The organism is Pseudomonas sp. GW821-FHT07F05 (assembly GCF_059418765.1).
In genome coordinates, this window is the sequence record NZ_JBWKQL010000003.1 from 398,203 (window position 1) to 455,873 (window position 57,671).

The following is a 57,671-nucleotide window of genomic DNA, read 5'->3' on the forward strand; positions in this document are numbered from 1 at the left end:
GGAACTGGTTTACCAGGGCAAACCGATGATCTCCGAAGGCATTCCGCTGGGCGCGATTCAGGTCCCGCCGGATGGTCAGCCGATCGTCCTGCTCAACGACCGCCAGACCATCGGTGGTTATCCGAGGCTCGGCGCGCTGACGCCGCTGTCACTGGCCCGGCTGGCGCAGCAACTGCCGGGGAGTGTGGTGCGGATGAAAGCGGTGGTGCAGGAGGTAGCGCATCGGGAGCAGGTGCGGTTTTTGAAGCTTGTCAGCGGTCTTCTTTAGGAGGTTTCAGTTGTCCAGGCGCCGCGCAATCATGCGGCAAACACCGTCCGTGTGGGAGTGACCGGGGTGGCGCTCCACCTTGCTCACGAAAGCGGCATTTCAGTCGCTAAAGGTTCAGTGAATGTACTGGCCTCTTCGCGAGCAAGCTCGCTCCCACAATGGAGCTGCGTTTGCCGGAATATCGGCGTCATGCACTGAACCTGTGGGAGTCAGCTTGCTGGCGAATGCGCTGGGTCAGGCGAAGTTGATCGCCCAGGCGGTCCCCACTCGCGAGCAACCTCGTACACACAGGAAAATTAGCGCAGTCGATATCTCCTAGGTCCTAAACCTCACTTCGCCAAATACCGCATCCCTTCCTCCAGCCCCCGCAGGGTCAGCGGGTACATCTGGTCTTCGATCAAGTCCCGCACAATGTTGGTGGAGGTGGTGTAGGCCCAGGCGTCTTTGGGGTAGGGATTGATCCAGATGATCTTCTTGAATTTGGCCATGAAGCGCTGCATCCAGACATAGCCTGCTTCTTCGTTCCAGTGCTCGACGCTGCCGCCCGGTTGGGTGATTTCGTAGGGCGCCATGGCGGCGTCTCCGATGAAGATCACTTTGTAATCCGCGCCGTATTTATGCAGCAGGTCCTGAGTGGCGGTGCGCTCGGAGGTGCGGCGCTGGTTGTTCTTCCACACCGATTCGTAAACGAAGTTGTGGAAGTAGAAATACTCCATGTGCTTGAACTCGGTCTTGCAGGCCGAGAACAGTTCTTCGCAGATCTTCACATGGGCGTCCATCGAGCCGCCGATGTCGAACAGCAGCAACAGCTTGATGGTGTTGCGGCGTTCCGGGCGCATCTGGATGTTCAGCAGGCCGGCGTCGCGGGCGGTGTGGTCGATCGTGCCATCGATGTCCAGTTCGTCTGCCGCACCCTGGCGTGCGAATTTGCGCAGGCGCCGCAGGGCCACTTTAATATTGCGCGTGCCCAACTCAACCCCATCATCAAGGTTCTTGTACTCGCGCTGATCCCAGACCTTCGCGGCCTTGCCCTGACGCTGGCCGGCGTCGCCCACCCGAATTCCCTCGGGGTTGTAACCGCCCGAGCCGAACGGGCTGGTGCCGCCGGTGCCGATCCATTTATTGCCGCCGGCGTGGCGCTCCTTTTGCTCTTCCAGACGCTTCTTGAATTCTTCAATCAGCTTGTCCAGGCCGCCCAGGGACTGGATCTGCGCGCGCTCTTCAGCGGTCAGCGAGCGCTCGAATTCCTTGCGCAGCCAGTCTTCGGGGATCAACTCCTGCAGGTGATCGTCGAGCTTTTCCAGGCCATTGAAGTACGCGCCGAACGCCCGGTCGAACTTGTCGAAATGGCGCTCGTCCTTCACCAGAATCGTGCGCGACAGGTAATAGAACTCGTCCATGTCAGCGAACGTCACACGCTGCTTCAGCGCGTTGATGAGGTCGAGCAGTTCACGCAACGAAACCGGCACTTTGGCAGCGCGCATTTCGTTGAACAGGTTGAGCAACATAGTCGGCGTCCCGCGCTTGATCTAAATAAGCTTGACCAAAAAGGCTCAGCGATTGCCGCGACGGCTCATGAACGCCAGACGCTCTAACAGCTGCACGTCCTGCTCGTTCTTGACCAGCGCGCCGGCCAGCGGCGGGATGGCTTTGGTGGGGTCGCGCTCGCGCAGTACCGCTTCGCCGATGTTGTCGGCCATCAGTAATTTGAGCCAGTCCACCAGTTCGGAGGTCGAGGGTTTTTTCTTCAGGCCCGGGACTTTGCGCACATCGAAGAACACGTCCAGTGCTTCGCTGACCAGGTCCTTCTTGATGTTCGGGTAATGCACGTCGACGATCTTCTGCAGCGTGGCGCGATCGGGAAACGCGATGTAGTGAAAGAAGCAGCGGCGCAGAAACGCGTCCGGCAGCTCTTTTTCGTTGTTGGACGTAATGATGATGATCGGGCGCTTTTTGGCCTTGATCGTCTCGTCGATCTCGTAAACGTAGAACTCCATTTTGTCGAGTTCTTGCAGCAGGTCGTTGGGGAATTCGATGTCCGCCTTGTCGATCTCGTCGATCAACAGAATCACCCGCTCTTCGGATTCAAAGGCTTCCCAGAGCTTGCCCTTCTTCAGGTAATTACGAACGTCGTGGACTTTGTCGACGCCCAGTTGCGAGTCGCGCAGGCGGCTGACCGCGTCGTACTCGTAGAGGCCTTGGTGCGCCTTGGTGGTCGATTTGATGTGCCAGGTGATCAGCCGCGCGCCAAAGGATTCGGCCAGTTGCTCGGCGAGCATGGTCTTGCCGGTGCCGGGCTCGCCCTTGACCAGCAGCGGGCGCTCCAGGGTGATGGCGGCATTGACGGCAAGCTTCAAATCGTCGGTGGCGACGTAGGCATGGGTGCCTTCGAATTTCATCGGAAAATCCTCGAACAAGGCGGACAGACCTGTGGCCTAAACCGTGCAAGATAGGGGGCAAAGAATGCAGCGACTATACCGCGCACCCCGCGCCACTGTGAACGCAGACGCTTTATTCAGTATCTGAATGGGGCGTCACGACCTGACCGGCTAAAAATTGTAACGACTGTTGAGATATCGCCAAAATAGCGATACCTTGCTGCGCATGTCGACTAAATACAGATTCAGGGACAAATACAGGATTCAACTGCGGGAAAAGGATCACCTGCCGCCTCACGTGCACCTCACCGGTGGCGGGCTGGATGTGTTGATCTGTCTGCAGTTGGTTGAACCCATGCTCGGCCACGCCCCGGCCGCCGTACTCAGGGAGGCGCTCGAATGGGTAAGGGCCCACCAAACAGAACTGCTGGAGGAATGGAAACGATGGCATCCATGAAACGTCCACGCCTCAAGACCGTAGAGGCGCTGGCTCACCAAAAATTGGCGCTGACATTTATCAACGACGTGAAATACGTTCTCGACCTGAGCAGCGACATCGCTGCATTTCCGGGGCTGCAACCGCTCAAGGATCCGAACGTGTTCAAGCAGGCGCAGATCGGCGACGACGGCTGGACCGTCGAGTGGTCCGAGCCCGACATCCAGATCGGCGCCGACACCCTGTACCTGGACGCCAAGGCGCAGGCCGCTACCGACGAGAACACGCGGATATTCATCGGCTGGCGTGCGCGCACCGGCTTGCCGCTGGCCATGGCGGCTGAAGCGCTGGGCGTCAGCACGCGCAGCATCACCCGCTACACCAACGGCAGCGAGGCGGCACCGCGCACCCTGGCGCTGGCGTGTCTGGGATGGGATGCATTGCAGAATCAGCCAGAGAACGACGTGTTGCTGGCCGAGAAGCGTGCGGCCTATGGCGTTGGCACAGGAAGCGGTGTAGACGAGGCGAGCGTCGCCAACAAAGGCACCGGTGAAGATGACCAGTGAGCCAGGACGGCGTTGTGTCAACGATGATCCATCGCTGACACAACGCTCGCGATCTGGCTCCATTTACGTAGGAAGTGGCCGGCTTACTTCGCCTCACTTTTGCCGCTGTCGTAGCGCGTGTTGAACGCCTTTATGAACGCATTGCGCAGGATCTGCAAAAACGCCTCGAACGCATTGATGTCCTGTTTGTGAACACTGCCGCTGAGTTCGACGCGGGTGGCAAACTGGTTTTTCCCTTGGTTCTTGAGCACCGTTTCGCTGCCGCCGACCACGGCTTCCCAGATCGATCGGAAGAAGCCTTTGTTCTGGTTCTCGACGTCCTGCTGCCAATCAAATACATCCACATTGCGCAGCAGCGGTTTGATGTAGCCACTGAGTTGGCCATCGGTGGCCTGGGCTTCGATGACCACATCGCCGTCGCCTGCGTTGAAGTCGAATTTGCCATACGCAGAGGCGAAGTCGTTCAGGCGCTTGAGCTGAATACCGGTCGCGCGCAGCTTGAAGTCAAAGTCCTCCAGGCTGAACGGGTCGAACGTCGCGGTGCTTTCCAGTGGCGCGTGGCCCAGCAGCATGGCCTTGCCCTCGAAACGGGCATCGCGCTTGCCGGCCGTGTCTTCGACGTTGGTCAGGTTATAGATGCTGGCGTTGATGTTGTCGGCATCGATTTTTACCTTCGGCGTCGAGTTGAAATTGCTGAAGGTGATCTTGCCGTCCTGAATGCGCATCTCGTTCAGGGTGATCGGCAGCAGCTTGTCCAGCTGAGCGCGCCAGTCAGTGCCCGCACCGGTCTGGGACTGGCGCTTGTCCGGGCCACCGTCGACGAAGTTGAGTTCAGGACTGACAAATGCGACCTCGGCGACCACGGCATGGTCGTACCACAGCGAGTGCCAGCTGACAGCGAGGTCGATGACCGGCGCATTCAGCAGCGGGACGGGCACCTTGCCGTCGACCTTGACGATTTTCAGGCCATTGATGCGGTACGCCCCGCGCCACAGGGCCAGGTCCACATCGGTGACCTGACCGCGGTAGTCGCCCATGTCGGCGAGTTTTTCATTGAGGTAATTGCGCACCACGTAGGGCAGCGCGATGTGGACTGCGATCAGCAACACCACTAAGCCAACAATTGTCCATAACGGCCAGCTGTAACGACGTTTCATGTCTCCACCCTCCAGTGACGTAGTTTTGTTGACTGCTGGCGATGTGATCGGTTCGCTTCGACTGGACGTTGCACCGGCTCAAGGCATAGGCTTTGAGCTTTTCCAAACCTGCACAAGGACCCGGTCATGAGCCGTATTTACGCAGATAACGCCCATTCCATCGGCAACACGCCACTGGTGCAGATCAACCGAATCGCGCCGCGCGGGGTCACTATCCTGGCCAAGATCGAGGGGCGTAATCCGGGGTACTCCGTCAAGTGCCGGATCGGCGCGAACATGATCTGGGACGCCGAAAGCAGCGGCAAACTCAAACCCGGCATGACCATCGTCGAACCCACCTCTGGCAACACCGGCATCGGTCTGGCCTTTGTTGCCGCAGCCCGTGGCTACAAGCTGACACTGACCATGCCGGCCTCCATGAGTATAGAGCGGCGCAAAGTGCTCAAGGCCCTGGGCGCCGAACTGGTGCTGACCGAGCCGGCGCTGGGCATGAAAGGCTCCATCGCCAAGGCCGAGGAGTTGCTTGCCAGTGACCCCGCCACGTACTTCATGCCGGCGCAGTTCGAGAACCCGGCCAACCCGGCCATTCACGAGAAAACCACCGGCCCGGAAATCTGGAACGACACCGACGGCGCCATCGACGTGCTGGTTGCGGGCGTCGGCACCGGCGGCACGATCACCGGGGTCTCGCGCTACATCAAGCACGCCATGGGCAAGCCGATTATCTCGGTGGCTGTCGAACCCATGGGCTCGCCGATCATCACCCAGGCGATGGCCGGTGAAGAGATCAAACCCAGCCCCCACAAGATTCAGGGCATTGGCGCGGGTTTCATCCCGAAAAACCTCGACCTCTCGATTGTCGACCGCGTCGAACTGGTGAGTGACGAAGAAGCCAAGGCCATGGCCCTGCGCCTGATGCAGGAGGAGGGGATTCTCTGCGGTATTTCCTGTGGCGCCGCCATGCACGCAGCGGTGCGGATGGCCGAGAAGCCGGAAATGCAGGGCAAGACGATCGTGGTGGTGCTGCCGGATTCGGGCGAGCGCTACCTGTCGAGCATGCTCTTCAGCGACCTGTTTACTGAACGTGAGCTGACCCAATAGTCGTGTTGGCGGCTGCTTCGGCTTTTTACCCGGCGGACTAAGGCTTATGATGGCCGCCATTCGAAACCCGCCGGAAGATTGTCCCAGGTCATCCGGCGGCGGTTTCAGCAGCGTAAGCTTCGGGCCGCGCCGTTCGGCCCTGTTCCAAGGAGAGTTTCATGACCCTTTCTTTTGCTGTCAAAGCGGCGATTCTGCTGCTGTTTGTCGGCAGCACGCTGTACGTGCATCTGCGCGGCAAGGCGCGTTTGCCGGTATTGCGCCAGTTCGTGAATCACTCCGCACTGTTCGCCCCGTATAACGCCTTGATGTACCTCTTCTCCAGCGTGCCGTCCAAGCCTTATCTGGACCGCAGCAAGTTTCCCGAGCTCGATGTGCTGCGCGACAACTGGGAAACCATCCGCGATGAAGCCATGCACCTGTTCGACGAAGGCTATATCCGTGCCGCCGCGAAGGACAACGACGCGGGTTTCGGGTCGTTCTTCAAGAAAGGCTGGAAGCGTTTTTACCTGAAGTGGTACGACAAACCGCTGCCGTCCGCCGAGGCGCTGTGCCCCAAGACGGTCGAACTGGTCAGCCGCATTCCCAACGTCAAAGGCGCGATGTTCGCCTTGTTGCCCGGTGGCAGTCACTTGAACCCGCACCGCGACCCGTTTGCCGGCTCCTTGCGTTATCACTTGGGCCTGTCGACGCCGAACTCCGACGATTGCCGCATCTTTGTCGACGGTCAGGTCTACGCCTGGCGCGACGGTGACGACGTGATGTTCGATGAAACCTACGTGCACTGGGTCAAGAACGAAACCGACGTCACCCGCGTGATTCTGTTCTGCGACATCGAGCGGCCGCTGAGCAATCGTTTCATGACCGCGGTCAACCGCCGCGTCAGCGCGTTTCTCGGTCGCGCCACCGCGCCGCAGAACACCGATGATGAGCGCGTTGGCGGGATCAATCAGGCCTATGCGTTCAGCAAGCGCTTCAGTAACAGCTTCAGTGGCAAGGTCAAGCAGTTCAAACGCGCCAACCCCAAGGCCTATCGCATCCTGCGTCCGGTGCTGGCAGTGATCGTGCTGACGCTGCTGGGCTACTGGCTGTTCGGCTAAAAACCCGGCTTTATCAAGCGCCGTTGCACCCTGTGCAGCGGCGCTTTTTTTATGCCTCGCGCGAGGGCATAACCGGCAAATAGCACGTCTATTCAATCCTCTCCGGGGCCAGTCGGCGGACCCTGCGTTCTGCCCTTTTTGCCCGGAGACGATGTTCATGCGCGCCAGATTCCTGATGCTTTCCGCCACGCTGTTCGGCCTGGCCGGTCCGATGGCGGCCGCGGTTGCACCGACCGTTGCCTTTGCCCAGTCCGCCGCCGTGGCCGTTGCGCCTCAATACGACACCACCCACGTCTACGTCGCGCCTGCGGATGTGGATCGCTTCGTTCAGAGCTTCACCGCGACGTTCGGCGGCCAGAGCACGCCACAGGTGGTGGTCAATGTCTTGCCTGTACCGAGCAGCACGACGTCCCAGTTGATTCAAACGCCGGTCGGCACGGTGTCGCTGTTCGGTTTCAAGACCCCGATCCCGCGTCCATTTGGCGATGAGCGCAACGGCTATCTGGTCAAGGACATGGACCTGGCGATCAAAGAAGCGCGTCAGGCCGGCGCCGACGTCATCGTTTCGGACTTCCCGGACCCCATCGGTCGCGACGCCGTCGTGCAGTGGCCGGGTGGCGTGAACATGCAGCTTTACTGGCACACCAAAGTGCCGAGTTACGCACCGTTCCAGACCATTCCCGAGAATCGCGTCTACGTGTCCAACGACCGGGCTGCCGCGTTCGTAAAAGCGTTTATCGCGTTCTCCCACGGCAAAGTTGTCAGCGACGAGAAGAAAGCGCCGGGCATCGAGATCGGTCGCGCCGATGCCACTTTCCACCGCATTCGCATCGAGTCGCCGTTCGGCAAAATGGTCGTGCTGGCCACCGACGGCCATCTGCCGTATCCGTTCGGCCACGACAACACCGGCTATGAAGTCGCCAACCTGCAGGACACATTGAGCAAAGCGAAGGCGGCGGGGGTGAACGTGATCGTCGAGCCCTTTACCAGCGCAGGACGTACGGCGGCAGTTGTAGAGTTTCCGGGTGGCTACGTCGCTGAAATTCATCAGACCGCTGCGGCCGGTTGACCGATGGCGAGTGCTCGATTCACTTCAGGTTTGAGTGGTCTGTGCCTGGCAATCGCGCTGCCCATGGCCAGCAGCCCGGCCCGTGCTGACGAGGCTGAAACCAGGCCGGCGATCAAGACCAATCGCTGGCAGGAGGATTGGGCGGTGCTGGCCAATCCAACCCTCCAGACGGCGCCGCTGGACAGTCTCAAGTACATCCCGCTGTCTTCGGACAATCCGCAAACGTACCTGTCGTTGGGCAGCACCCTGCGTGAGCGCTTCGAGATGAACGACGCCAGCGCGTTCGGTACGCGAAATGTCGCCCGGGACCGGTATCTGCTGCAGCGCTTTCAGGTGCACGCCGATCTGCACTTCAATGAAAACTGGCGCGTGTTTACCCAGCTGGAAGACGTGCGCGCCTACGACAAAACCACCATTGGCGGCGCTGACCAGAATCGCACCGACCTGCGCCTCGCGTTCCTTGAATACACCAAGAAGCTGGGCGACAACACCTTCAAGGCGCGGGTGGGGCGGCAGGATTTCGCCTTCGACTTACAGCGCTTTATTTCGTCTCGCGACGGGCCGAACGTGCGCCAGTCGTTCGATGCGTTGTGGGCGGACTGGGAGACCGGGCTGTGGCGCTTCATCGCGATCGCCAGCCGACCGGTGCAATACCAGGACGAGCGCCACTTCGACGATCGTTCCAACCACGAATTTCGCTTTCACATGCTGCGCGCCGAGCGGCTGGTGGGCGGCAGTAACGAGCTGTCGGCCTATGTCGGGCTGTATGAACGCGACGACGCCAGTTACCTCGATGCCAGCGGCGCTGAGCACCGGAATATCTTTGACGCACGGCTCGGCGGCGCGGCCGATGGCTACGACTGGGACCTGGAGGCGATGGGGCAGACCGGTTCGGTCGGCGCCAAAAGCATTCGCGCCTGGGCGGCGGGCAGTCGCGTGGGCTACACCTTCGCCGACGTCAGCTGGACGCCGCGTCTGGGTCTGCAACTGGACGCCGCGTCGGGCGACCGAAACAACGGCGACGGCACGCTGGGCACGTTCAATCCGCTGTTTCCCAACGGCTACTATTTTTCGCTGGGGGGCTACACCGGCTATGCCAACATCCTGCACGTCAAACCGTCGATTACCATCAAGCCGATCGCCAAGCTGAGCATTCAGACGGCCCTCGGCCTGCAATGGCGGGAGACCACCGAAGACGCTGTCTACGTTCAACCGAACATCGCGGTGGCCGGAACCGCGGGGCAGGGCAGTCGCTGGACCGGCGCCTACGGGCAGGTGCGCACGGACTATGCGTTCACCCCTAATCTGAGCGGCGCGGTCGAGGCGGTGCACTACGACGTCGGCCAGTCAGTGCGCGATGCCGGCGGGCACGACAGCAATTACCTCGGCGTCGAGCTGAAGCTGTCCTGGTAGCGCTGCATCTGGGCAATTCACGACGTCGCGTTATGGCATTGCACGAGGCACCGCTGGCTGGTTATAGTCGGCGTCGTGCCGTAACACTTGGCAACACGAGTCACTCCTTTCAGAAGATGAGCACGATGCCTGCATCCCGCACCCGGTTCGCTTTATCCGCCACGGCTCGCGCTGTTGCGGAACCGTGCAGCTGCATGCAAATCGCCTTTATCACGCGTTACCCGCCACCCCCATCTGTGAACAGCCCTGTCGTGTGCGTCGTTGCACCGCCAGGCGTCGTTGTGCTCGGCTGAGCGACTGCGTCAACGCTGTCGACCGAAGCCTGCAAACGCCCGCAAAACATCCGTGAATCCGGTTCGTGCCGGGTCCGATTTTGTCTGAATCACAGGTGACTCATGTTCGCTAATAAAGCCTTGGCCTCGATGGCCACGACGACGCTTTTCGTCCTGCTCTGGAGCAGCGGCGCGATCGTTTCCAAGTGGGGCCTGACCCACGCTTCACCGTTTGCATTTCTACTGTTCCGTTTTCTGCTGGCGCTTGTGGCGCTGGCGATCCTGATCCCGGCCTTGGGTTACAAGCTTCCCGCCACCCGCGCGTCGATGGGCTTTGCGTTGATGACAGGGGCGGTGCTGCTGGGGGCTTATCAGATCTGCTACCTGCTGGCGCTGGACATGAAAGTCGCGCCCGGCGTCATGGCCACGATCATGGGCGTGCAACCGATACTCACGGCCGTGCTGGTTGAACGCAGCCGCTCGGCGTCACGCATGTTCGGCCTGAGTCTGGGGCTGGCGGGTCTGGTGCTGGTGGTCTGGCAAGGCATCGGCGACGGCGGATCGCTGGCCGGCATGGCATTCGGCGTACTGGGCATGTTGAGCATGACCGGCGGCTCGATCATGCAGAAACGCATCACCGACAACCCCCTCGGCACGTTGCCGGTGCAATACCTCGCGGGGACATTGGTGTGTGCCGTGTTCGTGCCATTTCAGCCCTTTCATTTCGAACACAGCATCGGCTTCTTCGTGCCGGTGCTGTACATGGGGCTGGTGGTGTCGGTGCTGGCGACGTTTCTGCTTTATCGGCTTATCGCCCAAGGCAATCTGGTCAACGTTACCAGCCTGTTTTACCTGGTGCCCGGCGTTACCGCGATCATGGACTACCTGATCTACGGCAACCGCCTCGCGCTGATGAGCATGCTGGGGATGGTGCTGATTGTGGTGGGGTTGGTGTTTGTGTTCAGGAAGGTTGAATAGAACCGTCCACCCCCGCCGCGAATTCGTCGAGCACTGCGGAAGAAAACTGTAGGAGTGAGCTTGCTCGCGATCTGGCGCGCAGCGGCAGCAAACCGGTGCGTGCCGTGTGTCAGGCATTACCGGGGTGTCGGGTTTCACGACTGCTTCGCAGCCGATCGCGAGCAAGCTCATTCCTACAGTGGATCATCGTTCCCATCGTGACGATGCCGGCCAGCCTCAACCCAACCGCACATGCCGACTCAACAACGCCCGCAGCGCTGCGGGCTTCACCGGTTTGGCCAGATACTCAAGGCCGGCGGCGTGTACCTGGGCGATCAGCTCCGGGCGGCCGTCGGCGCTGATGACCACACCGGGGACCGGCTCACCCAGTTGCGTGCGCAGCCAGGCCATCAGTTCGGTGCCGATTTCACCGTGGTCCAGGTGGTAATCCACCAACGCCAGGTGCGGGCGAATGCCGTTGTTGAGCAGGGCCTGGCATTCCTCGCGATTGCGCGCCGTCCAGACCTGACACCCCCAGCGGCTGAGCAGGCTGTTCATGCCAATCAGGATGCTGTCTTCGTTGTCGACGCAGAGGATTTGCGTACCGTTGAGCGCAGCACGCGAAGGTTCGCTCGGCGCAATGGCCGGTATCGGCGATGCAGGCGCCAGCGGCACCGTGACGCTGAACACGCTGCCCTGGCCCGGCCATGAACGCACTTCCAGCGAATGACCGAGCACGCGGCACAAGCCGTCGGCAATCGCCAGCCCCAAACCCAAGCCCTTTTCGGCGCGGGTCTGATGGCTGTCCAGCCGCTTGAACTCCTCGAAAATCACCTGCCGCTTGTCCTCGGGAATACCCGGCCCACGGTCCCAGACTTCCAGGCTCAGCTGCCCGCTTCTGCGCCGCACCCCCAGCAAAATAGGCCCCTTGGCGTAACGAAACGCATTGGTCAGGAAGTTCTGCAGCACCCGCCGCAGTAGCTTGGCGTCGCTGGCCACGCGCAACGTGCTGCCGCGCACTCGGAAATCCAGACCCTGCTCCTGGGCGAGGGCCTTGAATTCGGCGCCGAGGGTTTCAAACAGATTGTTCAGTGCGAACGGCGTGATGGTCGGCGTGAACTTGCCGTTCTCCAGCCGCGAAATATCCAGCAGGTCGCTGATCAGGTCTTCGGCCGAACGCAGCGAGCTGTCCAGATGCTGGATCAGCTGTTTCGCTTCCGCCGGCACGTTGTCGTCGTTGTGCAGCAGGGCAGCGGAGAACAAACGCGCCGCGTTCATGGGCTGCATCAGGTCGTGGCTGACGGCGGCGAGAAAGCGCGTTTTCGACTGATTGGCGGCTTCCGCATGGGCCTTGGCTTCGCTCAGCGCCGTGTTCAGCTGCGACAGCTCCCGCGTCCGTTCAGCCACGCGTTGTTCGAGGCTTTCGTTGGCGCCCTTGAGCGCATGCTCGGCCTCGCGGAACGCGGTGATGTCAGTGAAGCTCATGACGAAGCCGCCGCCGGGCATCGGGTTGCCGATCAGCTCGATCACCTGCCCATTGGGAAACAACCGCTCGGACGTATGCGCGCGGCCCTGACGCATCCAGTGCAGGCGCCGGGCGACATGCACTTCGGCCTCGCCGGGGCCGAGCAAACCGCGCTCGGCGTTGTAACGGATGATGTCGGCGATGGGCCGCCCCACGCTAATCAGGCCTTCCGGGTAATTGAACAGCTCCAGATAGCGCGCGTTCCAGGCCACCAGGCGCAGGGATTGATCCACCACGCTGATGCCCTGAGTGATGTTCTCGATGGCGCCTTGCAGCAGCGCGCGATTGAACTGAAGCACCTCGGAGGCTTCGTCGGCGATGCGCACCACGTCTTCGAGCTGCATGTCGCGGCCTTCAATCGCCGCCTTGACCACCGCCCGCGTCGACGACGTGCCCAGCACCCCTGCCAGCAAGCGTTCGGTGTGGGCGATCCATTCGCCGTTGGCGTTCTGGTTGGGGTTGAAACCTTTACCCTGCCGGTAGGCGAAGCGGATGAAGCTCTGTTGCGCCCGCTCTTCGCCGACGAAACGCGCCGAGAGCTTGAGCAGGTCTTCGATCTGCACCGCCAGCAGCGAGCGATTGTTGGGCCGAGCCTGCAATTCCTGGCCGATGAAACGGCCCGCCTGCCAGTGTTCGGACACCCGCGTTCGCGACAGCAGCGAGACCCACACAAACAACGCCAGGTTGCCCAGCATCGACAGCACCACGCCCTGGGTCAGCGGGCTGATCGGCAGATTGAACGGGTTGCTGTGCAGCCACGCCAGCAGCGGAAAACTGCTCAGCGACCAGCCCATGCTGTGGGCAATGATCGGCAGCACCAGGGTGTAAAACCAGATGAACACCCCGGCGGCAAGCCCGGCGAACACCCCGCGACGATTGGCCGGCTTCCAGTACAGCGCGCCGATCATCGCCGGCATCAACTGCGTGATGGCGGCGAAGGCGATCTGGCCGATGGTCGCCAGACTGGCAGTCGAGCCCAGCAGCCGGTAGCTGACGTAGGCGAGCAACAGAATGACCACGATGCTGACCCGGCGCACCGAGAGCATCCAGTGGCGGAACACCTCGAACGGGCGCTCGGCGGTTTTGCGCCGCAGCAGCCACGGCAGCAGCATGTCGTTGGAAACCATGGTCGACAGTGCAACGCTGGCGACGATGACCATCCCGGTGGCCGCCGAAGCCCCGCCGATGAACGCCAGCATGGCCAGCGCCGGGTGCGCGTGGGCCAATGGCACGCTGATCACGAACGAGTCAGGCAGAACCGAGGCGGGCAGCAGCATCTGCCCGGCCAGGGCAATCGGCACCACGAACACGGCTGCTAGCAACAGGTACGCCGGGAACACCCATTTCGCCAGGCGCAAATCCTGTGGCTCGATGTTCTCCACAACGGTGACGTGAAACTGCCGGGGCAGGCAGATGATCGCCATCATGGCGACGCCGGTCTGCACTACCATCGATGGCCAGTTGACCGTTTCTTTCCAGTACTCCTCCAGACGCGGTGCGAGCATGGCCTGGTTGAACAGGTCGTCCACGCCGTCGTACAGGCCGAAGGTCACGAACGCGCCGACGGCCATGAAGGCGAACAGCTTCACCAGCGACTCGAAGGCAATCGCCAGGACCATGCCGCGGTGGTGCTCGGTGGCGTCGAGGTTGCGGGTGCCGAAGACGATGGTGAACAGCGCCAGCACCAGCGACACGATCAGCGCAGTGTCCTGGGCGCGAGTCCCCGTGGCGTCGGCGCCGGCACCGATCAGAATGTTCACCCCCAGCACGATGCCTTTGAGTTGCAGCGCGATGTAGGGCAGCACGCCGATCAGGCAGATCAGCGCGACCACGACGGCGAGGGTCTGCGACTTGCCGTAGCGGGCGGCGATGAAGTCGGCAATGGAAGTGATGTTTTCCTGTTTGCTGATCAGCACCATTTTCTGGAGCACCCAAGGCGCCAGCAGCATCAGCAGAATCGGCCCGAGGTAGATCGGCAAAAACGACCACAATTGCTCGGCGGCCTGGCCGACCGAGCCGAAAAACGTCCAGCTGGTGCAGTAAACCGCCAGCGACAGGCTGTACACCCAAGCGCGCAGGCGCGGCGGCAGTGGGGTGCTGCGACGGTCACCGTAGAAGGCGATGGCGAACATGATGGCCATATAGGCCAGGGCGACGGCAGCGATCAGCCCGCTGGACAGCGACATGGGAACTCCGGAGGCAAGCGGCTAGCGGTTTCGGTGGCGATCCCTCGCCGGCCGGACAGTCTCGCACGCCGCGTAGGGTTCGTCTGTTACGACCAAGGTCTGAGCGGCGCGGTGTCGCAGGAGTGCGATGAATCCCATGCCCGGTCCATATCGGGGAAATCTATGATGCATAGCGAAATTACCCGCTTAGTCGATATCAGCTGCCGTCCTACTATGGGGACCACCTCACACGAGGACAGGAGCTCGCCATGACCCACGCCATGTTCATCCCGCAAAGACCCTTAAGCCAATTGAGTCACCCTCGGGAAGTCATCCGCCAATTCACCCCCAACTGGTTCGCCGCGACCATGGGCACCGGGATTCTGTCGGCCGTGCTGACACAGCTTCCGCTGGCCATCCCCGGCTTGTTCAAGCTGGCCGAAGCCTTGTGGATGCTCAACATCGTGCTGTTCCTTACCTTCAGCACCCTCTATATCGCCCGCTGGGTGATGTTTTTCGACGAGGCGCGGCGGGTGTTCGGGCATTCCACGGTGTCGATGTTTTTCGGCACGATTCCCATGGGCCTGGCGACGCTCATCAACGGGCTGCTGACTTTCGGCCTGCCGCGATGGGGCGACGCCGTGCTGCCGATGGCCGAGATGTTGTTGTGGCTGGACGTGGCGATGTCCCTGGCCTGCGGCGTGGTCATCCCGTTTTTGATGTTCACCCGCCAGGAACACCGTATCGATCAGATGACCGCCGTCTGGCTTCTGCCGCTGGTGGCCTGCGAAGTGGCGGCGGTGAGCGGCGGGCTGCTGGCGCCGCATCTGGCCGACAGCCACAGCCAGTTCAGCGTGCTCATCACCAGCTACGTGCTGTGGGCGATGTCGGTGCCGGTGGCGTTCAGCATCCTGACCATCCTGTTGCTGCGCATGGCCCTGCACAAATTGCCACACGAAAACATGGCTGCGTCGAGCTGGCTGGCCCTCGGGCCGATTAGCACCGGCGCGTTCGGTTTAATTGTGCTGGGCGCCGATTCGCCGCCGATCTTCAACGCCAACGGCTTGCCCGGCGTCGGCGAAATCGCCTCGGGTCTTGGCCTGATCGGCGGCGTGATCTTGTGGGGTGTCGGCGTGTGGTGGTGCCTGATGGCGCTGCTGATCACCGCACGTTACCTGCGCAATGGCATCCCGTTCAACCTGGGCTGGTGGGGTTTTACCTTTCCGCTGGGGGTGTTCGCGCTGACCACCCTGAAGCTGGGCGCGGTGCTTCATCTTATGTTCTTTGCGGTTCTCGGCAGCGTGCTGGTCGCCGCGCTGAGTGTCCTGTGGCTGTTGATCATGAAGCGCACCGTGACCGGCGCCTACAAAGGCGAGCTGTTCGTTTCGCCCTGCATCGCCGGTTTACGTACGCTCTAACGGGTTATGCGTTGGAGCGCGTGCTCGACTTTGCCGCCGGTGTCGTCTTCAATGTGGCCCGGAACCGCCGTTCGGCGTTCCCATCCGAAAGCCGATACCGGCGCCACTCAGGACCAGGGAAGATGAGTCAGTCGCAGTTCAGTTTGTTGGGTAAGCGGCGCTTTCTGCCGTTTTTCGTGACCCAGTCCCTCGGGGCGTTCAACGACAACATCTTCAAGCAGTCGCTGATCCTCGCCATCCTCTACAAGCTGAGCATCGACGGCGACCGCTCCATCTACGTCAACCTCTGCGCCTTGCTGTTCATCCTGCCGTTCTTTCTATTCTCGGCGCTGGCCGGGCAGTTCGGCGAGAAATACCCCAAGGACAAGCTGATCCGCATGATCAAGGTCCTGGAGATCGTGATCATGGTCGTGGGGGCCACGGGTTTTCTCTTTAATCACCTGTCACTGATGCTGGCGGCGCTGTTCGCCATGGGCACCCACTCGGCGCTGTTCGGGCCGGTGAAGTACTCGATCCTGCCCCAGCACCTGCATGAGAACGAACTGGTGGGCGGCAACGGCCTGGTGGAAATGGGCACGTTTATGGCGATCCTGGCCGGCACCATCGGCGCCGGGGTGATGATGTCGGCGACCCATTACGCCCCCATCGTGGCGGCAGCCATGGTCTCGGTGGCGTGCCTGGGTTATCTCGCCAGCCGAGGCATTCCGCCGGCCGCGGCCGCTTCGCCGGACATGCGCCTGAACTGGAACATCTTCAGTGAATCCTGGGCCACCCTGAAACTCGGCCTGGGGCAGACCAAAGCGGTGTCGCGTTCCATCGTCGGCAACTCGTGGTTCTGGTTCGTAGGGGCGATTTATCTGACGCAGATCCCGGCCTACGCGAAGGACTTTCTGTATGGCGATGAAACCGTCGTCACACTGATTCTGACCGTGTTCTCCATCGGCATCGCCGCTGGCTCCATGCTCTGCGAGCGACTGTCAGGCCGCAAAGTGGAGATTGGCCTGGTGCCGTTCGGCTCCATGGGCCTGACCGTGTTCGGCTTGTTGCTGTGGTGGCATTCCGGTGATTTCCCGCAGAACGTGCAGGCCAATAACTGGCTGGCGATTCTGGGGTACGGGCAGGCGTGGTGGGTGTTGCTGGACATCCTCGGCATCGGCGTCTTCGGCGGGTTTTACATCGTGCCGCTGTACGCGCTGATCCAGTCGCGGACGCCGGAGAAAGAGCGCTCGCGGGTCATCGCGTCCAACAACATCCTCAATGCGCTGTTCATGGTGGTCTCGGCGATTGTGTCGATCGTGCTGCTGAGCGTGGCGAAACTGTCAATCCCGCAGCTGTTCCTCGTCGTGTCGCTGATGAACATCGCGGTCAACGCCTACATCTTCAAAATCGTGCCCGAGTTCACCATGCGCTTCATGATCTGGCTGCTCAGCCATTCCATGTACCGCGTGGAGCATCGCGACCTTGACCAGATCCCTGATGAGGGCGCGGCATTGCTGGTCTGCAATCATGTCTCGTTCGTCGATGCGCTGTTGATTGCCGGCTCTGTGCGCCGGCCGATCCGCTTCGTCATGTACTACAAAATCTTCAATTTGCCGGTGCTGAATTTCGTGTTCCGCACGGCGGGCGCCATCCCGATTGCCGGTATCAAAGAGGACAAGGCAGTGTTCGACAGCGCGTTCGAACGCATCGCCCATTACCTTAAGGAAGGCGAGCTGGTGTGCATCTTTCCGGAAGGTAAGCTGACCACGGACGGCGAGATCGACACCTTTAAGAGTGGCATGACCCGGGTCTTGCAGGAGACTGATGTGCCGGTGATTCCAATGGCATTGCAGGGGTTGTGGGGCAGCTTTTTCAGCCGGGACCCGAACAAGGGCGTGTTCCGCAGGCTTTGGTCGCGAGTGACCCTGGTCGCCGGGCCTGCGTTGACGAGGGAGGCATCGCAACCGGCGCTGGTGCGTGAGCGGGTGGCGGAATTGCGGGGGGCGGTGCGCTAAGGCGAGTGCCAGCGCGTTAATAAGAAACCCGATATTTCTGGTGTCAAAATAACTTGTGGGAGTGAGCTTGCTCACGAAGACGGTATTCCTGCCGCAGAAAAATGAGCGGATGTACCGGCCTCTTCGTGAGCAAGCTCACTCCCACATGGATCGCATCTGCTGGACGACTTGTGGGTGACCGGGAATCTCCCCACAAAGAGCAAGCCAGTTGCGCGGCCGGTCAGCCTACAACCGGCTTCTCGTCCGCGACCACCGCATCCGGCGTCATCTTGCGGAAGTACGTCGAAAGCAACGCGCCCGAAATGTTGTGCCAGACGCTGAACAGCGCGCTCGGCACCGCCGCCAGTGGCGAAAAGTGCGCAGCGGCCAGCGCGGCGCCGAGGCCTGAGTTCTGCATGCCGACTTCCAGGGACAGCGATTTGCGCTGAGCCAGTGGCAACTTGAACAGCTTGCCGGTGAAGTAACCCAGCAGAAAACCGAAGCTGTTGTGCAGGATCACCACGGCCATGATCAACAGGCCCGACTCGGCAATCTTCGCCTGACTCGCTGCCACCACCGCGCAGACGATCATCACGATGCTCACCACCGACACCAGCGGCAGCACGTCGACGGCAAAACTCACCTTGGCGCCGAGTAAACGTTGAGCGATGACGCCGAGCACGATCGGCAGCATCACCAGCTGCAGGATCGACCAGAACATTTCCATGAAGGACACCGGCAGCCACGCCGAGGCCAGCAGCCAGATCAGCGCCGGGGTCAGCAGCGGGGCGAGGAGGGTGGTGACGGCGGCGATGGCCACCGACAGCGCCAGATCGCCCTTGGCCAGCCAGGTCATGACGTTGGACGACGTGCCGCTCGGGCAGCAGCCGACCAGAATCACGCCCACGGCGATTTCCGGCGGCAGGTGAAACAGCTGGCAAAGCAGCCAGGCCACGCCGGGCATGATCACGAAATGCGCGACCACCCCCAGAGCCACGCGCCAGGGATGGCGCACGACTTCAGAAAAATCATCAAGCTTGAGGGTCAGGCCCATGCCGAACATCACCAGCCCCAGCAACGGCACGATGTACGACTTGAGGCCGATGAACCAGGACGGGAACAGGAACGCCAGCACGGCGAACAGCAGCACCCAGTACGCGAAGGTATTACCGACAAAACGACTCAACGCAGCCAGGGCACGCATGGCCTGCTCCTTTCTTATTGGTATGAATGAACCCGGAAACGGAAGGAGCCAGCAAGCCGGCTCCTGCGCCGTCAGGCGAAATCAGATCCCCTGGGGAATCTCTTCGCCGCCCAGTGCTTCCATCAGCTCCGGCAGGAACTCGCCGAATGTCAGCATCATCAGGGTGAAGCTGGCGTCCTGCTGACCCAGCGCATCGTCGCCGCCGTTCTGCTCGGCTTCATCCTGCAGCAGGTCTTCGAACTTCAGGCGTTTGATACCGAGCTTGTCGTCCAGCACGAACGACAGCTTGTCCTGCCACGCCAGCGACAGCTGAGTGACGACTTTGCCGGTGCTCAGGTGCAGCTGGATTTCGTCGCTGGTGAGGTCCTGACGTTTGCATTTCACAATGCCGCCGTCTTCGTGGGTGTCGCGCAGTTCGCACTCGTCCAGCACGAAGAAGTGCTCGGCGGTCTGGCTGGTCTTGACCCATTCGGTCATCACAGCGGTTGGCGCGGTCTTGACGGTCACGGGGCGGACTGGCAACGAGCCGACCACTTCACGCAGGGTCGACAGCAGGTCTTCGGCGCGCTTGGGGCTGGAAGCGTTGACCAGAATCACGCCTTGCTTGGGGGCGATGGCGGCGAAAGTGGCCGAGCGGCGGATAAAGGCGCGGGGCAGGAAGGCCTGGATGATTTCATCCTTGAGCTGATCGCGTTCCTTCTTGTAGACCTTGCGCATCTGCTCGGTCTCGATCTCTTCGACTTTCTCTTTCAAGGCATCGTTGACCACACTGCCGGGCAGAATGCGTTCTTCCTTGCGCGCCGAGATCAGCATGAAATCACCGCTGACGTGCACCAGTGGCGCGTCTTCGCCCTTGCCGAACGGGGCGATGAAACCGTAAGTGGTCAACTCCTGGCTGGCACAGGCACGTGCAGGCTTGGTCGCCAACGCGGTTTCCAGCGCCTCGGCGTCAAATGGCAGGTCCTGGGTCAGGCGATAGACAAGCAGGTTTTTGAACCACATGGGGTACATCTCTCCTTTATACAAAGGGGGGCATTATTCGCTGCTGTGACCCTGCGGCCAACCCTGATGTAAGCCTTTGGAAGGATTATAAAATTATTTCAAAAAGTGCTTGCCAGCTTTTTGATCGCTCCGTAGAATGCGCGCCACACCGAAGCGAAGGGTGATTAGCTCAGCTGGGAGAGCGTCTGCCTTACAAGCAGAATGTCGGCGGTTCGATCCCGTCATCACCCACCATTCGTTTCAAGTGTTACGCGCAGCGGTAGTTCAGTCGGTTAGAATACCGGCCTGTCACGCCGGGGGTCGCGGGTTCGAGTCCCGTCCGCTGCGCCATATTGAGTTACGAGGCCCTTGAACTCCTCGTAACGACAAAGAGAGCGACCTTAGGGTCGCTTTTTTTGTGCCTGCGATTTGGTGGGGGCGGCTGATCTGAAGTGACCAGTGTCCACACTGGCCTCTTCCCGGCTGAAGCCGGTCCTACGAAAAGCAGCGCGTGCATCCAGTGCAACGATTCATAGCCCGCAAGCCTGATGGTGCTCACACCGGCCTCTTCCCGGCTGAAGCCGGTCCCACTAAAAGCAATGCGTGCACACCGTAGGACCGGCTTCAGCCGGGAAGCTTTTGATCTGCTTTTGTTCTTCTTACACAAAAAGCCCAGACACCTCCAATCGCTACTTGGGTGCAGGCTGAACGCAGGTCTCGCGGAGTGGGCCGAGCCGCATGGATGCGGCGAGAGCGCCGTCAGGACATGGATGTCCGTTCGGCGCGGGCCCACGGAGCGAGACCGGAGTGAAGGAACCCCGACGCAGGAGGGGCCCAACCAGGAGCACAAGCCCTTGGTTACTTGGGGCTTTATCAAGTAACTCGCCGAAGGCGAAACAGTCTGCCCCTAGGCAGACGCTTTTGATCTTCGCGGACTAAGCAACGCCGTAGATCCGGGGACAGATTAATTTACGATGAAGCGCTGTAAATAAATCAGTCCCCTGAACGCCTCACCCCACATCTATCTCCACCACATCCCCCACCAGCCGCACTGGCCAGGTCCGCAATCGCAACGCCGCATCCTCCAGACACGTACCGTCCTTGAGTCGGTAATGCTGCTTATATAAAGGCGAAGCGATCACAAGATCCCCGCCCAAACTGCCAATCAACCCCCGACCAATCACATTCACCCCCGTGACCGGATCGCGATTGTCCACCGCGAACAACTGCGCCGCGCCGCCGATAGACGCCACATAAAACAGCGCCACCTGCGCAGTGCCCACCAGCGCCACCACACCGGAATTCAGCACCAGATCCTCACGCGTACAGACCGCGCGCCACACCTGAGTTTTCGGCAACTCCATCAATGCAGCATTGGCCTGGCTCATCGTGCAACCTCCACTGCGGCAATCAGATTCAACTCTTCAGCGCGAGCCGGACGACGCTGGCTGCGCTCCTTGACGAAATGAATGTCCGGGTCGGCGCCTTTGTCATTGACGAACGTGCGGAAGCGCTTGAGTTTCTCCGGGCTCTTCAGCGCATTCGCCCATTCGCATTCATAACGGTCGACCACCAACTGCATCTGCGCCTCCAGCTCGGCGGCCAGCCCCAGGCTGTCGTCGATCACCACCGCTTTCAGAAAATCCAGCCCGCCTTCCAGGGACTCGCGCCAGACCGAGGTCCGCTGCAACTTGTCAGCGGTGCGGATGTAAAACATCAGCACGCGGTCGATGTAACGAATCAGTGTCTCGTCGTCCAGATCGGTGGCGAACAGCTCGGCGTGGCGCGGGCGCATGCCGCCATTGCCGCACACGTACAGATTCCAGCCGTTCTCCGTGGCAATCACGCCGATGTCCTTGCTCTGGGCCTCAGCGCATTCACGGGTGCAACCGGACACTGCGAACTTCAGCTTGTGCGGCGAGCGCAGGCCTTTGTAGCGGTCCTCGATATTCAGCGCCATTTGCACGCTGTCCTGAACGCCGTAACGGCACCAGGTGCTGCCGACGCAGGATTTCACCGTCCGCGTCGATTTGCCGTAGGCATGACCGGTCTCGAAGCCGGCGGCGATAAGCTCGGCCCAGATGTCCGGCAGCTCATGCAGCTGCGCGCCAAACAGGTCGATGCGCTGGCCGCCGGTGATCTTGGTGTACAGGTCGTATTTCTTCGCGACCGCGCCGATGGCGATCAGGCCGTCCGCAGTGATCTCGCCCGCCGGGATGCGCGGCACCACCGAATACGTGCCGTTCTTCTGCATATTGGCCATGAACGTATCGTTGGTGTCCTGCAGGGGCACCAGTGACGGGTCCATGATCGGCCGGTTCCAGCACGAGGCGAGAATCGAGCCGACGGTGGGTTTGCAGATGTCGCAACCCAGATGGCCTTTGCCGTGGCGGGCAAGCATCTCGTCGAAGCTTTCGATGTTTTCCACGCGGGCGAAGGCGTACAGCTCCTGCCGGGTAAAGGCGAAGTGCTCGCACAGACTTTTATCGACGGCCACGCCCCGGGCAATGAGTTCGTGCTCGAACACGCTTTTCAGCAGCGCTGTACAGCCGCCGCACCCGGTGGCGGCCTTGGTGCAGGCCTTGAGCCCGGCAAGATCGGTGCAGCCGCCATCGATAGCCGAGCAAATTGAGGCTTTGCTGACGTTGTGGCACGAGCAAATGGTTGCCGTGGCGGGCAGGGCATCGGCACCCAACGTCGGCGCACCGTCGCTGTGGGGCAGGATCAGGCTCGATGGATCGGCGGGCAGCTTGATGCCGTTCTGCGCGTATTGCAGCAGGGTGTCGTAATAACTGTTGTCGCCCACCAGCACGGCGCCGAGGACTTTTTTGCCATCGGCCGACACCACCAGACGGCGATAACTGCCGCTGGCCTCGTCGATAAACCGGTAACTGCGCGCACCCGCCAACGCACCATGGGCATCGCCGATGGAGCCGACATCGACGCCCAGCAGTTTGAGTTTGGTCGACATATCCGCGCCGAAGAACGGCTCGGCGTCCAGGTTGCACAGCTGCGCCGCGACATTGCGCGCCATCTGATAACCCGGCGCGACGAGGCCAAAGACGCTGCCGTTCCAGGCAGCGCACTCCCCGATGGCGAAAATGTCGGTGTCGCTGGTGCGGCAATGTTCGTCGATGGCGATGCCGCCGCGCGGGCCCAGCGCCAGCTCACACTGGCGGGCGAGGGCGTCTTGGGGGCGTATGCCGGCGGAGAAGACGATCAGGTCGGTTTCGAGGAATTCATCGCCGGCGAAATTCATCCGGTAGCGGTATTCCTCACCCGCGCTGATGGATTGCGTCGCGCGAGACAGATGCACGCCAACGCCCAGCGCTTCGATGCGCGCCTTCAGGGCGGCGCCGCCGTGGTCATCCAGCTGCACCGGCATCAAGCGTGGCGCAAATTCAACCACGTGGGCTTCCAGACCCAGCGACTTCAGCGCGTTGGCCGCTTCCAGTCCCAACAGCCCACCGCCGACCACCACACCGCGTTTCGCCTGACTCGCCGCGGCGCGGATGGTGTCGAGGTCGTCCAGCGTGCGGTAGACCAGTCGCGAGTTGCCTTCAGCACCTTCGATGGGCGGCACGAAAGGATACGAACCCGTCGCCAGCACCAGCTTGTCGTAACCAAAGCTGCCCTTGGCGGTGATCACTTCGCGCCGCGCCCGGTCGATTTCCAGCACCGGCACGCCCAGGTGCAGCGCAAGCCCGGTCTGCTCATATAAAGAAGCTGCGCTCATCGCCAGTGACTCGGCGTCGCGACCGCCAAAGTATTCGGACAGGTGCACGCGGTCGTATGCGCGCTGGCCTTCCTCACCGAACACATGAATGCGGTAGCGCTCAAGGGCGCCGGCGGCGATCAACTGCTCGACGCAGTGGTGACCCACCATGCCGTTGCCGATGACGATCAGGGTTTGGACGTCGTTGAGTGGGGCGACTGTGGTGGTCATATCGAGTCCCGGCCAAGGCCAATCAGGTTTTTCGAAAGCAAAAAAAAGGCGCCCGGAACCTCTCGGTTCCAGGCGCCTTTGCCTGTTCTTTATGGATTGCCGCGCGACCACAGTGTCGACGTCAACCTGGTGAGCCCGACGCCGTGGACGGCTGGCGGTCCGCGTTGACCGGCCAGGGCTGCCAACCGCGTGTTCAGGCTGGACTTGATAAGGGACGTAGCAATGGCTGTGCCAGCAGGGAATATCAAGGCGTTGACCCGTTTCGTTCCGGCCAGACGCGTACGTTTGACGGGCAGAAGCGTGAATCGTAAGCCGATCTCATCACCCTCGAGAGCAGACGGTTCCGGCTCGAAAAGGGTGCGATTTACCCTCGTGTGCCCCACCGTGAAGCTCAGCGTCCATTCATCACATCAGCAAAATCCACTGGAAACCTCCGCTGCACGTCCCTCGGCCACGCTGGCCTGCCGTTTGCAACACCGTGCCCACAGGCAATCAACGCCGATTGCCATATTCACGACAAAGGCGCCGTGTGCTCTCCGTTTTTCAACGGCTGAGAACAGGGCGTCTTTTTTTGCTTTCAGGAAACGGAATATGGCGAGCAACAGCGTAAAGAGCGTGTGTCCTTATTGCGGCGTCGGCTGCGGCATCGTCATGCAGGTCGAGGACAACCGGGTCATCAAGGTGGTTGGCGACAAGACCCACCCGAGCAATTTCGGCCGCCTGTGCACCAAAGGCACCACCTGTGGCCAGGCGATTGCCGAGTCCGGGCGGATGGCGTCGGCGTACATCCGCCATCAGCGCAGCCACGAGCCGGTGCGCGCGGAAATGGACGCCGCGATCAGCGAAACCGCCCGGCGCTTGCGTGGAATTCTGGACCGCGACGGCCCCGGCGCACTCGCGTTTTACGTCTCAGGCCAGATGTCCCTGGAGGCGCAATACCTGGCCAACAAACTCGCCAAGGGCTTCGTGGGCACGGCCAATATCGAGTCCAACTCGCGGCTGTGCATGGCCAGCGCGGGCAGTGGCTACAAGCTTTCATTGGGCGCGGACGGGCCTCCGGGCTCTTACGATGACTTTGACAAAGCCGACCTGTTTTTGGTGATTGGCGCCAACATGGCTGACTGTCACCCGATCCTGTTCCTGCGCATGATGGACCGGGTCAAGGCCGGGGCGAAGCTGATCGTCGTCGACCCCCGGCGCAGCGCCACCGCCGACAAGGCCGGGCTGTTCCTGCAAATCAAACCGGGTACTGACCTCGCGCTGCTCAATGGCCTGTTGCACTTGCTGGTGGAGAACGGCGACACCGACGCCGATTTCATCGCCTCGTTCACCCAGGGCTGGGACGTCATGCCCGAGTTCCTCGCCGAGTACACGCCGGCTTACGTCGCGCAGGTCACCGGCCTGGCCGAAGCCGACATTCGTCAGGCGGCGCGGATGATCGGCGCGGCGCAGGAGTGGATGAGTTGCTGGACCATGGGCCTGAACCAGAGCACCCACGGCACCTGGAACACCAACGCGCTGTGCAACCTGCATCTGGCGACCGGGGCAATTTGTCGGCCCGGCAGCGGTCCGTTTTCCCTGACAGGCCAGCCGAATGCCATGGGCGGAAGGGAAATGGGCTACATGGGCCCCGGACTTCCCGGACAGCGCTCGGTGTTAGTGGGCGCCGACCGCCGCTTCATCGAAGACCTCTGGAACATCCCGCACGGCAGCATCCCGCATCAGCCCGGCGGCGGCACCATCGACCTGTTCGAACAGATGCGCGACGGCGTGATCAAGGCCTGCTGGATCATCTGCACCAACCCGGTGGCCAGTGTCGCCAACCGCACTTCGGTCATCGACGCCCTGAAGACCGCCGAGCTGGTCATCACCCAGGACGCCTTCCTCGACACCGAAACCAATCGCTACGCCGACATCCTGTTGCCGGGCGCGCTCTGGGCGGAAGCGGAAGGGGTGATGATCAACTCCGAACGCACCCTCAACCTGACGCAACAAGCCGTCGATGCGCCGGGGCAAGCGTTGCCGGACTGGCAGATCATCGCCAGGGTTGCTCGTGAAATGGGCTTCGCCGACGCCTTCAGTTACGCCTCTGCGGAGGAGGTGTTCGAGGAAATCAAGCAGGCGTGGAACCCCGCCACGGGCTACGACATTCGCGGCGCGAGTTATGGGCGGCTGAGGGATCAACCGGTGCAGTGGCCGTGCGCCCCAGCCGACGAGCACACACGCAACCCGATCCGTTACCTGAGCGATACCGACGCACGACCCGTTGAGGCAGCGACACGTCCTGCGATCCTTTTTCCCACCGCACACGGCAAAGCGGTATTTTTCCCACGCCCGCACATGGCGCCGGCTGAACTGCCCAACGATGCATTTCCGATGGTGCTCAACACCGGCCGCCTGCAGCACCAGTGGCACACCCTGACCAAGACCGGGAAAGTGCCGACATTGAACGCGCTGAACGCGCGGCCGTTCGTCGAGCTGCACCCCGACGACGCCCTTGCGCTAGGCATGCGCGAAGGCGATGGCGTGGAAATCCGTTCCGTACGGGGCCTGGCGGTGTTGCCTGCGGTGATCAGCGATCGCGTGCTGCCGGGCAACTGCTTCGCGCCCTTTCACTGGAACGACGTGTACGGCGACAAACTGGCGATCAACGCAGTAACCAATGACGCCGTCGACCCGATCTCCCGACAGCCCGAATTCAAGTGCTGTGCGGTCGCTTTGCGCAAAGTCGAGTTGATCGGGCATCGCTTCCTCGATTTGCCCCAAGCCGAGAACGTGACGCAAACAGCGTCCGACCAAGCGCCGCTGTTGACGCTGCTCTGGGCATCCCAAACCGGGAATGCCGAAGCGTTGGCCCGGCAGTTCGGCGACCGGTTGAAGACTGCCGGTGTGCCGGTTCAGGTGGCGGCGATGGACAGTTTCCCCTCCGAGCGTCTGGACCAGTTGCAGAACGTCGCGCTGATCAGCAGCACCTTCGGCGACGGCGAATCCCCCGACAACGGGCAACAATTCTGGCAGTCACTGGCTGCCCGGCAAGCGCCTCTGGCGTCGCTGCGCTACGCCGTGCTGGCGCTCGGTGATTCAAGTTACGACCGCTTTTGCCAGCACGGCAAGAACCTCGACCAGCGCCTGCAACACTTAGGCGCTTCACCGCTGATCGCCAGAGTCGAGTGCGACGGCGAATACCAGGCCCACGCAGACAACTGGTTCACAGGGTTGCAGCAGGCGCTATCGCTGAATCTTCCTACTCCTTCAATCGTCGACAACGCACCGGTTTTTGGGAATCAGTCGTCACGGACGCAGCCCCATCACGCGCGTTTGTCCCTCAATCGGCGGCTGAACGCAGACGGTGCTGCCAAGGACACGCGGCAACTGGCGCTGACCCTGGAAGGCTCGGGCATGACCTATGAAGCCGGCGACGCCTTGGGGGTCTGGCCGCGCAATTGCCCTGAGCTGGTCGATGAATTGATCAAGCTCACGGGACTGAACGCCGAGCAATCGGTGCGTGGCGTGAAGACGACCGACGTGCCGCTGCGTCAGGCGCTGGCCGAGCAATTCGAGATAGCACGACCGAGCGCAGACACCCTGGCATTCATCGCCGAGCGCAACGGCAGCAATGACCTGAAAACCCTGCTGACCGAGCCCTTCAAAAGCGAGCTGAAAGACTGGCTGTGGGGCCGGCAGCTGGCCGACGTGCTGCGCGAGTTCCCGATTGCGTGCGCTGCGCAGGAATGGCTTGATCATCTCAAGCCCCTTCAGCCGCGGCTTTATTCCATTGCGTCGAGCGCCAAGGCGCACCCCGATGAAGTCCATCTCACCGTTTCCGCTGTGCGCTACGGCGCGCGCAAAGGCGTGTCATCGACCTTTCTGGCCGATCGGGCGGGGGAGTGCGAGGTGCCCATTTTCCTGCAACCCACGCGGCATTTTCGCCCGCCCCTCGATGGCGATGTGCCGATGATCATGATCGGCCCGGGCACCGGGGTGGCGCCGTTTCGGGCGTTTCTGCAGGAGCGGCGCGCCCGGGGCGATCGGGGCCGTAACTGGCTGTTCTTCGGCGAGCAGCATCAGGCCACCGACTTTTACTACCGCGATGAGCTGCAAGGCATGCGGCAGGACGGCCTGCTGACCCGGCTGAGCCTGGCGTTTTCCCGGGATCAGGCAGAGAAGATCTACGTCCAGCAGCGCATACAGGAACAGGGCGCCGAACTCTGGCGCTGGCTGGAGGAGGGCGCGCACCTGTATATCTGCGGCGATGCCTCGCGGATGGCGCGGGATGTCGATCAGGCGCTGCGTCGTGTGATCAGCGAGCAAGGCGGCATGAGCCTGGAAAAAGCCGCCGAACAGTTGCGCTGTCTGACTGAGCAAAAGCGCTACGTGCGGGACGTGTATTAGCCGCGTTCGCTCACCCTGTGGCTGGCCGCTGAACCCCAACTGAACGGATTTCTCGATCAAACAAGAAAACCTTTGGATACCTGAACTTATCTGCCTTTTCTCCCTCTCATGCCGGTAGCCATTGATCGCGGCAGCCTGATAAGCTCGCGGCTTTACTCGTTTGCCCTATTGGCGCATGAACAAGGAAACAGAATGAAACAGCATCGGTTGGCAGCGGCGATTGCCCTGGTCGGTCTGGTACTCGCGGGCTGTGACAAGCAAGCCAGCACCGTTGAGCTGAAAACCCCGGCCCAGAAAGCCTCTTACGGTATCGGCCTGAACATGGGCAAAAGCCTGGCTCAGGAAGGCATGGACGATCTGGATTCCAAAGCGGTAGCGCTGGGTATCGAAGACGCCGTTGGCAAGAAAGAGCAGAAGCTCAAAGACGAAGAGTTGGTTGCAGCGTTTGGCGACCTGCAAAAGCGCGCTGAAGAGCGCATGGCCAAGATGAGCGAAGAGTCGGCAGCCGCTGGCAAGAAGTTCCTCGAAGAAAACGGCAAGCGCAAGGAAGTCACCACCACTGCTTCCGGCCTGCAGTACGAAATCATCAAGAAAGCCGACGGTCCAGTACCGAAGCCGACTGATGTCGTGACCGTTCACTACGAAGGCAAGCTGACTGACGGCAAAGTGTTCGACAGCTCTGTTGAACGCGGCAGCCCTATCGATCTGCCGGTGAGCGGCGTGATCCCGGGTTGGGTCGAAGGTCTGCAGCTGATGCACGTTGGCGAGAAGGTCAAACTCTACATCCCTAGCGAATTGGCCTACGGCGCACAAAGCCCTAGCCCAACCATCCCGGCAAACTCGGTTCTGGTCTTCGACCTGGAACTGCTGGGCATCAAGGACCCTGCAGCTGCAGGCGCTAATGATGCTGCTGCCGGCGCTGATGAAGAAGAAGAGGCTGCTCCGGCCGCCGAACCGGCCAAGCCAGCCGCCAAGAAGTAATCGTTCGAAAGACCGATTACCGCTTGAAAGAAATGCCCCGTCTCGACGGGGCATTTTCATTTCCGGGCCGATTTGATAGAACCGGCTTGAGCGGGCAGAGTCCCATGTCGGTCAGTCAACGGGCGTTAAGCCGGGATTTGTCGGAGGCTGCGCGTTGTTCGTTGGGCTTTGGCTAGCGCCGCAGGTTCGGTGAGTCAACGGTTTTTTGCGGGTTTTTATGTGTGTAAAAAACGCGCGATTTAACTGCGGACCCATTAGAACGGGCGTTCCGGCCCCGAAAAACGGGTCTGTTCACAAGGTTATCCACAATTTGTGTGGATAACCTTCAGGTGCGGAATCGGCGTACTCGGCGGTAGGCTGCCGCGACACACGCAGTAAGCCAGCAAGTCGATTTTTATCGGTAATCGTGGAGTAGATATGAAAGCACCCTGGAATCTCATTCGTTATCTGCCCATGGCCAAGCGCTTGATGGCGGCAGGTCGCCTGCCTGCATTGCTGTTTGCCGTTGCCGGCAAAACGGCCAGTGAGGGCGGTCGGCTGGGCAAGATCAAAGACGATTTGAAACTGCTTCAGGCGTTGTGCCTGGCCTACTGGCGCGGGGAATATCGCGCCATCAGCGGTAAGGCGATTCTTTCGATCGTGGCCGGCCTGATGTATTTCCTCAGTCCTCTGGATGCGATTCCTGACTGGATTCCGGGTCTGGGGATGCTGGACGACATCGCCGTGCTGGCGTGGGTGATGAAACACCTCGAGGCCGAGCTCAGTGCGTTCCGTGCCTGGCGCGAATTGCAGAACCCCGAAAAGCTCGCGGTGGTTGAGCGTCTGCCGGCGACGCCTGTGTTGCTTGAGCACGAGAAGAAGATTTGAAGGCGGCTTTGGATGGGTGATTACTCGCGCCGTCCGCGATCCATTGACTCCGCACACGCCAGTCGTCTCCCACCGCTGGTAAGATGCCGCCATACTTAGAAAAAGACTACGTAAAGGCGTGGTTTGTCCTACAGAGGGGGGGTGGTATGGATCTTCAGGTTATCTCGCGCGATGGAGAGCCGGAATATGCGGTGCTGCCATGGGCGCAGTATCAGGCCCTGTTGCGGGCCGCGGGTGTTGTATCCATGCCTGCGTCCGCGGCGGCGGCTCATACTGAGGCCTCTGGCGGCCAGCCCTCCAGCGCAACTGATCTTCCTTCATTCGATCAGCTGGGTGCATTACGCCAAGCGAAGGGCTTGGAAGTGGCGCAACTGGCGCGCACGGTCGGCATCAGTCCCTCTTACTTGGACCTGATTGAAAGCGGCGCCCGTGAGCCGGACGCGGCCATTCGCCGGAGTCTGGCGTGGGAGCTGGGTGTTGCGGGCTGGCGGGGTGAGGCATGAGCGTGCGCATCAGTCGCCAGCACTGGGACGGATTGCTCGCCGAACTGGACCTTGCCCGTCGCCAGCGTCATCTGGTGACCTATCGCGCGTTGCTGGAGCGCTTGCAGTTACCTACACCCGCCATGCAAACCCTGACCGCTGCCCTCGAACACCTCGCCGCCCTCGACGCCCGCGCCGAGCAGCCGTTGCGCAGTTCGTTGGTGATCAGTCAGGGCGCCAGCCGACTGCCCCGCACCGGGTTCTTTGAATGCGTCGAGCGTTTGGGCCGATTCTCAGGCCCTTCGGACGGCGTCGCCGCTGCCTCCTGGCACGCCTCGGAAGTGGCCCGAGTGTTTGAGTTCGAGTACCCGCAGCCGGTGAAGCCGGAGTAGAGCAGGCGTCTGATTCCCGGTTCGCCGGCCTATCGCCTTCGCGAGCAAGCTCGCTCCCACAGGATCTGTGTCGCACTTGGTATTTCAGACTGATCTCGGAACTGTGGGAATGATCCGCCCACCCTCGGGTTTCCAGGCTGAACGCGGGCCTGTGGGAGTGAGCTTGCTCACGAAGAGGCCGGGACATCCACCGAATATTCAGCGGCTGAAATGCAGTCTTCGCGAGCAAGCTCGCTCCCACAGGATCAGTGTCGAACCCGGGATTCGAGATTGCCCCCAAACCCATCCTGTAATGCCGGCATCTCACCCCAATACCGCCTGATTCAACGTCGCCATCACCTCCGCCTCCAGCGTATCGATCACATGCAAACTCGCGCCGATTACGTCTTTGGCGTGGTGTTTGGCCTGGGAAGCCAGTTCAGCAAGCTGGCTGGCGTCCAGCGTGGTGCAGACTTCCGGATGCAGATGCACAACGCCGATGGACAGCGACAGCAGCGGAAATTCCTGACGGTGGCCTTGCCGGTTGAGCGCCACGAAGCAGCCCGCCTCCAGGTGCTCGGCACGGTAGAAGCGTCGGCACTGGTTCTGGAAATCCTCCAGCAGCATGTTCAGGCGTTTGCGCCAGTCGTCCGAGCCCAGCACCAACAGGAAATCATCGCCGCCGATGTGGCCTACGAAGTCGCGACTCGGGTCAATCCGGTCGTTGAGGCATTGCGCCAGACACAGCAGAACCTCGTCGCCGCGCCCGTAGCCATAGATGTCGTTGAAGGGTTTGAAGCTGTCGATGTCCACGTAGCAGATCATCGACTCGCGACCCTGCTGCAACAGCCGGGTCAGGCACTGCTGGATCGGTACATTGCCTGGCAGCAGGGTCAGCGGATTCGCGTAGCGCGCCTGCTGGATCTTCAGTTCCGTAATCAGTTTCAGTACATCGATGACCCGGCCCAGCCCAAGGTAGGCGCCGTTCTGCATGATGATGAAATCTTCTTCGATGCGTTGCCGCGCGCGGCTGGTGATGAGTCGGCTCACCTGCTGCAGCGACTGGCTCAGCTCGACGGCCAGAAAGTCGTCGCTCATCAGACGACTAATGGGCTTACGCGCATACAGTTCGGTGGCGAAGGGCTTGAGCAGCACGTCCGACAGCGAGTGACGGTGGACGATGCCGATCGGCTGATGCTGCTCATCCAGCACTGCCAGCGAGTTGAGATTGGCCTGCTTGCGGAATGCTTCGAGCACGGTCGCCGTGGGCGTGGTCTGCACCACTGCCGGCTGCTCGTTGAGCAGGGCGCTGAGGTCGCTGGTTTCCTCAACAAAAGTCGCGGCGGCAGGGTCGATTTTCGGCAGCAGCGCACGGGCGTCACGGGGCGGAAACTCCTGTGGCCGGCACAGCAAATAGCCCTGAACCAGCTCGACGCCCATGTCGATCAAGACCGCCAGCTCCTCCTGCAACTCGATGCCTTCAGCGATCACCAGCGCCCGCGACGCCTTGGCCATCTGCAGCATCGAGCCGACGAACTCGCGCTTGACCGCGTCCTGATGAATACCGTCGATGAAATGCCGGTCGATTTTCACGTAATCCGGGCGCAACTCGGACCACAGCCGCAGGCTTGAATACCCCGCGCCCAGGTCATCGAGGGCGATGGAAAAACCCATGTCGCGGTAGTGATAGAGCGCGTTGTACAACAGGCCGAAGTCATCCGTCGGCGTCTGCTCGGTCAGCTCGATGACCACGCGGCTCGGCGGGATTCCGTAGCGCTGCAACAGCTGCAAGGTCCGGCCCGGCGGGTGCGACGCTTCCAGCAGGGACTCCGGCGAGATATTGAGAAACAGCTTGCCCTCCAGCTGCTGCTGGCTGAAGCGCCGGCAGGCCGACTCGCGGCAGGCCAGTTCCAGCTCACTCAGGCGCCCGGCCTGGCGGGCCACGGCAAACAGACTGAGAGGGGAATGCAGCGCGCTGTTGGAAGGGCCGCGAGTCAGGGCTTCGTAGCCGAGAATGCGCCGATCCGATAGCGACACAATCGGTTGGAACAGGCTGTGCAAGTCGCCGTGAGTCAGGATCGAACTCAGAGCGCTCAGCTGTTCAGTCACGGTCATGGCAATCTCGGGGCAAGAAAAAGGGGCTGGACGCCTGTGGCGTCGAGCCCCGCTATTTCACGACAGCTTCATGACTGTTTGATGACTATTTGCCATCATTTCGTCACGTTTCATGCTGCTTTACTTTTTCGCCACCGAGCCGCTCAAGCCCAGATAATCGAGCAAGATGCGCCCGGTTTCAGCCAGATAGGCGTCATCCTCGGGTTTGGTCTTGTCGTCATCCGAAGGCAGCGCGTCTTCGTCTTCTTTCTTCAGCTCCTTCAGCGGCTCTTCGCCTTTGGCCTTGCGACGTACGTTCTCCATCGCCAGCTGCTGGCTCTCGATGTCGGCGTGTTGCTTGCGGCGTTCGGCTTCGTTGAGGCTGACGGTTTTTTCGCTCATCAACTTCTTCGCCAGCGCGAGTTTTTCTTCGATGAAGACAAACTCGGCGTCTTTGGCTGAACGCACGTCGTGGCGCGATTGCAGCTGAGCAAGGAACGGTTTGAACGGGTCCACCGCAGGCTTGATCGCCGGCTTGATGGTGTCGTAGGTCATGGCTTCAGGCAGCGCGCTTTCGCCGATTTCCTTGGTGTCGATGATCGACGGGTAGGCGATGTCAGGCAGTACGCCCTGGTGCTGAGTGCTCTGGCCGGATACCCGGTAGAACTTCGCCAGCGTCAGTTTCAGTTCGCCATGGTTCAGCGGCTGAATGGTTTGCACGGTGCCTTTGCCGAAGGTCTGGCCACCGATGATCAGCGCGCGGTGATAATCCTGCATGGCGCCGGCGAAAATCTCCGAAGCCGAGGCAGAGAGGCGGTTGACCAGCAACGCCATCGGGCCTTTGTAGAACGCACCGCTGTTTTCGTCTTCCAGCACATCGACCTTGCCGTCGGCGTTACGCACCAGAACGGTCGGGCCTTTGTCGATGAACAGACTGGTCAGCTCGGTGGCTTCCTGCAGCGAACCACCGCCGTTGTTACGCAGGTCGATGACCACGCCGTCGACTTTCTCCGACTGCAATTCGGTCAGCAGCTTCTTGACGTCGCGGGTCGTGCTCTTGTACTCGGGATCGCCGGCGCGGTAGGCCTTGAAGTCCAGGTAGAAAGCAGGGATCTCGATGACGCCCAGCTTGTAGTCCTTGCCGTCCTGGTTCAGGTGCAGGATCGACTTCTTCGCCGCCTGCTCTTCGAGCTTCACGGCTTCGCGGGTGATCGACACGATCTTGGTGGTCTGGTCGCTCGGCGCATTGCTGGCCGGGACGATTTCCAGACGCACGACCGAGCCTTTCGGACCGCGAATCAATTTGACCACTTCATCCAGACGCCAGCCGATCACGTCGACCATCTCTTTGTCGCCCTGGGCGACGCCGATGATCTTGTCGGCGGTCGCCACTTGCTTGGTCTTGGCGGCAGGGCCGGCCGGCACCAGGCGGACGATCTTGACGTTATCGTTGTCGCTTTGCAGGACCGCGCCGATCCCTTCCAGGGAAAGGCTCATGTTGATGTCGAAGTTTTCCGCGCTGTCAGGTGACAGGTAGTTGGTGTGCGGATCGTAGGACATCGCGAAGGTGTTCAGGTACGCCTGGAACACATCCTCGCTGCGGGTCTGGCCCAGACGCGCGAGTTGGTTCTTGTAACGCTTGGTCAGGGTTTCCTGAATCTTCGCCGGGTCTTTGCCCGCGATCTTCAGGCGCAGGACCTCATCCTTGACGCGCTTGCGCCAGAGGTCGTCGAGTTCGGCTTCGTTCTTGGCCCAAGGTGCGTCCTTGCGATCAACCAGCAAGGTTTCCTGGGTGTTCAGGTCGATCTTGTCGACGCCCTTGCTCAGTTGCGCCAGGGCGAAATCCAGACGCGACTTGATGCGGTCCAGATAGCGTTTGTAGATGGTAAAGCCTGGGGCCAGGTCGCCGCTTTTAAGGAAGTCGTCGAACTGGAAACGCCACTTGTCGAACTCGGCGATGTCGCTGGCGAGGAAGTAGCTGCGCGCAGGATCGAGGAGTTTCAGGTAGCTCTGATAGATGATTTCCGAACGCTTGTCGTCCAGCGGCGGCTTGCTGTAGTGGTGGCGCTTGAGTAGCTCCACGACATTCAGACTGGCGATGACTTCATCGCGATCAGGTTGAAGATTATCCCAGCTGTTGGCGGCGAACGAACTGGCTGACATTGGCAGGACAGTCAGGCCAATGAGTAATGCAAGGGTGGTGCTGGGTAAGAAATGCTTCATGCTGATTCGACGCGGGGACAATTGATAACGCATATTAGGCCGTCTTTGGAGGTCGCCGGTTCGGTCAGAACACGGTCGCATAATGCAAAAAGCCCAGTGGCCGTGAGGCACATCGGGCTCAGTCAAGACTCACTATGGAGGCACCGTGAAAGCATTGCAAGGCGTTGAAGGTCGTGTGGAATGGGTTGAAGAGCCATCGCCGACGCTGGATGTAGGACAAGTCCGCATCAAGGTCGCAGCCGCCGGACTCAATCGTGCCGATTTGCTGCAACGCTCGGGGCATTACCCGCCACCGCCGGGTGTCACGGAAATCCTCGGGATGGAATGTTCCGGGGTGATTGCCGAGGTCGGCCCGGGCTGCGCCTGGGAAGTCGGCGACCGCGTGTGCGCGCTGGTTGCGGGCGGTGCGATGGCCGAAGAAGTGGTGGTTGATGCACGGCATGTGCTGCCGGTGCCTGAGGGGATTTCGCTGCACGAAGCGGCGGCGATTCCTGAAGTATACGCCACGGCCTGGCTGAATCTGTTCCAGCTGGCTGGCCTCCAGCCTGGCGAAAAAGTGTTGCTGCACGCCGGAGCAAGTGGCGTTGGTTCAGCTGCCATTCAGCTGTGCAAGGCGTTCGGCAACCCGGTCTGGGTCACCGTGGGCTCGGCGGAGCGGCTGGCGTATTGCGAATCCCTCGGCGCCCAGGGCGGAGTGCTGCGCAACGAGAACCTGGATGCGCTGAACGACTTCGCGCCGTTCAACGTCATCCTTGACCCGGTGGGCGCCAACTACGCGGCGCTGAATCTGAAGGTGCTCGGCGTTGACGGTCGTCTGGTGCTGATCGGGCTGATGGGAGGGCGCAAGTCCGAGCTGGACTTCGCTCAGGTGCTGGGCAAGCGCATCCATATTCTGGGTTCGACCCTGCGCAGCCGCGACGACCAGTTCAAGGCCGACCTGCTCAGCGATCTGGGGCAGCACGTCATGCCGCTGTTCACCGAAGGCCGGCTCAAGCCACAACTGGCGCGCAGCTTTCCGATCAGCGAAGCCGAAGCGGCCTACGCGGAGCTGGCCACTAATCAGGTGTCGGGCAAGGTCGTGCTGGTGATCGACGACAGTCTGGTGTGACCCTGCTTTTGCCCTTGTGCTGTTCGGTATAGCCGTGCCTCGTCAGCCGACCGGCGGTGGCCCGAACTGTCATTTCTGACAGTAGTCAGCCTGGCCCATTCGGTTCTCAATAAAGCCTTGTTGCGTTGCCTGGTCGGCGAGTGCTGGCTGAGAACGCTTCATCGGACGAGGTGAGGACGGGATGGCCAGGGACAGCAATAAACAGCCGCTCATGCGGCGAACAGGGAACGTTTCGAAGATCAATCTGGCGGCGCCCCAGGTGCCGGCGATTATTGATCCGAATGATCCGCTCGGCCTCGTTGCGACGGGAACACAGTCCAATGATCTAGAAGTGCTGGTGCCGCTGTGGGCGCTGCCGGCTTCGGATGACGAGACCGACCTGCTGGAACTCTTCTGGAGCGGCGAGCCCGATAACTCGCCGGTGGCAAGCGCCAGTTTTCAAGGCCCCGTCGATCCTTCCCTGTTCCCTTTTTTACTCACGTTCGACAAGAAACACTTGCAGCCGGATGGCCAATACCAACTCTGGTACACGGTCACCAACGACGCTGCTGCGGTTGCACCTTCCGATCGGCGCACCGTCACCATCGACACCCGCCCGCCCAGCTACGACAAGCAGTTGCTGGCCTTGTTGTTGCCCAATGATCTGGTAGACGGGGTGATCAACGAAGCGTACCTGGCAAGCCATGGCGATCAGGTAGAGCTGCGCCTGCCGAGCCCTGTGTACCTCGACGCGAAAGAAGGCGATGTCGTTGACCTTTACTGGTCACAGGACAACCCGCCAACGACATCGGTTGTGGCCAGCGTGACGGTGACCCAGGCGCAGATCGAGGCAGACGATATCCGCATCAGCCTGCCCGGCGATGCCGTGCGCGCACCGGACCGGGATGGCAATTTCTACGCCACTTACAAAGTACGAGACCGTGCCGGCAACGAGACCGACTCGTTCTCCCGTGAAACGCCCGCTGCCGTTGCGCTGAAGCCACTGCCGGGGGGCGATCTCCCCGAGCCCGATTTTCCGGAAGCGGATATCTACGGCTACATCAACTGCAATAACGAGCCCTGGAATGGCATTACGGTACGGGTCACCTTCGTTCGTAACCTGTTCGAGTACCAGGACCAGATCACACTGTATTGGCAGGGCTATCACACGTTGAACGGCCACGATCCGATCGCGGGCACCGAGGGCGTATTTGCCAGAACGGTCAGCGTGAAGAACGTGACCGACGGTTATCTGGACATTCTGGTCGAGCCTTTCATTCCCCACATCGAACCCATCCTTGAAGGATCGGCGCTGGCCACTTACCGGTTGACGAAAGTCGGCGGGCAGTCGGGCGCGTCCTACGAGGGGCTAGTGAAGATCAATCGCAAGTTGCCCAGCGGCGAGATCTGCGGGCCGACGATGTTGGCCATGCAGTCTGACGCGTCGTTGGCTGACGGATGCAGTGCCTGCCGCAAGGTCAGGGGTTTTATCGCCCGCGTGTTTCAGGCAATCGGGCGCGGCGGTAGAGGGAAGTAACGCGGAAACAAAGGACGCGCCGGGCTGGGTGGGCGCGAGTCAACTCAAGGAGAAACGACATGAGCATCAAACCAACCAAACGATCCATCGTTCTCGCGAATGCGCTCGAACGCAGTGTCAATAAACTGAAAACCCAGAAGAGAGCAGGCCAGCCTCGTGCCACGCTCGTCGCGCCGGTGTTGCCCGACTGGTGGCCGGGGGAGCCGGAGTTCGCCGGTTTGGTTCCTGCGGATAAGCAAGAAGAGGACATGGACATCTCGATCGGTATTTGGCCAAACCCTGCGCAAGATGACCAAACTGATTTCTTGCAATTTGAATGGAAGTTGCAAAGCTCCTCCGACTGGCAACCGGCTCAGGCCGCGATTGAGCTCCCGGGGCCTCTGGATCCGGACAGTTTTCCTATCGTGTTGAAGTTGGCCAAGGAGAATTTCAAAATCCAGGGCACGTACGACCTTCGTTATACCGTTACAGGTGAAAACGGCGTCCTTACGCCGTCGGACCTTACTCAGATCATCATCGATAAAACGCCGCCGGCTAATAATCAATCGCCGGCCAAACTCACTTTCGTTGACCAGACAGTGACAGACGAGGGTATTACTGGAGAGTATCTGAACACGAATGGTGGTGTGGTGGTAGTGATCCCGGGTTATCAGGACGAGCAACCCGGGGATAACGTGGATCTATATGTCTATATGCCTGCCACCAGTCCCACCGAGCCAACGTATCGCGCTCCAATGGACCAGAACCGTCAAATCAAAATTCCAGCTGATAGGTTTGATGGTTTGCTGGATGGGTTCATCTATGTGTCCTACCGGCTACTCGACAAAGTGGGGAATCACGGGCCGCGCGCCGATGACACAATCACCGGCCTGTTCAGAAATCCACTGCCCGAGGCTCCCCTGCCCCTTCCCACGGTGCCAAGGATCTCGGATGACAAGATTCTGAATCTGGCTGACATTGCTTCGGGTACGGAAACCCTCGTTGAGATCGAGCATATCCCCAACGCTTTGGAAGGCGATGTGGTCGAGGCGACCTGGGGGACTGCTGCAATCAAGATTTTCCACGAAGTCACCCAGCCGGCGGCCAAGATAGTGCTGAGCGTACCGTATGACTCGATACTTGAGCCGGCCTACGGCGGCGCCACCACCGTGCTGCCTACTTCCGTCAAGTATGTCGTCAAACGCGGGAACAGGACGTTCGATTCACCCGAAGCGATCATTGATGTCGACTTTTTTGTGCCCGGGCCGGTAAACCCTGACCGCCCGAACCCTGAAAATCCGAACCTTCCCAAAGTAACGGTGCGGGGTACCGGCGCGTCGCCCGAAGATAACGTGCTTAACGAGGACGACGCAGGTAAGCCGGTAGAAGTTACCGTGGCTCTGTACCAACCTATCGGCCCACAGGAGAGGATGGTGTTGTACTGGTATTCGCTAGACAACCCGGTAGCCGAATTCGCTCCGGTCGTCGACGCGACCAACCCGTACACGTTCACTGTCGAATGGGACGCCATCAAGGATCTGCCAAGCGGGACCAATGTGCCGGTCTTCTACACTGTCGGACGTATGAATGACACTGGCAACATTGAGCTGTGCGTTCCTACCCTGGTTGATGTCAGTGCGGCCTTGCCGATCAAGCTTGCTGATCCGGAGTTTCCTGATGCCGGATCCGCTGCAGGCGGGGTTCCCATTCTTAACTGCAATTCATTCATCGGTCCGGATCAAAACGTTGCCGTCGAGATCCCGTCGAATACTCCGCGGTTGAAGGGCGGTGAAAAGCTCACTTTCACTTGGCAGTGCTACACCGACAAAGTCGGTAACGTCCCGGTGGGCGCGGCACTGGTAACCGAGAGAGATATCACCGAGGCCGAAGCTATCAATGGTTTTAGTCTGGTATTCGGGCCCTTCGAGACTCACATCAAGCCGGTCGGAACCAATGGTTCGATCAAGCTGACCTATGAATCCGATACCCAGCCGCCCATGAAAGGCGAAATGCTGATCAGGGCATCAGCGACGAATTCGGCCGGGTTTTGTCCTCCCAATCCGCGTCGTCGTGCCACCTCGAAAGGGTGCGGCTGTTAAGTTCGGGTCAACCTGAAATTTGCATCGTGCTGAGTCGTTTGATACCACCAGGGCCGCGTCACGCGGCCTTGGTGTTTAATCCGTCAGGTTTCCAAATCGGGCGGTAAACGGCAGGCGAAGTGCATTGTAGGAAGCTACGCTCAAAAGGTTAGGAAACGTCCTACAACAGATATGGATTTGAAGAATGTAGTCTTCGCGCCCTTATCCTGCGGCGCTTAATAGATGGTTCCGCGGGAGTGGCGTTTATTCCCAAGGAGCTGGTCATGGCTGAATCGCGTTTTATCCCCTCTCGATATTTCAAACCCTCAACCTTCATTTCTCTGGCCCTGTGCATCAGTGCCGTGGCCCAGGGGCGCGCGTTGTCACCTGGCGAGTCTACCGAGGTCAATCAGGGCGACTCGCCCGAGTCCTGGACCCTGGCCACCGGTTCTACCCTCACCGTTAACAACGGCGCACAAACGCTGTCGATCAACGGTGGAGGTGCAGGCAGCGTCGTCAATCTCAATACAGGCAGTTCGGCAGGCAGCGTCAACCTGAGTGCTCCAGGTGCTGTGGCCAACATCTCGGGTGCCAGCGTTATCGCAAGCGGCAGTGCCAACGCGCTGGTGCTCACCGACAGCTCGGCGATACTGAACAATGCCACCGTTGTCAGTACAAACGGTCTGGGTCTGTTCGGCACGCAAGTCGCCACCGGACCGGGGAGTTCGTTCCTGATCAACGGCGGCACCATTACCGGTTCCACTGGCGGCGCGTCGCTTTCCTTTGGCAGCAGTCTGGACGCCACCGGGGCGGTGATCTCCGGCACTTCCGGAAACAGTTATGGGGTCCGAGGTTTTGGCTCGGACATTTCCCTGCGCGACAGCACCGTGACGGGGGGGCTGAATGGTCTTGCCTACCGCGTGGACGTTTCCAACGTGCGACAGGGAACGATCAATATCGAAGGCTCCCACATAGAAGGCACCAACGGCGCTGCGATCCTGCTCAATGGTCAGGGCGGCGGAATGGTTGCCAACCTCAACCTGCTCAACGGCACCACCTTGACGGGCGGCAACGGCAATGCGCTGGAAGTTTCCAACACGGCGACGGCGAACGTGCTGCTGCAGAGCAGTGAAGTGACCGGTAACTTCGCTATCTCCAACGGCAGCATTGCCAATCTGACCTTCGATCAGGGCCGGTTGATCGGTAACGTTTCGGCGGATGCCACCAGCAGCGGCACCCTGGCGCTGAACAATGGCTCTGCGCTCACGGGCGATGTCACCGGTATTGATGCGGTCAATCTGAATGCGAGTTCCATTACCGGAAACGTAACCTCGGCCAGCAGCGCCGGTGTGGTTTCGCTGGCTAACGGGTCAGTGCTGGAAGGCAACGTCAACAGCGACAACGTCAGCCTGAACGGCAGTCAGATGATCGGCGATATCACGTCGATGAGCAGTGCCGGCGTGGTATCGCTGGTGGAGGGTTCGGCGCTGCAAGGTAACGTCAGCAGCGATAACGTCAGCCTGAACGCCAGTTCAATGAAGGGTGACATCACGTCGACCAGCAACGCCGGTGTTGTATCGCTTGTCGGCGGTTCGACCGTAGAAGGTCAGGTCATCAGCGACAACGTCAGTCTTGACGCCAGCTCGATTACCGGCGATGTCACTTCCGCCAGCGGAGCAGGTGCCGTCAAGCTGGTTCGCCGCTCTTTGGTAAGAGGCAACGTGAACAGCAACAACGTCAGTCTCGATGCCAGTTCGATAGCCGGCAATGTCACCTCGACCGGCACCGCGGGCGTTGTGTCGCTGGCGGCAGGCTCCCTGGTGGAAGGCAATGTCAGCAGCAACGACGTTAGCCTTGATGCCAGTTCGATAGTCGGCAATGTCACGTCGATCGGCGGGGCAGGTTTGCTGAAGTTGCTGGGCGGCTCAACGCTGAAAGGCGATGTCAGCAGCAGTAATGTCAGCCTGGATGCCAGTTCGATGTCCGGCGATATCACCTCCGGTGGCGGCGTTGTTTCGCTGGCCAACAATTCGGTGTTCACCGGCAACTTGATCAATGTCGACAGCGCCACCCTCGCGGGTTCCTCCACCTGGGATATGGTGGGTTCCAACACCCTCAACTCACTCGCGATGAATGACAGCACGGTGAGGTTTGGCGCAACCAACGCGTTCTACCAGCTCAACGTCGGCACCCTGTCCGGCAACGGCACCTTCGTCATGGACGCGGACTACCTCACCAACGAGCACGACCTGCTCAACGTCACCGGTTCTGCGACGGGCAGCCATACCTTGCTGATCGCAGGTTCGGGCGCCGACCCGACGTCACCACAGCCCTTGACTGTCGTGCAGACCGGGGGCGGTAACGCGACCTTTACCTTGGCGGGCGATCGTGCGGTGGACGTGGGGACCTATTCCTATCAACTGGCGTCGGCCAGCAACAGCGCTGGCGGGACCGACTGGTTTCTGGACCCGAGTACCGCGACGATCAGCCCCGGCACGCGCTCGGTGCTGGCGCTGTTCAACACCGCGCCGACGGTCTGGTACGGCGAGCTGACGTCGCTGCGCAGCCGCATGGGCGAGTTGCGCTTCAACGGCGGCAAGGCGGGCGGTTGGGTGCGCACCTACGGCAACAAATACAACGTCGATGAAGCGTCGGGTGTGGGTTATCAGCAGACGCAGCAGGGCTTGTCGCTCGGCGCTGATGCGCCGTTGCCCGTCGGCGACGGGCAGTGGCTGGTGGGGGTACTGGCCGGGCACAGCAAATCCGATCTTGATCTCAGTCGCGGTACGTCGGGCACGGTGAACAGTTATTACGCCGGCATTTACACGACCTGGATGGACCAGGCCAGCGGCTACTATTTCGACGGTGTGTTGAAGTTCAACCGCTTCCGCAACGACTCGAAGGTCAGTATCAGCGATGGCACGCGCGCCAAGGGTGATTACGACAACTCGGGCGCAGGCGGCTCGGTGGAGTTTGGTCGCCATATCAAGTTGAACGACGGCTATTTCATCGAACCCTACAGCCAGTTGTCCGCCGTGGTGATCCAGGGCAAGGATTACGAGTTGAACAACGACATGCGTGCGGAAGGCGATCGCACTCGTTCGCTGCTGGGCAAGGTAGGCATGACCGCAGGTCGCAACTTCGAGATGAGTGACGGCAAAGTGTTGCAGCCGTATGTTCGGGTGGCGGGTGTACACGAGTTCGCGAAGAACAACGAAGTTCAGGTGAACAACAACGTGTTCAACAATGACTTGTCCGGCTCGCGAGGTGAGTTGGGGGCGGGTGTTGCCGTGGCGTTTTCAGACAGCCTGCAGGTGCATGCTGATTTCGATTACTCCAACGGTGAGAACATCGAGCAACCGTTTGGGGCGAATGTGGGGTTGCGGTATAGCTGGTAAACAAAAAGCGGGAGAGCCTGAGTGGCTCTCCCGCTTTTTCTTATATAGCAATAACGCCGCAAGAACCGCCTGGGTACGTTATATAACCAGTCCCTTCCGCTCCGGTTACCATGTTCTTGGTCCGGTTACTGATGAGACCAGCGCTATCGGTGGACCAATATGAAAAGTTGCCCATTGGGAACTTGCTGCCATACATACTGTAGATCTGCCGCAGTTGACTCATATTCATCATGCTTAGGCCCGCGGCCGACGCTGCACTTTTTGCGCCGGCCCAAAAAAGATTCCCCAATCCGTGCACCATCACTACATTCGAAACCGTCACGGTGTAACTACCTCGCCGCCCTTGCTGGTCCTGAACCGTGATCGTCGCCGTTCCGTTTGATACCGATTTGATGAAACCGGTGCTATCGACCAACACGATTGAACCATTGCTTGACGAGTACGTGTAAGGTGCCACCCCGCTGGTTGGAGTCCTTCGGTAAGTCGTGCCTGCTGGCCAGTTCAAAGGTTCATAGCCTGGGTAACCTGCCAACCCCCATAGCCCACCATTCAGCGAAACGGACGACGGATCCAGTACGAAATCCGGTATCGGAGAAATAACCGAAAACTGACGCACGCCCGATGCAGGATTTTCAGCGTATTGCCCCACGGCTTTGAGACTGTGAGAACCCAGCGGCACGCCCACCGACAGGCTCCAGTTACCGTTACCCCCCACTGCGGTCTTCCCTTTGGAAGTGTTCTCGTCGAAAACTTCCACTTGTTCGTTCGGCGCAGCCGTGCCCGATGCCGTCACGGTGGTCTCCGTGGTGGTGCCTCCCTGATTGATCTCGCCTTTTGAGTCGCGCACGCTCAGGGTTGGCGCCGTTGCCGCCTGGACATTGAACGTCCACGGTGTGGACACCGGATGACTCGCGTACAACGCTTTGGCAGTCAGGCTATGGGCGCCGACCGACAGGCCGCTGACTGACCGCGACCAGTCGCCGTTGGTGTTCACGCTGGCAGTGCCTTTGGAAGACGCGCCGTCGAACACCTCCACGGACTGACCGATCGACGCCTTGCCCGACGCAGTGACCGTGTTGGCGTAAGTTGAACCGCCATTGCTCACCGGCGTTCCATCGGGTTCTACGACCTGGGTGATGGTCGGGGTCACCAAGGCTGTGATCGTGAAGTTTCGCACCGGAGATTCCGGGTAGCTTGCGTAGTCGCCTTTGGCTTTGATTCTATGGACGGCGACGTTCAGGCCGGTCAGAGGCAGTGTCCATTGTCCAGCCCCATTGGCGCTGACTTTGCCGAGAGTCGCCGCACCGTCAAAAACCTCGACCTGCAGGTTCGCACTGGCGCTCCCCGTCACCACGACATCGGTATCCACTGTAAATCCGTCGGGCGGAATCTCGACGTTTTTCGAGTCCTTGATGCTGGTAATCGTTGGGGTGACGGCGACCGCGACGATCACTGTCCAGACCGTTGATTCGGGCTCCGTGCCATATAACGCTTTGGCCTTGAGCGGATGCGACGCAATTGTCAGCCCCGAAACGGTCAACGACCAGGTACCGGCATTGTTTGTACGCGCCGTACCTTTGGAGGTGTTGCCGTCAAACAGCTCGATCTGTTGATCGGGACTGCCCTGGCCGGACACTGTGACGCTGGTCTCGACGGTCGATCCGCCGTTGCTGATTGGCCCGTTTGAATCGAGCACCTGAGTGATGGTCGGCGTCAGGTTGGCCACCACATCAAACCGACGGGGCGGCGAAACCATTCCGCTTCCATCCAGCGCGCTGGCCTTCAGGCTGTAGGTTTTCACGGTCAATCCCGGCAGGGATCCGCTCCAGACGCCGCTGCTGTTGGCAGTCACGGTGGACAGACGCGTGCCACCGTCGAGAATTTCCAGCTCGGTTTCGACGGTGGAAGTGCCGCTGATGCTCACTGTGGTATCGAACGTCGTCCCTCCGTCAACCACTTCTCCCTTGCTGTCGCTGACGCTGACGATCTGCGGGTTGACCCAGTCATGGTGCAGCTTGAAGGTGTACGCCGTTCGCGGAAACTGCACGGCAGTGCTCTCGCTGGCGGTGCGGTCGAAGGCGACATTACAGATCACCTCAAGACGGGTGTCCTGCCCGAGTTTTTCGAGCTCGGTGCGCGGGACGCTCTCGGACAGACCATTCGTGGCCTGGGCACTAGTCAGCACCGCGCCATCCAGCAGCGTGATGCTGTAGACGCCGCCGCTGCCGGTTTCCCCTTCAAGACGCAGCCACACGCGTTGCTCCGCCGCAGCAAAAGGCCACTTGCCCACGGTCGTCGTCGCGTTGCCGGTGAAGGTTGCCAGGTTCAGCGTCTGACCGTCGGCCTGGGTGATGGCCGGATGCGGCAAGTCCTTGTCAGGGTCGCCAAAGGGCAGTACAGAGAGCATCAAGGCGATGGACTGTTGCTCTGCCATGTAACGTTTGACGCGATAGGACACGCTGACACCGCGCCCAATGTTCGCGCCGACCACGGTAGCGGGCACGATGAAGTTGACTGGCCCATTCTCGCTGACCGTCTGTTCCTGGTCGGCAGGTGAACCGGCCCCCGGACTGCCCAGCCACATCATGGTGACGGTATCCTTCGGCTGCATGCTCTTGTAAAACACCTGCACGGTCACACCGGCCTGCGCCTTGATGGGGTCAAGTACCCCGTTGCTGGCTTCCAGTACGGTGGGGGCGGGCAGTTCGCCAATGGGTTTGCCGATTACCAGATCCAGTGTTTTCGAGTACTGAAAATGGCCGGTGGCGCCGCGTTTGAGTGTGTACAGCACCCTCACCACATTATTGATGTTGGCATCGACCAGGGGCCGCCGAACCTTGAAATCGACCGGCTTGCCGGCAATGGCAGTGGTGATGGGGAGCCAGTCGCTGCCGCTGCCCTCCAGCGGATGACCAAGCCAGTACCAGGTGAGCGTGTCTCCGGCGACCGTGCCGTTATAACTGACCTGTAACGTGACGTCGGCACCGGGATTCAGCTCGGGGTCGAGCTCGCCGCCCGGCGCTTCGAGGATGCTCGGCGCAGGCAGTTCGGCCAGGTGTTGTCCGACCTTGACGAGCAGATGCTCCGAGACCCGCACCGTGGATACATCGTTGAATACCCGGTAGCTGACGTCCAGCGTGCCGTTCTCAAGCAAGGCGATGTGTTCGCCCATCACAGGGATATAAACGACGTTGCCTACGTCGTTGGCGGTCACGAAGTGTTGGGTTTCATATAGATAGGGCGTGCCATTAACGCGGGTGCCGAGCCAGATCAGTTCAATCAGATCGCCATTGGCCATGCCGACGTAGACCGGAATCTCCACGTGGACGCGCTCTTCGTACGGGTCGAGCACATCACCGATCAGCTCCAGAATGCGCGGGATTTTCAGGGGGGCCACGCCGGTGATTCGGGCGATTGCCACTTTCGATGACTGCGGCATTTCACCGCTGGCTTTGTTCAGGACGTAGGACGCTTTAGCGGCGCCGCCGAGCAAGTCGCGCACAAGTGCGTTGGGGACAGTGGTGTAATAGATCGACGGGATGTTGCTCACCGTCACGGTCTGGCTATGCGTCACCGGCGCACCTGTGATTGGGGTACCGAGCCAGGTCATGGTCACGGTGTCGCCAATATGGAAAGGACCCACGGTAATGTTGATAACCACCGTGACGTCGGCGCTGCCCAGATCGCCGAGGTCGATCACCCCGTTGAAGGCTTCTTCGATGATCGGTGCGGGCAGCGTCCAGGCGCCGGCGTCCACCTTTACGCGGGTCGGAAGCGACCAGTCCTCGGAGAAGTTCCACACCTCGTCGTAGACCTGATAGTGGACGAGCAGCGCTGAGTCATTGCCAGCTGCGAGTATGGCGTCCTGATCGACGGTGATGACGATAGGCTCTTCGCCCCCGGCCTCGGTTTCAGTGATCTGCCGACGGAGAGACACAGTGCCCCACTGCAACTCGACAGTGTCGCGAGCCTTACGTCCGGGGTAATTGCGGATGGTCACGGGGATGCCAGCAGCTGCCGAATTTTTATCAACGCCGTTATTGACAATGTCCTCCGGCAGCTCTGGCGCCTTGAGTTCGGAGTGCCCGGGTTTATGCGGATCCTGGTCCACGCCTCCCGGCCGATCGAGTTTGACCCGCAGGCGCAACGGCACTGAGTCTTCGGGCGTGTTTGTGCCGGTGCGGGTCAGTCTGTAGAACACCCTTTCAGCCCAGTCAGGCATGTCCCAGACGGTGTGCAGCGTGAAACCAATGCGCTTGTCGATATCGTCGGCGACCACCGTGTGACTGCCCACCCGAGTGTCGTCCCAGTAAAACTCGACAAGGTCGCCCTCCTGCATGCGCAGCCAAGGGTCGACGGAAACTAATATACCGTCCGGGTCTTCTTCGAGGCGGATATTGATCCCGCCGTCACCGCCCTCGACGGGGGTGACCAGACCAGTGATCAGCACCGGACGCAACGCGAGTATCGAGTAGTCGCCGTCCGAGGGTGGGAGGAGGGTGCCTGAGTCTCGTTTCATGGTGAGCTTCCTTGTTCAGGGGGGACGCTGACCGGGGATTGGCAGCGAAACGTCTGCATAGGCTGCCGTCGACTCCCCAGCCGGAGATTTGATCGGGAGCGCCATCCACCGGTCGGCCCTGGACTGGCCTTACAGGTGTCGCGCCCCAGGTTGATAAACACTGTCGAGCTGAACATTCATCGCGGCGTGAACCCCATGTCCCCGCCGCACTCGCTTTTCATACCAACGTGAAATACCGAAGGCGGGAGGGCGCCCCGTTACCCAGAATCCAGACTCGATGGGAAGGGTGGTCAAGAACGGTGACCTCTAATGTCCACTGGCCGTTGGCGTTGGCCATCACAGTACCGAGCTGCGCGCCTCCTCCTTGTTCGCTCGGGGCGTCCAGGAGCTTCACTTCCAGGTTTGGATAGGACGTACCAGCAAAGGTCAGTCTTCGGTCGGAAGTCGTGCCGTGGTCCGGTATTTCGTCGCCGCTCGAGTCCTTGATGCTGGTAATGACCGGATTGGCAGGCATGGCGTTGACGCTGAAGGTGCGCACCGCCGACTCCGCTTGATCGCCATACAGCCCTTTGGCCTTTATGGCGTGGGATGTAACAGCCAGACCACTGATCCCGAACATCCACTGGCCGTCCGCGTCTGCAGCCGGTTTGCCCTGGGAGGTAGTGCCGTCAAATACTTCCAGGCCAAGGTTGGGTGCCGCGGTGCCACGCAGGGTCACGCTGGTGTCGGTTGTCGAACCGTTGTCGGGGATTTCCTGCTCGTTGGAGTCCGTGATGCTGCTGATCACGGGAGGGTCGAGCACCACCGGCTGACCGATGCTGAACACCAGCTTTTCGGAATCGCTGCGGCGATCCGCACGCTTCACCCAGTACGAGGCCTCGACAGTGCCGCCCTTGTTGCCTGAAATAGCTGCTTGAGAAATCTCGAACACTATGTCTTTGTTCAGGGTGAGTGATGTGATCGTGATCCAGTCTTCCACGTCGAAAGCGATGCCATGCCACAGGTAATGCACTTCATCGCCTATGGCCATTTCCCGGTAGGCCGTAACGGTCAGCTTTGTTCCGGGTAACTGGGGATCCATCACTCCATAGGCATCGATCCCTGCAACTGCTGGCGCCGGTAACTCGGCAAGCGGCGGGCCGATGTTCAGCGTTGCGGCGCGGGCGGATTCGCGGTTGACGGGCGTGCCGTCCACATCTCTGATGAGGATGAAATACAACCCGAGGGTGCCGCCCTCGATCGCTTTGAGGTGCGTGCCCGGTACGGTGATATTGATCGGAGCCTTGTTGGTCGCTTCGCCGTTGGTGATGTTATGCGGGCTCAACAGCGGGTCGTAAATGCTCAAGTCAGTCCGGGTGCCGATCCATTTCAGGACGAGCTGATTGCCGGCCGCCATGCTGTCATCCCACGGGATCTGCACGGTCGTGATGGGGAGGTTCGGATTGATCGCGCCCTGCGCGGCATCAAGGGCAACCGGCGCGGCCATGCGCACGGCCTCGCCGATGACACTGATGAACGCCCCGTTGGACTCCGACCTGGTACTGTCCTGATGCAGCAAATAATAAGAGAAAGCCGCCTGGGTTTGAGCCAGCTGTCGGACCACGGCGTTGGGGATCTGGATCTCGTACATATCCGGCAAGTCGTCGATAATGACTTCCGCCGCCTCATGGATGACCTGCTGGCCCTCGGCAGTGGTGCCCGTCAACTTCACCACGATCCTGTCGCCCAGGATGAAGCCATCCTTGACCTCTCCGAAACGCGAGAGTGCCTGTTTGCCCATCGACGCGCGCAACCGCGCGGCCTGTTGCGGCGTTAATGAGTTGTAGAGTTGCTTCGTCATCTTGCGATTATTGGACGCCCAGACCACCACCGTTACCGGGCTGCTCCCCAATGTGTCCAGGTCCAGCACGTTACTGGTTGCTTCACGGACAATCGGCGAGGGCAGCCGGGATGTATCGGTCCTGACGGTGATACGGATCTCGGCGGCCCAGTCCTCCGAGCGGTTATCGACGATGTCGTAGACTTCATAGGTCACGGCCAGGCCTTCATTGTCTGAGTCTCCTGCCTCAAGAATGACTGCCTCTTCGACGGTGATCACGATCGGCTGATTCACTTCGTCTGCAGTGACCTGGTGGTACACAAACTTCCCGCCCCAGGAAAGCTTGATGACGTTCCATACAGCCATTTCAGGGTATGGCGCAATCGTGACCGGCACGCCCGCCTTGGCATCCTCCTCATCCACACCAAATAAAACGATCTCCTGCGGCATTGACAGTTTTAGTGCCGAATGCCCGGGGGTATCCCCGTCCTGATCTTTGCCACCGGGGCGCTCGATTTTGACCATTATGTCGGTGGGGTCGGACCGCTCAACTTCCTGGCCCAGCCGCTTCACGTCGTACCACAGGGTGTAAATGCCGGAATTGAGGTGCCTGGCCTGAATAAAGGCAGTCACCCGCTGGTTGACCTCCTCCGCCGTGATGGACTCCGAGGTGACCTCCACGGGCTGGCCAGGATTATGCTCAGGGTCAGAGAGGAGCGACACCGACACGCTGTCGCCGGTACCCATGGTCGACCACGCCGGAATATAGAGCTGCAAGCCGTTTTGCGGAAAGTTATCCAGCACGGCGCCGTGGTTGATGCCCCATAGCGTCTGGTTGGGTGCAGCGGGTGGCTCGGGGAGAGGCTGACTGGTGCGACCGGGGATTTCCAGCTTGTCGAGAGCGTTGGTGCCGCTGGAAGGATGAGACGAGTTGCGCGGCGCTGAGGTCATGGCGGGTGACTCCTGTCGGGAAATTTCCAGGAGTCATTGGGCGCCGGATTGAGGGAACTGACTACTGTCACAAGTGACAGGTTCTGCTGCCTTTGGTCGGCTTTAACGGCGTGCAGCACTGCCTGTCATGGTTGGGCAGATGACACGTTCAGAGGTGTGTCCGGCCGGTGCGTCGAGGGTTATTTCCAGCTGTGAATGGGCCAGTCCGCTTGTTCAGCCCTCTCGCGCAGCACGGGGTCCGGGTTCACTGTGTGAGGAAAATCCACCTTCTCCAGCAGTGGCAGATCATTGCGCGAATCCGAGTAGAAACTCGCGCCCTCCAGGTTTTCGCCTTCCTGATCCAGCCACGCCATCAGCCGTGTGATTTTGCCTTCGCGGTAGGTGAGCACGCCGCTGGTCTTGCCGGTGTAAACACCGTGGGCGACTTCCAGGTCGATGGCCAGCACTTCATCAACGCCGATGCGCTCGGCAATGGGCTTGACCAGATGCACGCCCGACGCCGAGATGATCAGAATGCGATCGCCCGCAGCGCGGTGCTCGGCAATGGCTTTGGTGGCATCGCTGAAAATGATCGGCTCGATGTAGTCCTCGACCCAGGGCCCCACCAGAAAATCCACTTCCTCCGGCGTGCGCCCGACCATCGGGTCCAGGCTGAACGCCATGTAATCTTCCATGGCCAGTTCGCCCCTGCCGTAGGCGGCCATCAGTTCATGGTCCTTCTTCATGAACCACTCGGGATCGACCCAGCCCAGCCGCCCCATCTGTTCGCTCCACAGGCTTGAACAGTCACCGTGGATCAGGGTTTCGTCCAGATCGAAAATTGCTAAAGGCACGCGCGCGCTCCTCTCATCAGTGTTGGTTCTCTTGGTGTCCGGCGCGCAGCGGCAAGTTCCGAGCGGCAAGCTGCAAGAAAAAGCTGGATCACCGCTGCGCCCTCTTGCAGCTTGCAGCTTAAAACTTGCAGCTGCTTCAAACGGCACACAACGCCGAATCTTCGATGTGCAGGGTGACGCGCTGGCCGTTCGGGTGCAAGTCGCTGGCCGAGCGATTGAGCACGTCGACCACCAGTTCCACGCCCCGGGCCTCGACGCGATAGCGGATCACGTTGCCCAGCAGGCTGTGGCTGCGCACTTCGCCTTCCAGCGAGCCGGTCAAGCTCAATTGAATCGCTTCCGGGCGAATCGCCACGCGGCTGTTGATCGGGCGTTGCATCAGGCGGCTGGCGGCGTCGGCCTCCAGCAGGTTGTAGTTGCCGATGAAACCGGCGGCGAAGGCATCGACCGGCGCGGTGTACAGGGTTTCGGCGTCGCCGCTCTGCACGATCCGGCCCTGGTTCATCAGGAAAATCCGGTCGGACATGGTCAGCGCTTCTTCCTGATCGTGGGTCACGAAAATCGTCGTCAGGCCCAGCTCCTGCTGAATCGCGCGGATCTGCTCGCGCAGGTGCTTGCGGATGCGCGCATCGAGGGCCGACAGCGGTTCATCGAGCAGCAGCAGGCGAGGGCGGGTCACCAGGGAACGCGCCAATGCGACGCGCTGACACTGCCCACCCGACAGCTGATGGGGGTAGCGCGTGGCGAACTCGTTCAGCTCCACCAGCTTGAGCACCTCGGCCACGCGCTGCTTCATTTCATCGGTGCTGACTTTCTGCATGCGCAGGCCGAAGGCAACGTTCTGTTCCACGTTCATGTTGGGGAACAGCGCGTAGCTCTGGAACACCATGCCAATGCCGCGCTTCTGCGGCGACACCGGCACCAGGTCTTTGCCGTCGAGGAAGATGCTGCCGCTGGTCACCGACGTCAGCCCCGCGATGCAGCGCAGCAGGGTGGACTTGCCGCAGCCGGACGGGCCGAGCAGGGTGACGAATTCGCCTTTCTGGATTTCGCAATTGATGTCGCTGAAGACCGCTGTGCTGCCGTAATTCTTCTGCAGGTTTTCGACACTGACGAAGCTCATATCAGTCTTTGTCCTTGTTCAGTCGGTTGGCCGCCCACGTCAGCAGCAGTACGAAAAAGAAGTAGGAAATCACCAGCGCGCTGTTGAAGTGGCCGCTGCTGTTGCGCATGTTGTTCAGGTAAACCTGCAGGGTTTCGTAGCGGGTGCCCACCAGCAGATTGGCGAACACGAATTCGCCGAACAGGAACGAGAACGACAGCAGCAGGGCGATCATCAGGCCCTTGCGCAGGTTCGGCAGCACCACCAGAAACGCGGCTTGAAAGGTATTGGCGCCAAGCAGTTGCGCGGCGTCCATCAGATCGACCAGGTTGATCGCTTGCAGGTTGTTGGTGATCGCCCGGTACATGAACGGCAATGCCACGGTGAAGTAGCAGCCGATCAGAATCCACGGCGTACCGACCATCGCCAGCGGCCCAGAGCCGTAGAGCTGCAACAGGCCCACCGACGACACCACCGGCGGCACCGCGAAGGGCAACAGGATGAGGATGTTCATCAGCGCGTCGAGCTTGGGGAAGTGGTAATGCACGACGAACAGCAGCGGCAGAATCAGCACCACCGAGAGCACCAGCGCGCCGACGCACACCAGCAGCGACTGGCCGAACGCGCGCAGAAAACGCGGATCGCTCCACAGCGCGACGTACCATTTGTAGGTCAGGCCGTCTGGCAGAATCGTCGCTGACCAACTGGTGGCGATGGAATACACAAAGGTGCCCAGCAGCGGCGCCAGCAGAATCAGAAACAGCAAGTACACCACGACGCGGTGGTAGAGCCCCGGCGGGCGGCGTTCAGCGCGAGACATGGTAGCTCCTCTTCAACAGCCACTGATGCACGACGGTCACCAGCGTCATCATCCCCACCAGAATCATCGCCAGGGCGCTGGCCATGTTCGGGTCCAGCGTGATGTCGCCGGCGACCATCGCCGCGATGCGAATTGGCAGCACGTTGAAGTTGCCGGTGGTCAGCGCATACACCGTGGCGTAGGCGCCCAGTGCATTGGCCAGCAGGATCACGAAGGTGCCAAGCAACGCAGGGGTCAGCACCGGAATCCCGATGTGCCGCCAGAAATCCCAGCCGCTGGCCCCCAGCAGTGACGCCGATTCGCGCCAGTCTTCACGCAGTGCGTCGAACGCCGGGTAGAGCAGCAGCACGCCCAGGGGGATCTGGAAGTAGGTGTAGAGAATGATCAGGCCGGTTTTCGAGTACAGATTGAAGTCATCGATGATCCCGGCCTGTTTGAGAATCAGCGTCAGCGCGCCGTTGAAGCCGAGCAGGATGATGAAGGCAAACGCCAGCGGCACCCCGGAAAAGTTACTGGTCATATTGGCAAAAGCGCTGACGAAATCCCTCAGCCGCGACGGCACCTTACGCAGCGAATAACTGCCGAGAATCGCGATGACGATGCCGATCAGGCTCGACCAGAAGCTGATCTCCAGGCTGTACTGCATGGCCTGGCGGTAGAAGCGCGAATTGAAGGCCTTGATGAAGTTGTCGATGCCCCAGCCGGCGTCCGATTGCAGGCTGTTGATCGCCACCCAGGCCAGCGGCGCGATCTGAAACGCAATGAAGAAAACCGCAAACGGCACGAGGCACAACAGCCCCAGCCATTTGCCGCGGCTTTGTGAATTCACTTGAGCACCTCTCTGCACACAGGTTTGTCGTGGGGCACACCGAGCAGTTCGCAGACGGTGCCGCAGATCTCGGTCTGCTTCGGTTGCGCATCGGGGTCGAGGCTGAAGGCGTCACCGAGCACGAACAACGGGACCTCGCGTTCTTCCGGCAGCACGCCGTTGTGGGAGCGGTCGTTGTTCATGCCGTGGTCGGCGGTCACCAGCACTTGATAGCCCGCATCCAGCCAGCGCTGCAGGTACTCGGCGAGAATGATGTCGGCGGTACGCGCGCTGTTGCGGTACTGCGGGGTGTCGAGGCCGTGCTTGTGGCCGGCGTCGTCGATGTTCATCGGGTGGACGAACAAGAAGTGCGGTGCGTGGGAGGTTCGCAGATGCTCGGCATCGTCGAACAGGTGTGAATCGGGGTAGTGATCGACGTAGTAGAAATGTCCGTGTTGAATCGGCAGGTCGACGTCGTCGGTGTGACGGTCGCGTGCGGCAATGAAAGGGCTGCGGTTGTATAACTCGCTGACCCAGTGATACGCGGCAGCGGCGGTGGTCAGCCCGGCATCGGTGGCGTAATGGAACACGCTGCGCTGGGTGGAAAGCCGGGACACCTGGTTGTGCACGATACCGCTGTCGATGGGCGCAACGCCGGTCAGAATGCATTCATACAGCGGGCGCGACAGCGACGGCAGTTCGCATTCGAGTTTGTACAACGCCGCGCGGCCTGCATTTCGGTAGGCCAGCAAATGCCCCATCGCATGGTGCGCCACGCTGTAACTCAGGCCGTCCAGCAGGATGAGGATGACGTTGTGTTTCATGGCGTCTCCGGAGGGGGGATCCCCAAACATTGCTGTAGGAGTGAGCTTGCCCGCGATCGCGGTATGCCTGCGACAGACAGGTTGACTGACGCACCGAAATCGCGAGCAAGCTCACTCCTACAAGGGGCCTGCATCAGCAGTAAAGGATCACTGCATCTCGACGATGACTTGCTCGTTCCACAGTTCTGGCAGGGCTTTCGAGGTTTTTTCCCAGGCTGCCGCGTCTTTGATCGGCGTCACGTTCTTGTACTGCTCGTTAGGCAGCAGCTTGGCTTGCACGTCTGGCGGCAGGGTCAGGTGTTCGGCGCGGATCGGGCGCGCGTTGCCTTTGGCCAGGTTGATTTGGCCGGCGTCGCTGAAGATGTATTCACGGGCCAGCTTGGCAGCGTTCGGGTGCTTGGCGTATTTGTTGATGATCGTGGTGTAGCCCGAGATCACCGAACCGTCGGACGGGATCAGCACAACGTAGTCGTCAGGATTGGACATCTTGGCCTTGTAGCTCAGGCCGTTGAAGTCCCAGACCACGCCCACTTCCACTTCGCCTTTTTCCATCGACTGAATCGACGGGTTGTTGATGCCCAGGCGCTTCTGTTTGGCCAGTTCGGTGAACAACTGCAGGCCCGGCGCGAGGTTGGTTTCATCGCCTTTCATGGAGATCGCAGCGGCCAATACGCCGTTTGCAGCCTGGGCCGCAGTGCTGACATCACCGATGGTGACTTTGTATTTACCGTTCTTCAGGTCAGCCCACTTGGTCGGTACGTCCGAGCCGTGCAACAGCTTTTTGTTGACGATGAAAGCGATGGTGCCGGTGTAGGCCAGCGCCCAGTGACCGTCTTTGTCCTTGGCCCACTCCGGCACTTGCGCCCAGGTGCTCGGCTTGTAGGGCTGAGTGACACCCTTCGCCACAGCGATCGGGCCGAACGCTGCACCCACGTCGCCGATGTCGGCGCTGGCGTTGTCCTTTTCCGCATCGAATTTGGCCACTTCCTGAGCCGAGCTCATGTCGGTGTCCATGTGCACCAAACCGTACTTGGCGGTCAGGTCGGTCCAGGTGCCTTTCCAGTTCGCCCAGTCATCGGGCATGCCCACGCTGTTGACCGCGCCTTCAGCCTTGGCGGCGGCTTCGAGTGTTTTCAGGTCGGTGTCGGCGGCCATGGCCGAAGTGCTCAGCGCGATGGCCGAACCCAGGAGTGATGCCAGCAAAAGGTGTTTCATTCGAAGCTCCTTTGTGCACTTCTCGACGGACTCATAGAAGTGTTCGTTGCGGATGGTTGGTCTAGGTCAGCAATACCTGAGCCAAGTTAGGCCAGTTACATGACGCTTTCGTGTCTGGACCGACTCTTGCTATGGCCAGCAACAGCCCGGGCGATCGCTGTGAAATGAGCGTAGACCATGCTCAACCGCTTGATCTAAAAGGCCCGGATGATTTCCTGAGCGCTAGTCTTGCTGCCGCTCCTGGCTGGAATGTCACGCAACGGTCATCTAGGCTGCCTAGGCTCTGGAACACCGAAACGGGCCATTCGGCGAGCGACACTGCCCTTAAATAGCGCTGGTCTAGTCCAGATAGGTAACGCAATGCGCGAAGAAATGCCCCGAGCGGTGACGACCATCTGCAACGCGCTGCAAGAGCAGATTGAACACGGCCTGTTGCCGCCGGGCAGCAAGTTGCCCGCTGAACGCAAATTGAGCGAGGTCTTCGACACGACGCGCATTACCTTGCGCGAAGCGCTGGTGCAGCTCGAAGCCCAAGGTTTGATCTACCGCGAGGAGCGCCGAGGCTGGTTCATTTCACCGCCGCGACTGGCCTATGACTTGATGCGCCGCAGCCACTTTCACGCGATGGTTCACGCCCAGGGCCGAGTGCCTGCCACCCAAGTGATTTCCGCGCGGCTGCAACCTGCATCGGCGGTGATTTGCGGGCTGCTGCAACTGCCGGCGCTGTCCAGCGTGATCCAGATCTGCCGCGCCCGCCGGATTGATGAACGGCTGGTGCTTTACGTCGAGCACTACCTCAACCCCGATTACTTCCCGCATATTCTCGATAAGGACCTGAACCAGTCGCTGACCGAGCTTTACGCCAGCGACTACGACATCCGCTACGGCCAGGTGCGTTTCGAGATGGTGCCCACGGCGTTGCCCGTGGAAGCGGCAGCGGCGTTGAAAGTCTCCATCGGCAGCCCGGGCCTGCGGATCGCCCGGGTCAACCACGATCAGCGCGGCCGGCTGATCGATTGCGATCTGGAGTATTGGCGCCACGACGCGATTCACGTGAGCGCGGTGGTCGCGGATATCTAGCCCGGCTTACACCGACGCGTCGTCCTTTTTCTCGCGCACCTTATTCACACGCCCGCCACTGGTGCTGACCTGCACATTCAGGCGCGGCGTCGCCAGGTCCATGCCGGCTTCATCCAGATAGCGCTTGAGCGACAGGTTGAACGCCCGCGACACTTCCCATTGCTTGATCGGCGCGGTCTTGAAGCGGGCGCGGAGGATGGCGTTGCCCGAGTCGAAACTCTCCACCCCCTGAATCTCCAGCGGCGACCAGATGTTGCGCCGTTGCAGCGGATCGGTACGCATTTT

The 57,671-nt window shown here is 60.6% G+C and carries 39 protein-coding genes and 2 tRNA genes (2 of these 41 only partly in view); 22 read left to right on the plus strand and 19 right to left on the minus strand.

Features of this window, described 5'->3' with window-relative positions; translation table 11 throughout:
* Positions 1 to 268 carry the 3' portion of a 5-oxoprolinase subunit C family protein gene (locus tag AC07RO_RS09660; protein WP_495085903.1) on the plus strand. 659 nt of this gene lie to the left of the window's left edge, so the window shows 268 of its 927 coding nt (coding positions 660–927); the start codon falls outside the window, past its left edge; the stop codon is at positions 266 to 268.
* Positions 269 to 597: 329 nt separating this feature from the next.
* Here the strand turns inward: AC07RO_RS09660 and AC07RO_RS09665 are convergent, their stop codons facing one another.
* Positions 598 to 1,776, minus strand: coding sequence for a vWA domain-containing protein (locus AC07RO_RS09665; protein ID WP_495085904.1), 1,179 nt, complete (start codon positions 1,774 to 1,776; stop codon positions 598 to 600).
* A gap of 45 nt (positions 1,777 to 1,821) precedes the next feature.
* Entirely contained in the window at positions 1,822 to 2,667 is an 846-nt protein-coding gene (locus AC07RO_RS09670; RefSeq protein WP_192170919.1) for an AAA family ATPase, read from the minus strand.
* Between the two features lie 205 nt (positions 2,668 to 2,872).
* Here AC07RO_RS09670 and AC07RO_RS09675 point away from each other — a divergent pair, with 205 nt between their 5' ends.
* Positions 2,873 to 3,103 (plus strand): DUF4160 domain-containing protein, encoded by a 231-nt coding sequence (locus AC07RO_RS09675; RefSeq protein WP_172611112.1) that lies wholly within the window; start codon positions 2,873 to 2,875, stop codon positions 3,101 to 3,103.
* Positions 3,100 to 3,648: a DUF2442 domain-containing protein gene (locus AC07RO_RS09680; RefSeq protein WP_495085905.1), complete on the plus strand. Its 549-nt coding sequence runs from the start codon at positions 3,100 to 3,102 to the stop codon at positions 3,646 to 3,648. Before AC07RO_RS09675 ends, AC07RO_RS09680 begins: the two co-directional genes overlap by 4 nt.
* An 83-nt stretch (positions 3,649 to 3,731) precedes the next feature.
* On the opposite strand, the gene AC07RO_RS09685 is transcribed toward AC07RO_RS09680, so the two are convergent.
* A complete protein-coding gene (locus tag AC07RO_RS09685) occupies positions 3,732 to 4,805 on the minus strand; it encodes a DUF748 domain-containing protein (RefSeq protein WP_495085906.1) in 1,074 nt (357 codons plus the stop codon).
* 126 nt (positions 4,806 to 4,931) lie between these two features.
* Between AC07RO_RS09685 and cysK the strand changes: the two genes are divergently transcribed.
* The 5 genes from cysK (at position 4,932) to AC07RO_RS09710 (ending at position 10,735) form a co-directional block, all read left to right on the plus strand.
* Entirely contained in the window at positions 4,932 to 5,906 is a 975-nt protein-coding gene (gene cysK, locus AC07RO_RS09690) for a cysteine synthase A (protein ID WP_346625481.1), read from the plus strand.
* 158 nt (positions 5,907 to 6,064) lie between these two features.
* Positions 6,065 to 7,003 (plus strand): aspartyl/asparaginyl beta-hydroxylase domain-containing protein, encoded by a 939-nt coding sequence (locus AC07RO_RS09695; protein ID WP_133773082.1) that lies wholly within the window; start codon positions 6,065 to 6,067, stop codon positions 7,001 to 7,003.
* A gap of 157 nt (positions 7,004 to 7,160) precedes the next feature.
* Positions 7,161 to 8,072 carry a glyoxalase gene (locus AC07RO_RS09700; protein ID WP_407073208.1) on the plus strand — a complete coding sequence of 304 codons (912 nt, stop codon included), beginning with the start codon at positions 7,161 to 7,163 and terminating at the stop codon, positions 8,070 to 8,072.
* 63 nt (positions 8,073 to 8,135) lie between these two features.
* Positions 8,136 to 9,485, plus strand: a complete 1,350-nt coding sequence (locus AC07RO_RS09705; protein WP_495086034.1) for an alginate export family protein — start codon at positions 8,136 to 8,138, stop codon at positions 9,483 to 9,485.
* Positions 9,486 to 9,880: 395 nt separating this feature from the next.
* Positions 9,881 to 10,735, plus strand: a complete 855-nt coding sequence (locus AC07RO_RS09710) for a DMT family transporter (protein ID WP_192170925.1) — start codon at positions 9,881 to 9,883, stop codon at positions 10,733 to 10,735.
* Between the two features lie 216 nt (positions 10,736 to 10,951).
* On the opposite strand, the gene AC07RO_RS09715 is transcribed toward AC07RO_RS09710, so the two are convergent.
* The gene (locus AC07RO_RS09715; RefSeq protein ID WP_495085907.1) at positions 10,952 to 14,425 is read right to left on the minus strand and encodes a hybrid sensor histidine kinase/response regulator; all 3,474 of its coding nucleotides are present in this window, start codon (positions 14,423 to 14,425) and stop codon (positions 10,952 to 10,954) included.
* A gap of 248 nt (positions 14,426 to 14,673) precedes the next feature.
* On the opposite strand from AC07RO_RS09715, the gene AC07RO_RS09720 reads away from it, so the two are divergent.
* On the plus strand, positions 14,674 to 15,822 hold the full coding sequence (locus AC07RO_RS09720; protein ID WP_495085908.1) for a TDT family transporter: 1,149 nt from the start codon (positions 14,674 to 14,676) through the stop codon (positions 15,820 to 15,822).
* A gap of 122 nt (positions 15,823 to 15,944) precedes the next feature.
* Positions 15,945 to 17,816 carry an MFS transporter gene (locus tag AC07RO_RS09725; protein WP_495085909.1) on the plus strand — a complete coding sequence of 624 codons (1,872 nt, stop codon included), beginning with the start codon at positions 15,945 to 15,947 and terminating at the stop codon, positions 17,814 to 17,816.
* A gap of 220 nt (positions 17,817 to 18,036) precedes the next feature.
* Here the strand turns inward: AC07RO_RS09725 and AC07RO_RS09730 are convergent, their stop codons facing one another.
* Positions 18,037 to 18,999 (minus strand): bile acid:sodium symporter family protein, encoded by a 963-nt coding sequence (locus AC07RO_RS09730; RefSeq protein WP_282373724.1) that lies wholly within the window; start codon positions 18,997 to 18,999, stop codon positions 18,037 to 18,039.
* Positions 19,000 to 19,080: 81 nt separating this feature from the next.
* Entirely contained in the window at positions 19,081 to 20,001 is a 921-nt protein-coding gene (rdgC, locus tag AC07RO_RS09735; RefSeq protein WP_122537474.1) for a recombination-associated protein RdgC, read from the minus strand.
* Positions 20,002 to 20,159: 158 nt separating this feature from the next.
* Here rdgC and AC07RO_RS09740 point away from each other — a divergent pair.
* Both AC07RO_RS09740 and AC07RO_RS09745 read left to right on the plus strand, forming a co-directional pair.
* Positions 20,160 to 20,235: transfer RNA gene (locus tag AC07RO_RS09740), tRNA-Val, on the plus strand.
* Between the two features lie 19 nt (positions 20,236 to 20,254).
* Positions 20,255 to 20,331: transfer RNA gene (locus tag AC07RO_RS09745), tRNA-Asp, on the plus strand.
* A gap of 659 nt (positions 20,332 to 20,990) precedes the next feature.
* Here the strand turns inward: AC07RO_RS09745 and nirD are convergent.
* Together nirD and nirB are read right to left on the minus strand one after the other, a co-directional pair.
* A complete protein-coding gene (nirD, locus tag AC07RO_RS09750) occupies positions 20,991 to 21,368 on the minus strand; it encodes a nitrite reductase small subunit NirD (RefSeq protein ID WP_495085910.1) in 378 nt (125 codons plus the stop codon).
* Complete coding sequence (gene nirB, locus AC07RO_RS09755; protein ID WP_495085911.1) at positions 21,365 to 23,926, minus strand: nitrite reductase large subunit NirB; 2,562 nt, start codon at positions 23,924 to 23,926, stop codon at positions 21,365 to 21,367. Before nirB ends, nirD begins: the two co-directional genes overlap by 4 nt.
* 591 nt (positions 23,927 to 24,517) lie before the next feature.
* Here nirB and AC07RO_RS09760 point away from each other — a divergent pair.
* From AC07RO_RS09760 to AC07RO_RS09780, 5 genes are all read left to right on the plus strand, one after another.
* Entirely contained in the window at positions 24,518 to 28,318 is a 3,801-nt protein-coding gene (locus AC07RO_RS09760) for a bifunctional nitrate reductase/sulfite reductase flavoprotein subunit alpha (protein ID WP_495085912.1), read from the plus strand.
* Between the two features lie 192 nt (positions 28,319 to 28,510).
* The gene (bamJ, locus tag AC07RO_RS09765) at positions 28,511 to 29,299 is read left to right on the plus strand and encodes a BamJ family beta-barrel-assembly machinery protein (RefSeq protein WP_037013885.1); all 789 of its coding nucleotides are present in this window, start codon (positions 28,511 to 28,513) and stop codon (positions 29,297 to 29,299) included.
* A gap of 417 nt (positions 29,300 to 29,716) precedes the next feature.
* A complete protein-coding gene (locus AC07RO_RS09770; protein WP_065986833.1) occupies positions 29,717 to 30,166 on the plus strand; it encodes a YkvA family protein in 450 nt (149 codons plus the stop codon).
* 146 nt (positions 30,167 to 30,312) lie between these two features.
* On the plus strand, positions 30,313 to 30,669 hold the full coding sequence (locus tag AC07RO_RS09775; RefSeq protein WP_282373213.1) for a helix-turn-helix domain-containing protein: 357 nt from the start codon (positions 30,313 to 30,315) through the stop codon (positions 30,667 to 30,669).
* Positions 30,666 to 31,040 carry a hypothetical protein gene (locus tag AC07RO_RS09780; RefSeq protein WP_192170934.1) on the plus strand — a complete coding sequence of 125 codons (375 nt, stop codon included), beginning with the start codon at positions 30,666 to 30,668 and terminating at the stop codon, positions 31,038 to 31,040. The genes AC07RO_RS09775 and AC07RO_RS09780 overlap by 4 nt, the downstream gene beginning before the upstream one ends.
* 303 nt (positions 31,041 to 31,343) lie before the next feature.
* Here the strand turns inward: AC07RO_RS09780 and AC07RO_RS09785 are convergent, their stop codons facing one another.
* Both AC07RO_RS09785 and AC07RO_RS09790 read right to left on the minus strand, forming a co-directional pair.
* A complete protein-coding gene (locus AC07RO_RS09785; RefSeq protein ID WP_495085913.1) occupies positions 31,344 to 33,134 on the minus strand; it encodes a bifunctional diguanylate cyclase/phosphodiesterase in 1,791 nt (596 codons plus the stop codon).
* A gap of 120 nt (positions 33,135 to 33,254) precedes the next feature.
* Entirely contained in the window at positions 33,255 to 35,336 is a 2,082-nt protein-coding gene (locus AC07RO_RS09790; RefSeq protein ID WP_346625471.1) for a carboxy terminal-processing peptidase, read from the minus strand.
* A gap of 145 nt (positions 35,337 to 35,481) precedes the next feature.
* On the opposite strand from AC07RO_RS09790, the gene AC07RO_RS09795 reads away from it, so the two are divergent.
* From AC07RO_RS09795 to AC07RO_RS09810, 4 genes are all read left to right on the plus strand, one after another.
* Positions 35,482 to 36,444 carry an NAD(P)H-quinone oxidoreductase gene (locus AC07RO_RS09795; protein WP_463582496.1) on the plus strand — a complete coding sequence of 321 codons (963 nt, stop codon included), beginning with the start codon at positions 35,482 to 35,484 and terminating at the stop codon, positions 36,442 to 36,444.
* A gap of 211 nt (positions 36,445 to 36,655) precedes the next feature.
* Positions 36,656 to 37,960 carry a hypothetical protein gene (locus AC07RO_RS09800; protein WP_495085914.1) on the plus strand — a complete coding sequence of 435 codons (1,305 nt, stop codon included), beginning with the start codon at positions 36,656 to 36,658 and terminating at the stop codon, positions 37,958 to 37,960.
* 59 nt (positions 37,961 to 38,019) lie between these two features.
* On the plus strand, positions 38,020 to 40,038 hold the full coding sequence (locus AC07RO_RS09805) for a hypothetical protein (RefSeq protein WP_495085915.1): 2,019 nt from the start codon (positions 38,020 to 38,022) through the stop codon (positions 40,036 to 40,038).
* Between the two features lie 263 nt (positions 40,039 to 40,301).
* A complete protein-coding gene (locus tag AC07RO_RS09810; RefSeq protein ID WP_495085916.1) occupies positions 40,302 to 43,415 on the plus strand; it encodes an autotransporter outer membrane beta-barrel domain-containing protein in 3,114 nt (1,037 codons plus the stop codon).
* 40 nt (positions 43,416 to 43,455) lie between these two features.
* Here AC07RO_RS09810 and AC07RO_RS09815 read toward each other — a convergent pair whose 3' ends face one another.
* From AC07RO_RS09815 to AC07RO_RS09850, 8 genes are all read right to left on the minus strand, one after another.
* Positions 43,456 to 47,865 carry an immunoglobulin-like domain-containing protein gene (locus tag AC07RO_RS09815; RefSeq protein WP_495086035.1) on the minus strand — a complete coding sequence of 1,470 codons (4,410 nt, stop codon included), beginning with the start codon at positions 47,863 to 47,865 and terminating at the stop codon, positions 43,456 to 43,458.
* Positions 47,866 to 48,151: 286 nt separating this feature from the next.
* A complete protein-coding gene (locus AC07RO_RS09820; protein ID WP_495085917.1) occupies positions 48,152 to 50,704 on the minus strand; it encodes a hypothetical protein in 2,553 nt (850 codons plus the stop codon).
* Between the two features lie 179 nt (positions 50,705 to 50,883).
* Complete coding sequence (locus AC07RO_RS09825) at positions 50,884 to 51,537, minus strand: HAD family hydrolase (RefSeq protein WP_495085918.1); 654 nt, start codon at positions 51,535 to 51,537, stop codon at positions 50,884 to 50,886.
* Between the two features lie 136 nt (positions 51,538 to 51,673).
* Positions 51,674 to 52,660, minus strand: coding sequence for an ABC transporter ATP-binding protein (locus AC07RO_RS09830; RefSeq protein WP_495085919.1), 987 nt, complete (start codon positions 52,658 to 52,660; stop codon positions 51,674 to 51,676).
* Position 52,661: 1 nt separating this feature from the next.
* Positions 52,662 to 53,459, minus strand: a complete 798-nt coding sequence (locus AC07RO_RS09835) for an ABC transporter permease (RefSeq protein ID WP_122537490.1) — start codon at positions 53,457 to 53,459, stop codon at positions 52,662 to 52,664.
* Complete coding sequence (locus tag AC07RO_RS09840; RefSeq protein ID WP_192170945.1) at positions 53,446 to 54,288, minus strand: ABC transporter permease; 843 nt, start codon at positions 54,286 to 54,288, stop codon at positions 53,446 to 53,448. The genes AC07RO_RS09835 and AC07RO_RS09840 overlap by 14 nt, the downstream gene beginning before the upstream one ends.
* Entirely contained in the window at positions 54,285 to 55,091 is an 807-nt protein-coding gene (locus AC07RO_RS09845; protein ID WP_495085920.1) for an alkaline phosphatase family protein, read from the minus strand. Before AC07RO_RS09845 ends, AC07RO_RS09840 begins: the two co-directional genes overlap by 4 nt.
* Positions 55,092 to 55,238: 147 nt before the next feature.
* Entirely contained in the window at positions 55,239 to 56,306 is a 1,068-nt protein-coding gene (locus AC07RO_RS09850; protein ID WP_495085921.1) for an ABC transporter substrate-binding protein, read from the minus strand.
* A gap of 360 nt (positions 56,307 to 56,666) precedes the next feature.
* Here AC07RO_RS09850 and AC07RO_RS09855 point away from each other — a divergent pair, with 360 nt between their 5' ends.
* Positions 56,667 to 57,386 (plus strand): UTRA domain-containing protein, encoded by a 720-nt coding sequence (locus AC07RO_RS09855; RefSeq protein ID WP_463582486.1) that lies wholly within the window; start codon positions 56,667 to 56,669, stop codon positions 57,384 to 57,386.
* Between the two features lie 6 nt (positions 57,387 to 57,392).
* Here the strand turns inward: AC07RO_RS09855 and AC07RO_RS09860 are convergent, their stop codons facing one another.
* Positions 57,393 to 57,671: the 3' end of a mechanosensitive ion channel domain-containing protein gene (locus AC07RO_RS09860; protein ID WP_495085922.1), read on the minus strand. Its footprint extends 1,911 nt past the window's final position; the window shows 279 of its 2,190 coding nt (coding positions 1,912–2,190); its start codon lies off the right edge, out of view — the gene reads right to left on this strand; the stop codon is at positions 57,393 to 57,395.

Coding starts and splice junctions, on each gene's coding strand:
- AC07RO_RS09665 (WP_495085904.1), bottom strand. CDS start 1,776: ATGTTGCTCAACCTGTTCAACGAAATGCGCGCTGCCAAAGTGCCGGTT.
- AC07RO_RS09670 (WP_192170919.1), bottom strand. CDS start 2,667: ATGAAATTCGAAGGCACCCATGCCTACGTCGCCACCGACGATTTGAAG.
- AC07RO_RS09675 (WP_172611112.1), top strand. CDS start 2,873: ATGTCGACTAAATACAGATTCAGGGACAAATACAGGATTCAACTGCGG.
- AC07RO_RS09680 (WP_495085905.1), top strand. CDS start 3,100: ATGAAACGTCCACGCCTCAAGACCGTAGAGGCGCTGGCTCACCAAAAA.
- AC07RO_RS09685 (WP_495085906.1), bottom strand. CDS start 4,805: ATGAAACGTCGTTACAGCTGGCCGTTATGGACAATTGTTGGCTTAGTG.
- cysK (WP_346625481.1), top strand. CDS start 4,932: ATGAGCCGTATTTACGCAGATAACGCCCATTCCATCGGCAACACGCCA.
- AC07RO_RS09695 (WP_133773082.1), top strand. CDS start 6,065: ATGACCCTTTCTTTTGCTGTCAAAGCGGCGATTCTGCTGCTGTTTGTC.
- AC07RO_RS09700 (WP_407073208.1), top strand. CDS start 7,161: ATGCGCGCCAGATTCCTGATGCTTTCCGCCACGCTGTTCGGCCTGGCC.
- AC07RO_RS09705 (WP_495086034.1), top strand. CDS start 8,136: ATGGCCAGCAGCCCGGCCCGTGCTGACGAGGCTGAAACCAGGCCGGCG.
- AC07RO_RS09710 (WP_192170925.1), top strand. CDS start 9,881: ATGTTCGCTAATAAAGCCTTGGCCTCGATGGCCACGACGACGCTTTTC.
- AC07RO_RS09715 (WP_495085907.1), bottom strand. CDS start 14,425: ATGTCGCTGTCCAGCGGGCTGATCGCTGCCGTCGCCCTGGCCTATATG.
- AC07RO_RS09720 (WP_495085908.1), top strand. CDS start 14,674: ATGACCCACGCCATGTTCATCCCGCAAAGACCCTTAAGCCAATTGAGT.
- AC07RO_RS09725 (WP_495085909.1), top strand. CDS start 15,945: ATGAGTCAGTCGCAGTTCAGTTTGTTGGGTAAGCGGCGCTTTCTGCCG.
- AC07RO_RS09730 (WP_282373724.1), bottom strand. CDS start 18,999: ATGCGTGCCCTGGCTGCGTTGAGTCGTTTTGTCGGTAATACCTTCGCG.
- rdgC (WP_122537474.1), bottom strand. CDS start 20,001: ATGTGGTTCAAAAACCTGCTTGTCTATCGCCTGACCCAGGACCTGCCA.
- nirD (WP_495085910.1), bottom strand. CDS start 21,368: ATGAGCCAGGCCAATGCTGCATTGATGGAGTTGCCGAAAACTCAGGTG.
- nirB (WP_495085911.1), bottom strand. CDS start 23,926: ATGACCACCACAGTCGCCCCACTCAACGACGTCCAAACCCTGATCGTC.
- AC07RO_RS09760 (WP_495085912.1), top strand. CDS start 24,518: ATGGCGAGCAACAGCGTAAAGAGCGTGTGTCCTTATTGCGGCGTCGGC.
- bamJ (WP_037013885.1), top strand. CDS start 28,511: ATGAAACAGCATCGGTTGGCAGCGGCGATTGCCCTGGTCGGTCTGGTA.
- AC07RO_RS09770 (WP_065986833.1), top strand. CDS start 29,717: ATGAAAGCACCCTGGAATCTCATTCGTTATCTGCCCATGGCCAAGCGC.
- AC07RO_RS09775 (WP_282373213.1), top strand. CDS start 30,313: ATGGATCTTCAGGTTATCTCGCGCGATGGAGAGCCGGAATATGCGGTG.
- AC07RO_RS09780 (WP_192170934.1), top strand. CDS start 30,666: ATGAGCGTGCGCATCAGTCGCCAGCACTGGGACGGATTGCTCGCCGAA.
- AC07RO_RS09785 (WP_495085913.1), bottom strand. CDS start 33,134: ATGACCGTGACTGAACAGCTGAGCGCTCTGAGTTCGATCCTGACTCAC.
- AC07RO_RS09790 (WP_346625471.1), bottom strand. CDS start 35,336: ATGAAGCATTTCTTACCCAGCACCACCCTTGCATTACTCATTGGCCTG.
- AC07RO_RS09800 (WP_495085914.1), top strand. CDS start 36,656: ATGCGGCGAACAGGGAACGTTTCGAAGATCAATCTGGCGGCGCCCCAG.
- AC07RO_RS09805 (WP_495085915.1), top strand. CDS start 38,020: ATGAGCATCAAACCAACCAAACGATCCATCGTTCTCGCGAATGCGCTC.
- AC07RO_RS09810 (WP_495085916.1), top strand. CDS start 40,302: ATGGCTGAATCGCGTTTTATCCCCTCTCGATATTTCAAACCCTCAACC.
- AC07RO_RS09820 (WP_495085917.1), bottom strand. CDS start 50,704: ATGACCTCAGCGCCGCGCAACTCGTCTCATCCTTCCAGCGGCACCAAC.
- AC07RO_RS09830 (WP_495085919.1), bottom strand. CDS start 52,660: ATGAGCTTCGTCAGTGTCGAAAACCTGCAGAAGAATTACGGCAGCACA.
- AC07RO_RS09835 (WP_122537490.1), bottom strand. CDS start 53,459: ATGTCTCGCGCTGAACGCCGCCCGCCGGGGCTCTACCACCGCGTCGTG.
- AC07RO_RS09845 (WP_495085920.1), bottom strand. CDS start 55,091: ATGAAACACAACGTCATCCTCATCCTGCTGGACGGCCTGAGTTACAGC.
- AC07RO_RS09850 (WP_495085921.1), bottom strand. CDS start 56,306: ATGAAACACCTTTTGCTGGCATCACTCCTGGGTTCGGCCATCGCGCTG.
- AC07RO_RS09855 (WP_463582486.1), top strand. CDS start 56,667: ATGCGCGAAGAAATGCCCCGAGCGGTGACGACCATCTGCAACGCGCTG.